This is a genomic window from Gluconacetobacter brunescens, from assembly GCF_048695475.1.
GTDB lineage: Bacteria > Pseudomonadota > Alphaproteobacteria > Acetobacterales > Acetobacteraceae > Gluconacetobacter.
In genome coordinates this window covers 345,811-403,287 of sequence record NZ_JBLHEN010000001.1, presented here as the reverse complement: position 1 = coordinate 403,287, position 57,477 = coordinate 345,811, and the positions used below count along the sequence as shown (strand labels likewise).

The 57,477-nt window shown below is 63.2% G+C and carries 49 protein-coding genes and 3 tRNA genes (1 of these 52 only partly in view); 17 read left to right on the top strand and 35 right to left on the bottom strand.

Annotation, left to right across the window (positions count from 1 at the left end; translation table 11 throughout):
• The 8 genes from ACMAUO_RS01675 to glmU all read right to left on the bottom strand — a co-directional run.
• A protein-coding gene (locus ACMAUO_RS01675; protein WP_420355273.1) for a (2Fe-2S)-binding protein crosses the window boundary here: on the bottom strand, window positions 1-210 show its start. The gene continues 246 nt to the left of window position 1, outside the view; 210 of the gene's 456 nt are visible here — the first part of the coding sequence; its start codon is at window positions 208-210; its stop codon lies beyond the left edge, outside the window.
• Between the two features lie 114 nt (window positions 211-324).
• Window positions 325-2,952 carry a cation:proton antiporter domain-containing protein gene (locus tag ACMAUO_RS01670; RefSeq protein ID WP_420355272.1) on the bottom strand — a complete coding sequence of 876 codons (2,628 nt, stop codon included), beginning with the start codon at window positions 2,950-2,952 and terminating at the stop codon, window positions 325-327.
• A gap of 160 nt (window positions 2,953-3,112) precedes the next feature.
• On the bottom strand, window positions 3,113-3,745 hold the full coding sequence (locus tag ACMAUO_RS01665) for a thiamine phosphate synthase (RefSeq protein ID WP_420355271.1): 633 nt from the start codon (window positions 3,743-3,745) through the stop codon (window positions 3,113-3,115).
• On the bottom strand, window positions 3,742-4,512 hold the full coding sequence (locus ACMAUO_RS01660; RefSeq protein WP_420355270.1) for a thiazole synthase: 771 nt from the start codon (window positions 4,510-4,512) through the stop codon (window positions 3,742-3,744). Before ACMAUO_RS01660 ends, ACMAUO_RS01665 begins: the two co-directional genes overlap by 4 nt.
• Window positions 4,513-4,516: 4 nt before the next feature.
• Window positions 4,517-4,714: a sulfur carrier protein ThiS gene (gene thiS / locus ACMAUO_RS01655; RefSeq protein ID WP_420355269.1), complete on the bottom strand. Its 198-nt coding sequence runs from the start codon at window positions 4,712-4,714 to the stop codon at window positions 4,517-4,519.
• 39 nt (window positions 4,715-4,753) lie between these two features.
• Window positions 4,754-5,764, bottom strand: a complete 1,011-nt coding sequence (locus tag ACMAUO_RS01650; RefSeq protein WP_420355268.1) for an FAD-dependent oxidoreductase — start codon at window positions 5,762-5,764, stop codon at window positions 4,754-4,756.
• A 121-nt stretch (window positions 5,765-5,885) separates the two neighbouring features.
• On the bottom strand, window positions 5,886-7,709 hold the full coding sequence (gene glmS, locus ACMAUO_RS01645; RefSeq protein ID WP_420355267.1) for a glutamine--fructose-6-phosphate transaminase (isomerizing): 1,824 nt from the start codon (window positions 7,707-7,709) through the stop codon (window positions 5,886-5,888).
• Window positions 7,709-9,085 (bottom strand): bifunctional UDP-N-acetylglucosamine diphosphorylase/glucosamine-1-phosphate N-acetyltransferase GlmU, encoded by a 1,377-nt coding sequence (gene glmU / locus ACMAUO_RS01640; RefSeq protein ID WP_420357167.1) that lies wholly within the window; start codon window positions 9,083-9,085, stop codon window positions 7,709-7,711. Before glmU ends, glmS begins: the two co-directional genes overlap by 1 nt.
• Before the next feature lie 116 nt (window positions 9,086-9,201).
• On the opposite strand from glmU, the gene gph reads away from it, so the two are divergent.
• On the top strand, window positions 9,202-9,882 hold the full coding sequence (gph, locus tag ACMAUO_RS01635; protein WP_420355266.1) for a phosphoglycolate phosphatase: 681 nt from the start codon (window positions 9,202-9,204) through the stop codon (window positions 9,880-9,882).
• 22 nt (window positions 9,883-9,904) lie between these two features.
• Here the strand turns inward: gph and ACMAUO_RS01630 are convergent, their stop codons facing one another.
• The 7 genes from ACMAUO_RS01630 to mutM form a co-directional block, all read right to left on the bottom strand.
• Window positions 9,905-10,738: a DUF3108 domain-containing protein gene (locus ACMAUO_RS01630; protein WP_420355265.1), complete on the bottom strand. Its 834-nt coding sequence runs from the start codon at window positions 10,736-10,738 to the stop codon at window positions 9,905-9,907.
• A 40-nt stretch (window positions 10,739-10,778) separates the two neighbouring features.
• The gene (gene gyrB, locus ACMAUO_RS01625; protein ID WP_420355264.1) at window positions 10,779-13,208 is read right to left on the bottom strand and encodes a DNA topoisomerase (ATP-hydrolyzing) subunit B; all 2,430 of its coding nucleotides are present in this window, start codon (window positions 13,206-13,208) and stop codon (window positions 10,779-10,781) included.
• 85 nt (window positions 13,209-13,293) lie between these two features.
• On the bottom strand, window positions 13,294-14,457 hold the full coding sequence (recF, locus tag ACMAUO_RS01620; protein WP_420355263.1) for a DNA replication/repair protein RecF: 1,164 nt from the start codon (window positions 14,455-14,457) through the stop codon (window positions 13,294-13,296).
• Between the two features lie 22 nt (window positions 14,458-14,479).
• A complete protein-coding gene (gene dnaN, locus ACMAUO_RS01615) occupies window positions 14,480-15,604 on the bottom strand; it encodes a DNA polymerase III subunit beta (RefSeq protein ID WP_420355262.1) in 1,125 nt (374 codons plus the stop codon).
• A 158-nt stretch (window positions 15,605-15,762) separates the two neighbouring features.
• Window positions 15,763-17,196: a chromosomal replication initiator protein DnaA gene (gene dnaA / locus ACMAUO_RS01610; protein WP_420357166.1), complete on the bottom strand. Its 1,434-nt coding sequence runs from the start codon at window positions 17,194-17,196 to the stop codon at window positions 15,763-15,765.
• Window positions 17,197-17,627: 431 nt separating this feature from the next.
• Window positions 17,628-17,897, bottom strand: a complete 270-nt coding sequence (gene rpsT / locus ACMAUO_RS01605; protein ID WP_420355261.1) for a 30S ribosomal protein S20 — start codon at window positions 17,895-17,897, stop codon at window positions 17,628-17,630.
• Window positions 17,898-18,038: 141 nt separating this feature from the next.
• Window positions 18,039-18,911 (bottom strand): bifunctional DNA-formamidopyrimidine glycosylase/DNA-(apurinic or apyrimidinic site) lyase, encoded by an 873-nt coding sequence (gene mutM, locus ACMAUO_RS01600; RefSeq protein ID WP_420355260.1) that lies wholly within the window; start codon window positions 18,909-18,911, stop codon window positions 18,039-18,041.
• A gap of 29 nt (window positions 18,912-18,940) precedes the next feature.
• On the opposite strand from mutM, the gene ACMAUO_RS01595 reads away from it, so the two are divergent.
• Genes ACMAUO_RS01595 through ACMAUO_RS01575 form a run of 5 tightly spaced genes read left to right on the top strand, consistent with a single transcriptional unit; the run spans window position 18,941 to window position 24,591 of the window.
• On the top strand, window positions 18,941-19,735 hold the full coding sequence (locus tag ACMAUO_RS01595; protein WP_420355259.1) for a class I SAM-dependent methyltransferase: 795 nt from the start codon (window positions 18,941-18,943) through the stop codon (window positions 19,733-19,735).
• A gap of 2 nt (window positions 19,736-19,737) precedes the next feature.
• Window positions 19,738-20,994, top strand: coding sequence for a bifunctional phosphopantothenoylcysteine decarboxylase/phosphopantothenate--cysteine ligase CoaBC (gene coaBC, locus ACMAUO_RS01590; RefSeq protein WP_420355258.1), 1,257 nt, complete (start codon window positions 19,738-19,740; stop codon window positions 20,992-20,994).
• Complete coding sequence (gene dut, locus ACMAUO_RS01585; RefSeq protein WP_420355257.1) at window positions 20,991-21,449, top strand: dUTP diphosphatase; 459 nt, start codon at window positions 20,991-20,993, stop codon at window positions 21,447-21,449. The genes coaBC and dut overlap by 4 nt, the downstream gene beginning before the upstream one ends.
• A gap of 32 nt (window positions 21,450-21,481) precedes the next feature.
• Window positions 21,482-23,209 carry an ABC transporter permease gene (locus ACMAUO_RS01580; protein ID WP_420355256.1) on the top strand — a complete coding sequence of 576 codons (1,728 nt, stop codon included), beginning with the start codon at window positions 21,482-21,484 and terminating at the stop codon, window positions 23,207-23,209.
• A 20-nt stretch (window positions 23,210-23,229) separates the two neighbouring features.
• On the top strand, window positions 23,230-24,591 hold the full coding sequence (locus tag ACMAUO_RS01575) for an ABC transporter ATP-binding protein (RefSeq protein WP_420355255.1): 1,362 nt from the start codon (window positions 23,230-23,232) through the stop codon (window positions 24,589-24,591).
• A 10-nt stretch (window positions 24,592-24,601) separates the two neighbouring features.
• Here the strand turns inward: ACMAUO_RS01575 and msrA are convergent, their stop codons facing one another.
• From msrA to ACMAUO_RS01550, 5 genes are all read right to left on the bottom strand, one after another.
• The gene (gene msrA / locus ACMAUO_RS01570; RefSeq protein ID WP_420355254.1) at window positions 24,602-25,174 is read right to left on the bottom strand and encodes a peptide-methionine (S)-S-oxide reductase MsrA; all 573 of its coding nucleotides are present in this window, start codon (window positions 25,172-25,174) and stop codon (window positions 24,602-24,604) included.
• A gap of 102 nt (window positions 25,175-25,276) precedes the next feature.
• Entirely contained in the window at window positions 25,277-27,973 is a 2,697-nt protein-coding gene (locus ACMAUO_RS01565) for a valine--tRNA ligase (protein WP_420355253.1), read from the bottom strand.
• Between the two features lie 127 nt (window positions 27,974-28,100).
• Window positions 28,101-28,487 carry a hypothetical protein gene (locus ACMAUO_RS01560; protein WP_420355252.1) on the bottom strand — a complete coding sequence of 129 codons (387 nt, stop codon included), beginning with the start codon at window positions 28,485-28,487 and terminating at the stop codon, window positions 28,101-28,103.
• A gap of 68 nt (window positions 28,488-28,555) precedes the next feature.
• A complete protein-coding gene (locus ACMAUO_RS01555; protein WP_420355251.1) occupies window positions 28,556-29,989 on the bottom strand; it encodes a TolC family outer membrane protein in 1,434 nt (477 codons plus the stop codon).
• 77 nt (window positions 29,990-30,066) lie between these two features.
• On the bottom strand, window positions 30,067-30,747 hold the full coding sequence (locus ACMAUO_RS01550; protein ID WP_420355250.1) for a protein-L-isoaspartate O-methyltransferase family protein: 681 nt from the start codon (window positions 30,745-30,747) through the stop codon (window positions 30,067-30,069).
• A gap of 177 nt (window positions 30,748-30,924) precedes the next feature.
• Here ACMAUO_RS01550 and ACMAUO_RS01545 point away from each other — a divergent pair.
• A tRNA-Cys gene (locus ACMAUO_RS01545) sits at window positions 30,925-30,998 on the top strand.
• A 91-nt stretch (window positions 30,999-31,089) separates the two neighbouring features.
• On the opposite strand, the gene ACMAUO_RS01540 is transcribed toward ACMAUO_RS01545, so the two are convergent.
• The 3 genes from ACMAUO_RS01540 to ACMAUO_RS01530 all read right to left on the bottom strand — a co-directional run bounded on the left by ACMAUO_RS01540 (window position 31,090) and on the right by ACMAUO_RS01530 (window position 34,190).
• Window positions 31,090-32,184, bottom strand: a complete 1,095-nt coding sequence (locus ACMAUO_RS01540) for an exopolysaccharide biosynthesis polyprenyl glycosylphosphotransferase (RefSeq protein WP_420355249.1) — start codon at window positions 32,182-32,184, stop codon at window positions 31,090-31,092.
• Window positions 32,177-32,920, bottom strand: a complete 744-nt coding sequence (locus ACMAUO_RS01535) for a WecB/TagA/CpsF family glycosyltransferase (protein WP_500862070.1) — start codon at window positions 32,918-32,920, stop codon at window positions 32,177-32,179. Before ACMAUO_RS01535 ends, ACMAUO_RS01540 begins: the two co-directional genes overlap by 8 nt.
• Before the next feature lie 193 nt (window positions 32,921-33,113).
• Entirely contained in the window at window positions 33,114-34,190 is a 1,077-nt protein-coding gene (locus ACMAUO_RS01530) for an acyltransferase family protein (protein ID WP_420355247.1), read from the bottom strand.
• Window positions 34,191-35,055: 865 nt separating this feature from the next.
• Here ACMAUO_RS01530 and ACMAUO_RS01525 point away from each other — a divergent pair.
• A complete protein-coding gene (locus ACMAUO_RS01525; RefSeq protein WP_420355246.1) occupies window positions 35,056-36,360 on the top strand; it encodes a lipopolysaccharide biosynthesis protein in 1,305 nt (434 codons plus the stop codon).
• 230 nt (window positions 36,361-36,590) lie between these two features.
• Here the strand turns inward: ACMAUO_RS01525 and ACMAUO_RS01520 are convergent, their stop codons facing one another.
• A complete protein-coding gene (locus ACMAUO_RS01520) occupies window positions 36,591-37,595 on the bottom strand; it encodes a glycosyltransferase family 32 protein (protein WP_420355245.1) in 1,005 nt (334 codons plus the stop codon).
• Window positions 37,592-38,305 (bottom strand): polysaccharide biosynthesis/export family protein, encoded by a 714-nt coding sequence (locus ACMAUO_RS01515; RefSeq protein WP_420355244.1) that lies wholly within the window; start codon window positions 38,303-38,305, stop codon window positions 37,592-37,594. Before ACMAUO_RS01515 ends, ACMAUO_RS01520 begins: the two co-directional genes overlap by 4 nt.
• A 173-nt stretch (window positions 38,306-38,478) precedes the next feature.
• On the opposite strand from ACMAUO_RS01515, the gene ACMAUO_RS01510 reads away from it, so the two are divergent.
• The 4 genes from ACMAUO_RS01510 to ACMAUO_RS01495 all read left to right on the top strand — a co-directional run bounded on the left by ACMAUO_RS01510 (window position 38,479) and on the right by ACMAUO_RS01495 (window position 42,767).
• Window positions 38,479-39,948 (top strand): GumC family protein, encoded by a 1,470-nt coding sequence (locus tag ACMAUO_RS01510; RefSeq protein WP_420355243.1) that lies wholly within the window; start codon window positions 38,479-38,481, stop codon window positions 39,946-39,948.
• A gap of 6 nt (window positions 39,949-39,954) precedes the next feature.
• The gene (locus tag ACMAUO_RS01505; RefSeq protein WP_420355242.1) at window positions 39,955-40,626 is read left to right on the top strand and encodes a P-loop NTPase family protein; all 672 of its coding nucleotides are present in this window, start codon (window positions 39,955-39,957) and stop codon (window positions 40,624-40,626) included.
• Window positions 40,623-41,198, top strand: a complete 576-nt coding sequence (locus ACMAUO_RS01500; protein WP_420355241.1) for a phosphatase PAP2 family protein — start codon at window positions 40,623-40,625, stop codon at window positions 41,196-41,198. The genes ACMAUO_RS01505 and ACMAUO_RS01500 overlap by 4 nt, the downstream gene beginning before the upstream one ends.
• Before the next feature lie 522 nt (window positions 41,199-41,720).
• Window positions 41,721-42,767, top strand: a complete 1,047-nt coding sequence (locus ACMAUO_RS01495; protein WP_420355240.1) for an acyltransferase family protein — start codon at window positions 41,721-41,723, stop codon at window positions 42,765-42,767.
• 343 nt (window positions 42,768-43,110) lie between these two features.
• Here ACMAUO_RS01495 and ACMAUO_RS01490 read toward each other — a convergent pair whose 3' ends face one another.
• Window positions 43,111-44,088 (bottom strand): glycosyltransferase family 2 protein, encoded by a 978-nt coding sequence (locus ACMAUO_RS01490; protein ID WP_420355239.1) that lies wholly within the window; start codon window positions 44,086-44,088, stop codon window positions 43,111-43,113.
• A 23-nt stretch (window positions 44,089-44,111) separates the two neighbouring features.
• The gene (locus ACMAUO_RS01485) at window positions 44,112-45,038 is read right to left on the bottom strand and encodes an NAD-dependent epimerase/dehydratase family protein (protein WP_420355238.1); all 927 of its coding nucleotides are present in this window, start codon (window positions 45,036-45,038) and stop codon (window positions 44,112-44,114) included.
• A 305-nt stretch (window positions 45,039-45,343) separates the two neighbouring features.
• Here ACMAUO_RS01485 and ACMAUO_RS01480 point away from each other — a divergent pair, with 305 nt between their 5' ends.
• Window positions 45,344-46,723 carry an O-antigen ligase family protein gene (locus ACMAUO_RS01480; RefSeq protein WP_420355237.1) on the top strand — a complete coding sequence of 460 codons (1,380 nt, stop codon included), beginning with the start codon at window positions 45,344-45,346 and terminating at the stop codon, window positions 46,721-46,723.
• Between the two features lie 155 nt (window positions 46,724-46,878).
• Entirely contained in the window at window positions 46,879-47,826 is a 948-nt protein-coding gene (locus ACMAUO_RS01475; protein WP_420355236.1) for a glycosyltransferase family 2 protein, read from the top strand.
• 145 nt (window positions 47,827-47,971) lie between these two features.
• Here the strand turns inward: ACMAUO_RS01475 and ACMAUO_RS01470 are convergent.
• Window positions 47,972-48,047: transfer RNA gene (locus tag ACMAUO_RS01470), tRNA-Glu, on the bottom strand.
• 107 nt (window positions 48,048-48,154) lie between these two features.
• The gene (locus tag ACMAUO_RS01465) at window positions 48,155-48,550 is read right to left on the bottom strand and encodes a hypothetical protein (protein ID WP_420355235.1); all 396 of its coding nucleotides are present in this window, start codon (window positions 48,548-48,550) and stop codon (window positions 48,155-48,157) included.
• A 66-nt stretch (window positions 48,551-48,616) separates the two neighbouring features.
• On the opposite strand from ACMAUO_RS01465, the gene ACMAUO_RS01460 reads away from it, so the two are divergent.
• Both ACMAUO_RS01460 and rpoH read left to right on the top strand, forming a co-directional pair.
• A complete protein-coding gene (locus tag ACMAUO_RS01460; protein WP_420355234.1) occupies window positions 48,617-49,585 on the top strand; it encodes an RluA family pseudouridine synthase in 969 nt (322 codons plus the stop codon).
• A 250-nt stretch (window positions 49,586-49,835) separates the two neighbouring features.
• Window positions 49,836-50,720 (top strand): RNA polymerase sigma factor RpoH, encoded by an 885-nt coding sequence (gene rpoH / locus ACMAUO_RS01455; RefSeq protein WP_420355233.1) that lies wholly within the window; start codon window positions 49,836-49,838, stop codon window positions 50,718-50,720.
• Between the two features lie 65 nt (window positions 50,721-50,785).
• On the opposite strand, the gene ACMAUO_RS01450 is transcribed toward rpoH, so the two are convergent.
• The 5 genes from ACMAUO_RS01450 to argC all read right to left on the bottom strand — a co-directional run bounded on the left by ACMAUO_RS01450 (window position 50,786) and on the right by argC (window position 55,670).
• The gene (locus ACMAUO_RS01450; RefSeq protein WP_420355232.1) at window positions 50,786-52,075 is read right to left on the bottom strand and encodes an adenylosuccinate synthase; all 1,290 of its coding nucleotides are present in this window, start codon (window positions 52,073-52,075) and stop codon (window positions 50,786-50,788) included.
• A gap of 96 nt (window positions 52,076-52,171) precedes the next feature.
• Window positions 52,172-53,317, bottom strand: a complete 1,146-nt coding sequence (locus ACMAUO_RS01445) for an ATP phosphoribosyltransferase regulatory subunit (RefSeq protein WP_420355231.1) — start codon at window positions 53,315-53,317, stop codon at window positions 52,172-52,174.
• A 49-nt stretch (window positions 53,318-53,366) separates the two neighbouring features.
• Window positions 53,367-54,548 carry a phosphoserine transaminase gene (locus tag ACMAUO_RS01440; RefSeq protein ID WP_420355230.1) on the bottom strand — a complete coding sequence of 394 codons (1,182 nt, stop codon included), beginning with the start codon at window positions 54,546-54,548 and terminating at the stop codon, window positions 53,367-53,369.
• A gap of 17 nt (window positions 54,549-54,565) precedes the next feature.
• Window positions 54,566-54,649: transfer RNA gene (locus ACMAUO_RS01435), tRNA-Leu, on the bottom strand.
• A gap of 76 nt (window positions 54,650-54,725) precedes the next feature.
• Window positions 54,726-55,670, bottom strand: coding sequence for an N-acetyl-gamma-glutamyl-phosphate reductase (argC, locus tag ACMAUO_RS01430; RefSeq protein ID WP_420355229.1), 945 nt, complete (start codon window positions 55,668-55,670; stop codon window positions 54,726-54,728).
• Window positions 55,671-55,812: 142 nt separating this feature from the next.
• Between argC and mazG the strand changes: the two genes are divergently transcribed.
• On the top strand, window positions 55,813-56,601 hold the full coding sequence (gene mazG, locus ACMAUO_RS01425) for a nucleoside triphosphate pyrophosphohydrolase (protein ID WP_420355228.1): 789 nt from the start codon (window positions 55,813-55,815) through the stop codon (window positions 56,599-56,601).
• Window positions 56,602-56,608: 7 nt separating this feature from the next.
• Here mazG and ACMAUO_RS01420 read toward each other — a convergent pair whose 3' ends face one another.
• The gene (locus ACMAUO_RS01420) at window positions 56,609-57,445 is read right to left on the bottom strand and encodes an inositol monophosphatase family protein (RefSeq protein ID WP_420355227.1); all 837 of its coding nucleotides are present in this window, start codon (window positions 57,443-57,445) and stop codon (window positions 56,609-56,611) included.
• Between the last annotated feature and the right edge of the window lie 32 nt (window positions 57,446-57,477).

Here is a 57,477-nt window from a genome sequence, read left to right as displayed (position 1 = left end):
GACCGGCCGCTGGCCCACCAGCGAGGCCGGCAGCGAACAGGCCCGCACCGCCTTGCCGTCGACATGGACGGTGCAGGCCCCGCACTGGCCGATCCCGCAGCCGAACTTCGTGCCCGGAAGCCCCAGCACATCCCGCAGGACCCACAGCAGCGGCATGTCATCGGGAACATCCACCTGATGCGCCGTGCCGTTTACCTGCAATGTCAGCATACAAATCCTCCGGACCAGACAAACCGGGTCGCGCACAGGCGGTCACCCCGCCGGCCCGCCGTACCGATATCAGAACAGTATCGAATCGACCATGCCCCCCGCCATCCCTTGAAATCAGGCAGACGGCCCCTGCCGGTGCCCCGGCTCGTCGGCCGTTTCGGGCAGCGCGTCCGACAGATCGGCCGTCGCCAGCGCGATCGCATCATCGGAAGGTGTCAGAACCGCGCTGTCGCCCGGCAACAGCATGACCCCGGAGCGTTCGGTGGTATGCCGCGCCCGCGTCAGTTCATCAAGATTGGCCAGGATGTCAGGATACTCGGCCACCAGCCGGCGGAAACGCCGCGTGCTGATGCTCAGGAACTGGCCGAACTGCAACGACCGGGTCACCGCCCGCGCCGGCATGCGCGACAGGGCTTCCTCCGCCCCGATCACATCGCCGGCGCCGAAGCGCACGTCATGTTCGGGGAAATGGGTTTCCGCCAGCCCGGCACTGATGAAATAGACCGTCCGCACCCGGCGCCCGCGCCGATACAGCCGCTCGCCCGGCGACGTGAAATGGATCGAAAATTGCGGCGCGATCGCATGCAGCGCGTCGTCCGACAGGCCCCGGAAAACCGGCAGCGCGCGCATCCGCGCCTCGATCCCGGCCTTGATGTTGAAGACCAGCGGCGCGCCCAGATGCCCGCGCCGCCGCTCGACATCGCGATGAAGCTCGCGGTGCAGTTCGTCGCTGATCAGCGATTCCGACAGCAGGGAATCATATTCCTCGCCTTCCAGCCGCAGCGAGACCTGTTGCAGCAGGCGCATTTCCAGCGCCTCCGAATAGCCCTGATAATGCAGCCGCAGCGTCTGCAACGCCTCGTACAGCAGCTTGCGCTGCCGCTCCAGCACCTCGCCGACGATCTCGCCGATGCGGCTGCCCAGCGTCGGCTCCATGCGGGTGCGCATGAAGCGGATCAGCGACAGCGAGACGAAATAGCTGATCATCAGCATCTCGAACCGCTCGGTCATGCACGACATCAGCGGCTGGTCGAAATGGAAGCGATGATGGATCGCCTGCGCCAGCCGGAAGCGCAGCGACGGCCGCAGGCGCCGGCGCAGGGCGCGCACATAGCCGAAACGCCCCTCCAGCCGGGCACCGTCGACCATTGCCTCGGCCGAGCGCAGCAGCGTCTCCATCACCGGGCGCGACAGGCCCTGGATGCGGAACAGGTCCAGCAGGATCGAGCGCTCGCGGTTCGCAATCACGATCAGCGCCAGCGTCACCCTCTGCCGGTCGCCCAGCGCGGTGTCGAAGGTATTGGCCTGTTCCTCTTCCTCCACCTGTCGCCCGAGCTGGCTGATGACGGTATCCGACACGGCGCGGGAGAAGCCCAGTTCCTCGGCGACCTCGCTGGTGCGGTCGCGCACCTCGCCCAGCCCGATGCCCAGCACCTGATGCCGCAGAGCCTGGTCGATCGGCGAAAGCTGGTCGAGCTTCAGGAACAGCACCAGATAGCGCAGCGTGGTGCCGTTGACGAACAGCGTGATCAGCACGAACCCGGTGGCGATGATCCCGATGAAATGCGCGACCGGGGTCGAAACATGCTGGTTCTCGGTCACCGCCAGCGCCAGCGCCAGCGTAATCGCCCCCCGCAGCCCGCCCCAGACCATCGTGATCTTGAAGGGTGTCGGCACTGGCGGCGACAGGCGCGTGGCCGCCAGCAGCGGCAGCAGGCCGAACACCACCGCGCCGCGCGCCAGCAGCCCGGCCCCCGTCGCCAGCAGAATCAATACGCAGTCCCAGCGCGTCATGCCCACCAGCAGCCGGGGCACGAGCATCGACGCCAGCACGAACACCAGCGAGCCGGCCCAGAACACAAGCTGCTGCCAGAGTTCGTTGAGAAAGCGCCATGTCTGCGGCCGGAACGTCGAGGGCCCGTAGACCGACATGGTCAGCCCCGCCGACGCGGCGGCCACCACGCCGGAGAAACCCAGGAATTCGTCACAGAGAATATAGACGATATAGGGCAGCGCCACGGTCAGCGTGATCTCGGCGGCCGGCGCCGCGCCGATGGTGGTGATCATCAGCAGCGTCAGCCGCCCGAACAGCACGCCCATCACGATGGCGCCGATGAACGAGACCAGGAATTCCAGCAGGGCGCTGCCCGGCGCGATGCTGTGATGCGACGTCACCGCCGCCAGCAGCAGCGAGAAGATCGAAATCGCCGCCGCGTCGTTCAGCAGCGCCTCGCCCTCGACCAGACGGGTCAGCCGGCTGCTGGCCCCGATATCGCGAAAGATCCCCGCCACCGCCGAAGGGTCGGTCGTCGCCACGATCGCCCCCAGCAGCAGGCAGACCGAAAGCGGCAGGCCGGCAAAGGGAAACAGCGCGAGCCCGATGGTCGCGGTCGAGACCACCACCGCCACCACCGCCAGCAGCAGCACGGTCGCCGTCTCATGCGCCAGGCGGCGGACGTCGATGGCCAGCGCCCCCTGAAACACCAGCGCGGGCAGGAAGATCAGCAGGAAGGCTTCGCTGTTCAGCGGAAAATCCAGCAGGGTCTCGGCTGCGCCGTTGAACAGTTCGGTATAGGACGACCGCAGCACCAGGTCGGCACTGCCGCCCAGCACGATGCCCGCCAGCGCCAGCAGCACCGTCTCCGAGATTTCCAGGCGTCTTGCGACCGGCTGAACCGCGCTGACGACCACCAGAAGCGCGGCGATCGCCAGAAGAACCGCAGCCAGACCTGTCACCGCCATCCGTTAACTCCCTGTCGTCTCACGCCCAGCCGATCCATTATGGCCTGAGAGTATGACATTCCGATGGCCGTCCGGCACCGCCATGCGGCGCCGGGTCCCTCGCCCGTGCTCATGCCCCGAAAAAGCATACCGGTTGGTTAGCGGCAACGGCTCCGGCCGGTCACGTTATGCTGCCGTCCTGAAACACGGCGCCCTCCGCCGTGGCCGCCAGCCAGACCCGCACCTGCCCCTCGGGGTCCGGCTGGCCGATGAAGTCCGACACGGCGGAAACGCAATCCGCCCCCGCCGCGATGCAGGATGCGGCCCGCGCCAGCGTGATTCCACCAATGGCGACCAGCGGCACCGACCCGACCAGCCGCTTCCATTCCCCCAGCCGCTCCACACCCTGCGGCCCCCAGGGCATCTTCTTCAGCTTTGTCGGCCAGACCGGGCCGAGTGCCACATAATCGGGCCGCACCGACAGGGCACGGTCGAGTTCGCCCGTGGAATGGGTACTCACGCCCAGGCGAATCCCCCCGGCCCGAATCGCGGCCAGATCGGCATCATCCAGATCCTCCTGGCCCAGATGAATGAAATCGATTCCTTCATCCAGCGCGAGGCGCCAGTAATCATTCAGCACCAGGCACACGCCATGGCGCACGGCATGGGCACGCGCGGCGCGGATTTCGGCCAGCAGCGCGGCGCCTTCCAGGTCCTTGACGCGCAACTGGATCAGCCGCGCCCCGGCCCCGCCCAGACGGTCGACCCACTCCGCCCGATCGACGACCGGATAGATCCGCGACGGCAGGCTCATGCCAGCACCGCCCGGCCGAGAACGGGGGTCGAAGGCGCCGCCATGTCGCGCTGCTCCATCGGGTCGGCGGCCCGCGCGATCAGCCCGGCCTCGACCGCCAGCCGAAACGCCGTCGCCATCCGCGCCGGATCGCCCGACTGCGCCACGGCGGTATTGATCAGCACCGCGTCATAGCCCAGTTCCATCGCCTGCGCGGCATGCGACGGCAGGCCGATCCCCGCATCCACCACCAGCGGCACATCGGGGAAATGCGCCCGCAATGCCCGCAGGCCGAACACATTGTTCAGTCCCTTGCCGGAACCGATCGGCGCCCCCCAGGGCATCAGCACCCGGCAGCCCGCCCGCAACAGCCGCTCGGCGCCCACCAGATCCTCCGTCATGTACGGAAAGACCTTGAACCCGTCCTCGCTCAGGATCCGGGCCGCCTCGACCAGCGCGAACATGTCGGGTTGCAGCGTGTCCGATTCCCCGATGACCTCCAGCTTGATCCAGTCGGTCTCGAACACCTCGCGCGCCATGTGGGCGGTCGTCACCGCCTCCTTCACCGTATGGCAACCCGCCGTATTGGGCAGGACGGGCACACCCAGGTCGCGGATCAGCGACCAGAAAGCCTGCCCGGCGCGGCTGCCGACCGATTCGCGCCGCAGCGACACCGTCACCACCCCCGCCTGGGCGGCCCGCACGGCGTCGGCCAGAATTTCGGGTGACGGATATTGCGCCGTACCCAGCATCAGGCGGGACGACAGTTCGGTACCATAGAACAGCATGGGTCTATCCCCCCTGCATCGGCGCCAGGATCTCGATCCGCGCGCCCTCATCCAGCGTCCATGACGCCCGGCGCGATGCCGGCACGAACGCACCGTCCACCGCCGTCGCCACCCTGGCGTCGCCATAGCCCAGTTCGTCCAGCAGGCCGGCCAGGGTCGCCGTCGTGATCTCGCGCGGCTCCTCGTTCACCAGTATCCTCACGTCATTCCTCCCTGCCCCGTTCGCCCGTCACCCCGTCCGTCAGGCGGCGGGACCACCGAACACGATGTCGCCCACCCGCCGCGCCCGCGAGGGCGACAGCAGGAAACCATGGCGATACATCCCGTTCACATAAACGGTGCGTCCATGAACGGTCACGGCCGGCACATTGTCCGGATAGGCGGGCCGCACGCCAACGCCCGTTTCGACGATTTCGGCTTCACCGAAGGCCGGATGCAGCACATAGGCGGCGGTCAGCAGTTCCACCATCGAGCGCAGGGTCATGCTGGCAAGGCTCTCGCTCTCCACCATCGTCGCCCCCACCATGAACAGATGGTCCGCCCGGGGCACGATGTAAACCGGTATCCGCGGATGCAGCATGCGGACGGGCCGGTGCAGCGTCACGTCACGGCAGCGCAGCAGCACCATCTCGCCGCGCACGCCGCGCAGTCCGGTCAACTGGTTTTCGGCGGCAATCCCGGTGCAGTCCACCACCCAGTCGGGCCGCGCGCCCTGCCACGGGTCCTCGGGCACGCGATCGGCCGCCGCGTTGAGGCCGATCGTGCCGCCCAGGGCGACCAGCCGCGCGCGCAACGCCCCCAGCGCGTCGCGCGGGTTCAGATGCCCTTCCTCGGGAAAGAACAGCCCCTTATCGAACCGCCCCTCCAGATCGGGCTCCAGTTCGGCGATGCGGGCACCGTCCACGGTCTGGAAATGGCTGGTCCGCCGTGCGAAACGCGCAATATCGCCCACATCGCGCGGCGGGGCCAGAACCAGCGTGCCATTCCGCGCCACGTCCGGCACGTGGGCGGACCACCATTCGACCGATTCGAGCGAATCGCGCGTCACCTCGGGCGGCGCGGATTCGGCCTCGCACCACGGCGCCAGCATGCCGCCCGCCATCCATGACGCTCCGGAGCCCTCGCGGCCGCCGATCTCCAGCAACACCACGTCGGCACCGCGCTCGGCCAGCGTCACCGCGCTGGTCAGGCCCGCCACGCCGGCTCCGCGTACCAGCACCCGCGGCCGTGCGCCGGATTCCATCTTCGTCATGGATATCGCTCCCTTCTCCCCACCGGGCCAGCCGGCGGTTCGGGGCGAGAGGATGTTGCCTCCTGCGGCCGAAGACAACACCCGGGAGCGTCTGGCCTGAACCGCCCCCAGAAGCCGTCAGCTATTCGACGGTGACCGACTTCGCCAGATTGCGCGGCTGGTCCACATCCGTTCCCTTCAGCAGGGCGACTTCATAAGCCAGCATCTGCACCGGAATCGTCTGCAACACCGGAGCGGTAAATTCGCTCACCGTCGGCAGCGCCACCACGATTTCGGCCAGGTCGCGCAGGCGCGGCGCCCCCTTCGTGTCGGTAAAGACCAGCAGGCGGCCGCCCCGCGCACGGGCTTCCTGAAGGTTGGAGAGCGTCTTCTCGAACAACCGGCCCGAAGGCAGCGTGGCCACGATCGGCACGGTATTATCGATCAGCGAGATCGGCCCATGCTTCATCTCGCCCGCCGCATAGGCCTCGGCATGGATATACGAGACCTCCTTCAGCTTCAGCGCCCCTTCCATGGCCACCGGAAAGGACGATCCGCGCCCCAGATACAGCACGTCGCGCGCCCGTGCCACGACCGCCGCCATCTCGCGGATCGCCGGCCCCTGGTCGAACACCTCGTTCGCGCGGCTGGGCAGGTCCAGCAGTTCCGCCACCAGTTCCTGTTCCCGCGCCTCCGACAGCGTGCCCCGTGCCCGCCCGATCGCAATCGTCAGGCACGCCAGCACCGAAAGCTGGGCGGTAAAGGCCTTGGTGCTCGCCACCGAGATTTCAGGGCCGGCGACGGTGCCCAGCACGACGTCGCTCTCGCGCGCCATCGTGCTCTGCTCCACATTCAGCACCGAGAGAATATGCTGCCCGCGCGCGCGCATGCCGCGCAGCGCGGCCAGCGTATCCGCCGTCTCGCCCGACTGCGAGATCAGCAGGCCCAGCCCCCCCGGCGTCAGCGGCGGGTCGCGATAGCGCAGTTCGCTGGCCACATCGATATCGACCGGCAGGCCCGCCACCGCTTCCAGCCAGTAGCGACCGATCAGCCCGGCATAGAAGGCCGAGCCGCAGGCCGTCACCGCCGCGCGCGGCAGCGATGCCAGGTCGAACGGCAGCTCCGGCATCATCACCCGCCGGGTCGCGGGGTCGATCAGCCGCTGAAGGGTCTGCCCGATCACCACCGGGTGCTCGTGCAGTTCCTTCTCCATGTAATGGCGATAACCGTCCTTGCCGACCGAACCGGCGATCAACGCGGTGATGCGCACCGCGCGTTCCACCCGCTCGCCCGAGGCATCGAAGAATTCCGCGCCCTCCGGCGTCACCACCACCCAGTCGCCATCGTCCAGATAGGCGATGCGGCGCGTCAGCGGCGCAAGGGCGAGGCTGTCGGAGCCGAGGAACATCTCGTTCTCGCCATAGCCCACCACCAGCGGCGCTCCATGGCGCGCGCCGATCATCAGGTTGTCATGCCCGGCGAAGATCATCGCCAGCGCATAGGCCCCTTCCAGCCGGCGCAACGTGGCAAACGCCGCCTCGCGCGGCGACAGGCCCCGCGCCATATGGAAATCGACCAGTTGCGCCACGGTTTCGCTGTCGGTCTCGGTCACGAAGACATGGCCGGCCTGCTCCAACTCGCGGCGCAGTTCCTCGAAATTCTCGATGATGCCGTTATGCACGATCGACACGCGGGCGGTGGAATGCGGGTGCGCGTTGTTCTCGGTCGGCGCGCCATGGGTGGCCCAGCGCGTATGGCCGATGCCCGTCACGCCCGCCAGCGGCTCGCGTGCCAGCAACGCCGCCAGATTATCCAGCTTGCCGGCCGCGCGACGCCGCTCGATCCGCCCGTCCACCAGCGTCGCGATACCGGCGGAATCATATCCGCGATATTCCAGCCGCCGCAGGGCATCGAAGATGATCGGTGTGGCGTCCCTGCCGCCGACAACGCCGACTATGCCGCACATCACCCCTGCTCCTTCTTCCTGCGGCGCAGGGCGTCGCGCAGCGCCACCCCCCGTCCGTCCTTGTTCTCCTGGCGGGCGCGGCCAAAGGCCAGCGCACCGGCAGGCACGTCTTCGGTCACGACACTTCCCGCCGCGACCAGCGCCCCGTCACCGATCGCCACCGGTGCCACCAGGATCGCATCCGACCCGATGAAGCACTCCACGCCGATCTCGGTGCGGTGCTTGAACACACCGTCATAATTGCAGGTAATCGTCCCGGCCCCGACATTGGTCCCGGCGCCGATCGCCGCATCTCCCAGATAGGTCAGATGGTTAGCCTTCGCCCCGGCGCCAAGCGTCGTCGCTTTCAATTCGACGAAATTGCCGACATGCGCCGCCGCCCCCACATCGCTGCCCGGCCGCAGCCGCGCATAGGGCCCGATCAGCGCCCCCGGCCCCACCACGCAACCTTCCAGATGGCTGAAAGCCCGGATCTCCGCTCCACGATGCACGCGCACCCCCGGCCCGAACACCACATGGGGCTGCACCAGCACATCGGGCTCGAACACCGTATCGGCCGAGAGAAAGACCGTCTCCGGCGCCACCAGCGTCACGCCCGCATCCATCGCCGCCGCGCGCAGCCGCTTCTGCACGCAGGCCTCGGCCTCGGCCAGTTCGGCGCGGGAATTGATGCCGCGCAATTCGTCCTCAGGGGCCTCCACCGCGCGGACCTGCTCCCCTTCGGCAACGGCCAGGGCCACCACGTCGCCCAGATAATATTCGCCCTGCGCATTGTCGTTGCGCACCATCGACAGCCAGCGCCGGAAGGTCGCGGCCTCGGCGCACAGCACGCCGGCATTGCACAGGCCGATCGCCCGCTCCTGCGGGCTCGCATCCGCCCATTCCACGATCCGCCGCACCAGCCCGTCTTCACTGACGATCCGACCATAGCGGCCCGGATCGCGCGGCCGCATCGCCATCAGCGCCAGCCCGACACCGGGCGTTGCCCGGCAGGCCAGCAGGTTGCGCATGCTCTCCGGCGTAATCAGCGGGTTGTCGCCATACAGCACCGCCACATCGCCGTCACCGAACAGATCGGCCGCCTGCGCGGCGGCATGGGCGGTGCCCAACCGGTCCGCCTGCACCACCACCTGATGCGGCCCGGCCAGGGCGGCTACCTGCTCCATGCCCGGCCCGACGACGACCACGATCCGGTCGAAGACCATGGCCGCATGATCCAGCAGGTACCGCAGCATCGGCCGGCCGGCGAGCGGATGCATCACTTTCGGCTGGGCGGATTTCATGCGCGTTCCCATCCCCGCCGCCAGGATGACGGCGGTGGCGGGGCGTCGGGCGGACAGGTCCGCGGGCATCGCGGACAGAGGCGGGGCATTCATGTCATGCGGGTAGCGGGCGAGGATCGGCCCTGTCAAATAAAGGGGTGATCCGGGGCCATCACTTAGGTTTACCAATTACTGCATCCAGCCCGACCGGACCGGTGTCAGGAGAGCCCATGCCAGCACAGACCTCACCCCGCCTCGCCGTTTTCGACATGGACGGCACGCTTCTGGACAGCCTGCCAGACCTCGCCGCCAGCGCCGACCGCATGCTGCAAAGCTACGGCCTGCCCGGCATCGCGCCGGATCTGGTGCGCGGCATGGTCGGTGACGGCGTGGCCGCGCTGGTGCGCCGCCTGCTGGCCCACGCCGGCGAGGCCGCAACGCCGATCGACGCCAACGAGGCCGTGCAACGCTACATGGCCGATTACACACCCCGTTCCACCGAACAGTCCCGCCTGTTCCCCGGCACCGACTACGCGCTGAAGACCCTGCGGGCACAGGGCTGGCGGCTGGCGGTCTGCACCAACAAGCCGGTCGCCGCCGCCACGCGCATCATCGACGCGCTGGGGCTGGAAGGCGTGTTCGACGCGATCGGCGGCGGCGACACCTTCCCCGCCCGCAAGCCCAACCCCATCCACCTGCTCGGCACCATCCAGCAGGCCCACGGCACGCCGCCGCGCGCCGTCATGGTCGGCGACCATCACAACGACATCGCGGCGGCGGAAGGGGCCGGGGTGCGCGCCATCTTCGCCCGCTGGGGCTATGGCCGCCCGGAAATGGAGGCCGGCGCCACGGCAGGCGGCGATTCGATGACCGAAATCCCGCATCTCGCCGGCGAATTAATTCCAGCTTGAAAAGCTGGCCCCAGGGAACGCCCTACGCGGCATCCGGCAGCAGCATTATCGTCAGATGGCCCAGCTTCGGGTGGTCGAAGGCGATGCGGACGATCGTCAACCCATCGCCCGGCACGTCCTGAAACCAGACCGAGCCGTTCACGGGCTTGCGGGCCGGCGAATCCGGCCCGTCGCTCTTGCGGAACCCGGCGATCTGCATGTCGCTGAAATCACAGCGCAACGCCGCACCCTGATAGGGCTGATGGGAATCGCGCGCCATGTCCTGCGTGCCGATCGTGTGGGCATCCATATGCAGCAGCCGCGCCCCGTCGAACACGGTAGCCGACCCGTCGCACTGATGATGCGCGCGCACCGTCTGCTGCAGCCGCATCAGCGCGCTGAGCGAATCCATCGCCGGTGCCAGATCGGTGGCCGGAATCGGGTCGCGGCTGGGCTCCGGCGGCGTCTGGAGCGCGATATGCGTCTGCCCGCCACTGTAATCCAGCACGACATGCCGATCCTCGCCGCGCGAATAGCCCGCACTGTCATAGGTCAGCGGCCGCACCCCATCGGGCAGGAACCGCCCCGTCGCCTGGGAGGTGACGTTCATATGCACCAGCAGCCCCAGCAGGCCGCCGCTGCGGATCGTCGACCGCACGGCATAGCCATCCGAGGTCACGGCATAGCGCGCCGAAATCGTCAGCGCCCGGAAGCCGTGATTGAAGACGCCATAAACATGGACGACCTGCGCGGGCGCGGGTGCGACCACGGGCACGGGCGCATCCGCCGCCCGGGCGGCCGGCGCCCACACGCCAGGCATGGCCGCCAGCGCCAGCGCGGAGAATCCCCGCGCCGCGACTTTACGTGACAGACGCATCACGGCTCTCCACGAAGCAATACAACGGAAACCGCCCGGCTCAGACGTCCAGATTCGCGACCTTGAGCGCATTGCCCACGATAAAATCACGGCGCGGCTCCACGACATCGCCCATCAGGGTCGAGAACACCTGTTCGGCATTCTCCACATCCCCGACCTTCACCTGCAACAGCGTACGCATGGCCGGGTCCAGCGTCGTTTCCCACAACTGGGCATCGTTCATCTCGCCCAGTCCCTTGAAGCGGTTGATCGAGAGCCCGCGCCGCCCCTGCGCCAGAATCCGCTCATACAGCGAGGCCGGGCCCGCAGCGGTTCGCGCCGTGCCATCCAGCGTCAGCTCCACTGGCGCCGCGAAATCGCTTCCCAGCCGCTCCCCGCGCTCGGCCAGCCAGCGGACCTCGGCGCTGCGCAGCGCCGCCGGATCCAGACGATAGATTTCGCCCACGCCACGCACGCTGCGCGCCATTTCCAGCCCGGATTCTGCCGTGGCGCTCACCTTCCAGCCCCGCTCATTGGGCAGCGACACCTCGTCGAGCCGCGCCTGCAAGGTCGGTACCCGCCCCTGCACCACCTGGGTGTCGGCACTCAGCGCGCCGGTCACCGCCGCCTGTTCCAGGATCCAGATCGGCGCCCGCACCGACAGGCGCTGGATCGCGCGCGTCACGTCGCGGATAAAGATCACCTCGGCAGCCAGTTCCGCCCCCTGGAGCACACGCCCGTCGGCATAGCGCATCGACGCATTGGCCAGCGCCTTGTCCAGCAGATACTGCTCCAGCGCGGCATCGTCCTTCAGGTAGCGCTCGTCATTGCCCCTCTTGGCGCGATAGAGCGGCGGCTGGGCGATATACAGGTGCCCGCGCTCGATCAGTTCAGGCATCTGGCGGAAGAAGAACGTCAGCAGCAGCGTGCGGATATGCGACCCGTCGACGTCCGCGTCGGTCATGATGACGACGCGGTGGTAGCGCAGCTTGTTGATCGAAAATCCGCCCTGATCCACCTCGCCCCGGCCGATGCCGGTGCCCAGCGCGGTAATCAGCGTGCCGACTTCGGCCGAACCCAGCATGCGGTCGAAGCGCGCGCGCTCCACGTTCAGGATCTTGCCCTTCAGCGGCAGAATCGCCTGGAAGCGCCGGTCGCGCCCCTGCTTGGCGGTGCCACCCGCCGAATCCCCCTCGACGATGAACAGTTCCGACTTGGCCGGATCGCGCTCCTGGCAGTCCGCCAGCTTGCCCGGCAGGGACGAGACATCCAGCACACCCTTGCGCCGCGTCAGTTCGCGCGCCCGCCGCGCCGCCTCGCGCGCCGCCGCCGCGTCCATCACCTTCGCGACGATGCCGCGAGCCTCTTTCGGATGGGTCTCGAACCAGTGGGCGATCATGTCCGCCGCCGCCGCATGCACCACCGGCTGCACCTCGGAGGACACCAGCTTGTCCTTGGTCTGCGACGAGAATTTCGGGTCCGGCACCTTCACCGACAGCACGGCCGTCATGCCCTCGCGCATGTCCTCGCCCACCAGCGACTGGCTGTCCTTCTTGCTGGCATTGCTCTCGGCATATTTGCCCACCACGCGGGTCAGCGCCTGCCGGAACCCGGCGAGATGCGAGCCCCCGTCACGCTGCGGGATATTGTTGGTGAAGCACAGCATCGTCTCGTGGAAACTGTCGTTCCACGACAGCGCGAACTCGACCTTGATGCCGTTTTCCTCGTTCTGCAGGCTGCCGGTGATCGGCGGATCGACAATCGAGCTTTTCCCCCGATCCAGCCACGACACAAAGGCGGACAGACCGCCCTCATAATGGAAATTCTCCTCGCGCGTCGGCGTATGCCGCTCGTCGCGCAGGATGATCTCAAGGCCGGAATTGAGGAAGGCAAGCTCGCGCATCCGCCGTTCCAGAATGGCGAAATCGAACTCGGTGATCTTGAAGGTGCCGACACTGGGCTTGAACGTCACCTGGGTGCCGCGCGGCGCATCGCTCGGCCCGATGATCGCCAGCGGGGCATCGCGCTCACCATGCTGGAAGCGGATCATGTGCTCCTGGCCGTTGCGCCAGATCCGCACTTCCATCCACTCGGACAGGGCATTGACCACCGCCGCGCCCACGCCATGCAGGCCGCCCGACACCTTGTAGGAATTCTGGTTGAACTTGCCGCCGGCATGCAGCTTGGTCAGCACCACTTCGGCCGCGCTGACCCCTTCCTCGATATGCATGTCGGTCGGGATGCCGCGCCCGTTGTCGCGCACGGTCACACTTCCGTCGCCGTTCAGCGTCACGATGCAACTGGTGGCGAATCCGGCCTGCGCCTCATCGACCGCGTTGTCGATGATCTCGAAGGCCATATGGTGCAGGCCCGACCCGTCATCGGTATCGCCGATATACATGCCGGGCCGCTTGCGAACGGCGTCCAGTCCCTTCAGGACGGAAATGGAAGCGGCGTCATAGTCCGAATCTTCGGGCAAGGTCCCGCTCATGTCCGCATCGGATTTCTGAACAGGATTGGATTGATCGGACATACCGGGCAGATGCTCCAGACAGGATCGTGGTCGAACGCCGCGATCATACAGGCTTCGGGTCCATCGAACCAGCATCGGCCGGGGGAATTCCCCCCGCGGGCCGAAGCACTCCGTCCGACAGCGTGCGGAACGCCGCGCGACCGCGCAGCGGGTGAAACAGGTCGGCATCGGTCCCGGTCATCAGAACCGTGCCGTCAAATCCATCGAGGCTGCGAAACAGCGCCTCGCGCCGCCGCTCGTCCAGATGCACCAGCGGCTCGTCCAGCAGGATCACCGGGGCCTCCCCCCGATGCCGCGTCATCAGCGCCGCGTGCGCCAGCACCACCCCCAGCAGCAGCGCCTTCTGCTGCCCGGTGCTGGCCTGCGCCGCCGGCCGGGCGCTGGCCCGGTCCGACAGCGCCATGTCGGCCCGATGCGCGCCCATGCCGGCACCGCCCCGCGTCGCATCCGCCGCCCGGCCGGCCGCCAGCCGGTCACGCAGCCAGTCCTCGACCGCCAGCGCCGGGCGGGCGCGCAACTGCTCCGCGATCGGGCACAGGAGGTCGAGCCGCGCTGCGGGGAACCCCTCGGGCGCCCCCAGCCCCCCTTCCTCGTTCAGCCGATCCGTCAGCACCAGCCGCGCCGCCGTGGCGGCCACGGCATGCCGCGCCATCGAATCCTCCAGCGCCGCCAGCCACGCCGCATCGGCGCGCCCCCCGGCCAGCAGGCGGTTGCGCTGCGTCACCGACTGGTCATGGGCCGCCAGTTCCCGCGCATGGCCGGGCTCCAGCGCCACCACCAGCCGGTCCAGAAACCGCCGGCGGCCGGGCAGCCCATCCTGGAACAGCCGGTCCATCTGCGGCGTCAGCCAGACGGCGGACAGGGAATCGGCCAGCGCCCCCCGCCCGCGCACGGCCTCGCCGTCACGCCGGAAGGCCCGGCGTTCGGGCCGCGCCGGATCACTGCCGGTGGAAAGGTCGGACGGCAGACCGTCCGGAGCGACGAAGCGCGCCGCCACGCCCCACAATGCCGCCCCATGCCGCGCGATCTCGGCGCCTCGCGCACCACGCAGCCCCCGCCCCGGCACCAGCAGGGACAGGGCTTCCAGCAGGTTGGTCTTGCCGGTGCCGTTCTCGCCGGTAATGACATTGACCGGCGCATCGGGCTGCCAGACCAGACGCGCGTAATTCCTGAAATCCGTCAGCGCCAGCCGCTCAAGGCGCGCCATGGTGCGGCCAGCGCCTCCGCGATCAGACCCGCATCGGCATCAGCACGTACAGCGCCGACGGGCTGGCGACATCACGCACGATGGTCGGGGCGGAACTGTCGGAAAACAGGAATTCCACGTCGCGGTCGATCTGATCGGTAATGTCGTTCAGATAACGCGCCTGGAAGCCGATCTCCATCGGTTCGGCGTCGTAGGTCACGTAGTTTTCGTCCAGCTCTTCCTTCGCCGTTCCCTGGTCGGGGCTGACGGCGGAGAGAGTCAGCAGGTTATGCCCGATCGAGAGCTTGACGGGGCGCGAACGCTCCTGGCTGATCGCGGCGACACGCGCGACGGCATCGGAGAAATCCTTCTTGCCCACACGCAGGATCCGGTCGTTGCCGCGCGGGATCACCCGGTCATATTCAGGGAACGTGCCGTCGATCAGCTTCGAGGTCAGCGTCACAGGCCCGACCGAGAACTGGATGCGGGTGTCGGACAGGCCGACCACCACATCCTCGGCGCCCTCGTCGAGCAGCTTGCGCAGTTCGGCGATCGTCTTGCGCGGCACGATCACGCCCGGCATCTCCTCGGCCCCCGAAGGAACCTCGGTCTCGACCCGCGCCAGACGATGCCCGTCTGTCGCCACCGCGCGCAGCATCGGCCCGGTATCGCCGGCGGCAACATGCAGATAGATGCCGTTGAGATAATAGCGCGTCTCCTCGGTCGAGATCGCAAAGCGCGTGCGGTCGATCAGCCCGCGCAGCACCGCGGCCGGCACCGAAAAGCGGTTGGGCAGTTCGCCCGCCGTCATCGACGGGAAATCGTCCACATCGAGCACGTTCAGGCTGGTGGTGTAGCGCCCGGCCCGCAGCGCCAGCGGCGCGTCCCCGCCCGCATGGTCCAGTTCGACCGCCACCCCGTCGGGCAGCTTGCGGACGATCTCATGCAGCACGGCGGCGGGCGCGGTCACCGCGCCGTTGCGGGCGGTCTCGGCGCCGATTTCCTCGACCACCGCGATTTCCATGTCGGTCGCCGTCAGCGTCAGCCGACCATCCGCGACATTGATCAGAACATTGGCCAGAATCGGAATGGTATTCCGCTTCTCGGCGACACTCTGGATATGCGCCAGAGCCTTCAGCAATGTCGCGCGGTCAGCCTTCAGCTTCATAGGTACAGACTCTCCTTGCCCGGCATATGCCACCGGGATCATGGCCGCCCCGGCCACCCGCCCGGACTGCCAGATATGACCTTCGGTCCCGTGATTCTAGCAGCCCCCGGCCGCGTGCGCAAAGCCCCGCCGGACGGCCCGCTGCCCAGGTCCGCCTGTCAGCTCTCCAGCATGCGGCGCAGCAATTCGACATCCTCGGCGAACGCGGTATCCCGCTCCATCAGCTCGGTCACCCGCGCCACCGCGTGCATGACGGTCGTATGATCGCGGTTGCCGAACTTGCGCCCGATTTCCGGCAGCGACCGGCTGGTCAACTGCTTGGCCAGATACATTGCCACCTGCCGGGGCCGTGCCACCGCGCGCGCGCGCCGGGCCGAGGACATGTCGGTCAGGCGGATGTTCCAGTGCTCGGCCACCTTGCGCTGGATTTCCTCGATCGTCACCCGCCGGTCATGGGCCTTGAGGATATCATGCAGCACGTCCTGCGTCGCTTCCAGCGTCACCGGGCGGCCGAACAGGTTGGCATGGGCGATCAGGCGATTCAGCGCGCCTTCCAGTTCCCGCACGTTGGACGTGATCTTGTGGGCCAGGAATTCCAGCACCTTGGCCGGCACCGCGACACCCGACGCCGCCGCCTTCGATTCCAGGATCGAGATCCGCAGTTCGAAGGTCGTGGCATGGATATCGGCCACCATGCCGCATCCCAGGCGCGTGCGCAGCCGGTCTTCCAGTCCCGACAGGTCGGACGGCGACTTGTCGGCCGATACCACGATCTGCCGGCCCGCATCGACCAGCGCGTTGAACGTATGGAAGAACTCTTCCTGCGTGTTGTCCTTGCCGATCAGGAACTGCAGATCGTCGATCATCAGCACGTCGACCGAGCGAAGCTGCTCCTTGAATTCCATCGTCGATTGCGAGCGGATGGCGGCGATGAAGCGGTACATGAACTTCTCGGCCGACATATAGGCCACCGAGACCTTGCCGCCCCGCGTCAGTTCCGAGCCGATGGCATGCATCAGATGCGTCTTGCCCAGCCCGACGCCCCCATAGAGGAACAGCGGATTGAAACCGGGGCTGGACGGCCGCTCCGCCACCCGGCGGGCGCAGGCATAGGCAAATTCGTTGGGCTTGCCGACCACGAACGTATCGAAGGTAAAGCGCGGGTCCAGCGGCGCGGCCAGGTCATGCCGGCTCAACTCACTGCGCGCCTCGGCCACCCGCTCGTCCACGGCCGCAACCGGCGCGGCATCGACCGAACCGGCCTCGTCACCCGCCGGATCGGCAACCGCATCAGGCCGGCCGACCTGCAGTTCCACCCGGCGGATCGACGGCAGCTCGGCATTCCACAGCGCGCTCAGCCGGTCGCCATACTGCGTGCGCACCCAGTCGCGCAGGAAGCGGGTCGGCAGATTGAGCGTGATCTCGTCGCCATCGACCGGGCCGATGCTGATCTGCTTCAGCCAGGTGCGATATTCGACCTCGCCAACCTCGGCCTGCAAGCGTGAACAGATCCGCGACCAGTGGATGTCCAGGACGTTCCGAACCGACCGGGCTTCCGCGACGGCATCATATCCACTGAGTTCGCCCGTCATGTTCAATCCCGGCCCCATGGAGACGGTACCCTTCCGGCCATGCGGAAGATCCGTCCCTGCGTTTTCCGTCCCCGTCATACCGATGATCCCACGCAATCCACCTGCCGCCAGCCCGCCACGCAAAGGAAAACAAGCCTCCCCTTGCCCGACACCCAAAAAGGCGCGGCCACGATGTCCTGCTCAGTCGTCTCGGAATGAAGAAGCCGAAGATAGGTCACCAGCCCGATCGAGGCAACGGAAAACTGGGTCGGCGAGGTGGGAAAATCCCCCGCCCCGCACAACAGGACCAGTCACCGGAACCTGAAGCAATCAGCCGGAACTTTCACAGAAAAAGCAAAGGCCGTTCCTCTCCTTGAAAGAGAAGAACGACCTTTTGCTAAATGCTATGCGTCTATTTGCCGGATTTTAACAATACCGGCCGGCGCAGGCGATCAAGCCGCGACGAGGGCCTTGATACGGGCCGACAGACGCGAAATCTTGCGGGAAACGGTGTTGGCGTGGATCACACCCTTGCCCGAGGCGCGCTGCATTTCCGGCTGCGCGGCGCGCAGGGCCGTGGTCGCCTCTTCCTTGTTGCCCGAGGCGATCGCCGCCTCGACCTTCTTCACGAAGGTGCGCATGCGCGAGACGCGCGCCGTGTTACGCGCGTTGCGGCGCTCGTTCTGACGGATGCGCTTACGCGCGGAAGCAGTGTTCGCCATGGTTCTCAGTTCAAAAAAAAATGGTTACGAGGTCCGTCGCCAGCAGGCCTCGGACATCCAGATCAGGGTGGCGATCTAGTCCAAGCCTTCCACCCCCGTCAAGACAACTCTTCCGCACATCTGCAAATACCGCCATGCCGATCAACCGGCCGCCGCCGGCGCACCGGCCGGCAGCACCTGCCGCAGGGGGCAGAAGAAGGTCGAACGCCCCGCCTGCTCGATCCGCACCACCCCACCGCAGGCCTTGCCGCCGGGGCAATCCGGGCATCCCTGCCCCGCGCGACCATAGACGCGCCAGGCATGCTGGAAATAGCCCAGTTCCCCATCCGGCTGGGCATAGTCGCGCAGGCTTGATCCACCGGCCGCGATCGCCTCGACCAGCACCCCGCGGATCGCCTCGACCAGCCGCGCCTCCTCGGCCACATCCAGCCCGCAGGCCATCCGCGCCGGATGGATCCCGGCACGGAACAGGGCCTCGGAGGCATAGATGTTCCCGATGCCCGCCACGACCGACTGGTCCATCAGCGCCGCCTTGATCGAGGTCCGCCGCCGCGCGATCGCCTGGTGCAGCCATTCCTGGGAAAATCCGTTCCCCAGCGGCTCGGGTCCGAGTCGGGCCAGCAGCCGATGTTTTCCTTCATCCGCCGTCGCCATCAAATCCACCGTGCCGAAGCGCCTCGGGTCGATCAGGCCGAAATGGGTGCCGTCCGTCATTTCGAACGACAGATGCTCGTGCCGATCGGGCGCCGGCGCCTTGCCGGGCAGCGACAGCAGCACCCGCCCGGACATGCCCAGATGCAGCAGCATGCTCTCGCCCCGGTCCAGCCGCATCAGGATATATTTCCCACGGCGGGCAAAACCGCTGATCCGCGCGCCTTCCAGCCGCCTGGCCAGGTCCGGCGGAAAGGGCGTGCGCATTCCTTCGCGCCGCACCGTCACCCGGGCGATCGTCTTGCCATCGAGATGCAACCGCATCCCACGCATCACTGTTTCGACTTCAGGGAGTTCCGGCATGAGTGGATCTGAGGTTATATCCCTGAACCATGACCGACAATACCAAGCCCTCCGCCTTCCCCGACGCCGCCGGCGCCCCTCCCTCCGGCGCGGAGACGACCGATTTCGGCTTCCGCGACGTGCCCATGGCCGAAAAGAAGCCGATGGTGCGCGCCGTGTTCGATAGCGTGGCCACCCGCTACGACATCATGAACGACGTCATGTCGCTGGGCATCCACCGGGCCTGGAAGAAAATCTTCGTCACCGAGATGGGCGCCCATCCCGACCTCACTCTGCTCGATCTGGCGGGCGGCACCGGCGACATCTCGTTCGGCTGGCTGCGCGCCGGCGGCGGCCGAGCCATCCTGTCCGACATCAATGCCAGCATGCTCTCCGTCGGGCGCAGCCGGGCGCTGGAGCGCGGGCTGATCTCCAGCCTGAATTTCGCCGTCGTGGACGCCGAGGCCATTCCCCTTCCCGATCGCTCGGTCGACCGGGTCACGATCGCCTTCGGCCTGCGCAACTGCACCGACAAGGACGCCGTGCTGCGCGAGGCGCGCCGCGTGCTGCGGCCGGGCGGGCGCTTCCTGTGCCTCGAATTCTCCCGGGTGCAGGTCGCGGCCCTCTCGCCGATCTATGACGCCTGGTCGTTCCAGGTCCTGCCGCGCATGGGTGCGGCCATCGCCGGCGACCGCGAGAGCTACCAGTATCTGGCCGAGAGCATCCGCATGTTCCCCGACCAGGAGACCCTGGCCGGCATGATGCGCAATGCGGGGCTGGAGCATGTCACGGTCCGCAACCTGTCAGGCGGCATCGCGGCCATCCATTCCGGCTGGCGGATCTGACGATGCAAGCCGCCCCCGCCCCGATCGGCGGCCGCACGGTCCTGCTGATCGTGTGCGGGGGTATCGCCGCCTACAAGACACTGGAACTGATCCGCCTGCTGACGGGCGCGGGCCTGCGCGTGCGCACGGTGTTGACGGCGGCCGGCCGGCAGTTCGTCACCCCCCTCAGCCTCCAGGCGCTGACGGGCGAGAAGGTCTACGAGGACCTGTTCTCCCTGACCGACGAGAACGAGATGGGCCATATCGCCCTCTCGCGCTCCGGCGACCTGCTGGTGGTCTGCCCGGCCACGGCCGACATCATGGCCCGCATGGCCGCCGGACTGGCCGACGATCTGGCCAGCACGCTGCTGCTGGCCACCGACAAGCCGGTGCTGATCGCGCCCGCGATGAATGTCCGCATGTGGGACCACCCGGCCACCCAGGCCAACCTGGCGACCCTGCGCGCACGCGGCGTCACGGTGGTCGGGCCCGAAATCGGGCTGATGGCGTGCAACGAGACCGGCCCCGGCCGCCTCGCGGAACCACCCGCCATCGCCGAAGCCATTCTCCGCCACCTCGCCGGTCCGGCCACCCCCGGCCCCCTCGCCGGCCGCCACGCGCTGGTCACCGCAGGCCCGACCCACGAGCCGATCGACCCGGTGCGCTACCTCGCCAACCGCTCATCCGGCCGCCAGGGCTATGAAATCGCCGGGGCCCTCGCCGCCCTCGGGGTCCGCGTCACGCTCGTCAGCGGGCCGGTCGACCTGCCCGCGCCGGCAGGCGTCACCCTGCACCGCGTCGAAACGGCCAGGCAGATGCTGGCGGCCTGCCAGCAGGCCCTGCCCTGCGACATCGCCGTCTGCGCCGCAGCCGTCGCCGACTGGCACGTGGCGCACGAGGCCACCAGCAAGCTCAAGAAGTCCGCCGGCGCCCCGCCCCCGGTCCTGACGCTGGTGCCCAACCCCGATATCCTGGCCGAACTCTCCACCCCCGGCCCCGATCGCCCCGCCCTCGTCATCGGCTTCGCCGCCGAGACCGATACGGTCGTGCAGCACGCGGCGGCCAAGCGGCAGCGCAAGGGCTGCGACTGGATCGTCGCCAATGACGTGCGGCCGGAAACCGGCATCATGGGCGGCACGGAAAACGAGATCATCCTGATCACCGCCAACGGCACCGACCACTGGCCCCGCATGGACAAGCAGGCCGTCGCCACACACCTGGCCGAGCGGATCGCCGCCTTCTTCACCCCCGATTCCCCTTCCGGCCGGAGTGCCCCATGACCGCCCCCATCGTTTCCGTCGCCGTCCGCCGCCTGCCGCACGCGGCCGACCTGCCCCTGCCCGGCTACGCCACGGCGGGCGCCGCCGGCATGGACCTGCTGGCGGCGGTGCGCGAGCCGGTCGAACTCGCCCCCGGCGCGCGCCTGCTGGTGCCCACCGGCCTGTGCATCGCCCTGCCGCCCGGTTATGAATTGCAGATCCGCCCGCGCTCGGGCCTGGCGCTGAAGCACGGGATTACCCTGCCCAACACGCCCGGCACGATCGACGAGGATTATCGCGGCGAGATCGGCATCATCCTGTTCAACACGGGTGACGCGCCGCTGACGATCACGCGCGGCATGCGCATCGCCCAGGCCGTGCTGGCCCCGGTGGTCCGCGTCGCGTGGCAGGAAGCCGAAAGCCTGGACGAGACCACCCGCGCCTCGGGCGGCTTCGGCAGCACCGGCACCGCCTGACGGGCGGAGATGGGCAGACAGGAAAGAGGGTCATGACGGCGCGTTGGCTTCCCGCCTTTTTATCCCGCGACAGCCGGCCCAACCTGTTCGACCTGGCCGCCCTGCTGTGCATGCTCGGGCTGGCCGTGCTGCTGGCCACGGCCGGGCGCCACATGCTGGCCCCCATCACCGCGCCCAATGCCGCCGTCATCCATCTCGATCCCGCCTGGCTGCCCGGCTATGCGGTGCGCACCACCCTGCGCATGTTCGCGGCCCTCGGCGCCTCGCTGCTGTTCACCTTCACCTATGCCGTCTGGGCCGCCAAGAGCCGCCGCGCCGCGCTGATCCTGGTGCCGGTGCTGGATGTGCTGCAATCGGTGCCGATCCTGGGGTTCCTCACCTTCACGGTCGTCTTCTTCATGGGCCTGTTCCCCGGCCGCATCCTGGGGGCCGAACTGGCGGCCATCTTCACCATCTTCACCAGCCAGGCCTGGAACATGGCCTTCAGCATGTACCAGTCCCTGCGCTCCGTCCCGCCGGACCTCGAAGAAGTCGCCCGCGGCTTCGGCCTCACCGCCTGGCAGAAATTCTGGCGGCTGGACGTCCCGTTCGCCGTGCCGGGACTGGTCTGGAACGCCATGGTCTCGATGTCCGGCGGCTGGTTCATGGTCGTCTATTCCGAGACGATCACGGTCGGAAACACCGATATCCTGCTCCCCGGCATCGGCTCCTATGTCGGCACCGCCATCGCGCAGCGCGACCTGTGGGCGGTGCTGTACGCCATCCTGGCGATGCTGGTGGTGATCCTGGCCTATGACCAGTTGCTGTTCCGGCCACTCGTCGCCTGGTCCGCGCGCTTCGGCACGGCATCATCGGATGCCACCCCGGCTTCCGACCCGTGGATGCTGGTCCTGCTGCGCCGCACCGCCCTGCTTCGCCGCATCACCGATGCCATCGGCGACGGCCTGACCGCCATCGGCGGCCTGCCCCTGGGCCGGCGCCCCCACGAGGTCCGCCGGGGCCCGGTCCTCCCGTCCCGCCTGCTCGACTGGGGCTGGACCGCCCTGCTGGCCGGGCTGAGCCTGCTCGCCCTGTGGCAGGTCTGGATCTACGCGCGCGCCACCTTCACGCTGCCCGAACTGCTGCATGTCGTGGGCCTGGGTGGGCTCACGCTGCTGCGGGTGGTGGCCATGGTCCTGCTGGCCTCGCTGGTCTGGGTACCGGCAGGCATCTGGCTGGGGCTCGATCCGACCCGCGCCCGGCGCACGCAGTTCGTGGCCCAGTTCATGGCCGCGTTCCCGGCCAACCTGTTCTTCCCGATCTTCGTGGTGCTGATCGTCCACTACCAACTCAGCAGCGATATCTGGCTCACGCCGCTGATGATCCTCGGCACCCAGTGGTATATCCTGTTCAATGTCGTGGCCGCCGCATCCTCCTACCCCGCCGACCTGCTGGAGGTCGCGCGCAGCCTCCAGGTGCGCGGCCCGCTCTGGTGGCTGCGGGTCGCCCTGCCGGGCATCCTGCCGCATTACATCACCGGCGCCATCACCGCCTCAGGCGGCGCGTGGAACGCCGCCATCGCCGCCGAGGTCGCAAGCTGGGGCAGCGACCATCTCGCCGCCCACGGGCTGGGGGCGTATATCGCCCGCGCCACGGTCGCCGGCGACACCGCCCATGTCGGGCTGGGCATGACGGTCATGGCGGTGTTCGTGCTGCTGTTCAATCGCGCGGTGTGGCGTCCGCTGGCTGATTACGCCCGCCGCCACTTCGCCTTCGTCTGATCACCATCCGGGACCGCGCCATGACCCTCTCGCCTTCCCCCTCGGCCCCTTCCCCCCAGGTCGAGGATCAGGAGGACCTGATCCGCGTCATCGACTGCCGCCAGGCCTACCACAAGGGCGGCGCGGCCGACCTGGTGGTGCTGGACGACGTAAATCTGAGCCTCCGCTCAGGCGAGATCGTCGGGCTGCTGGGCCGGTCCGGCTCGGGCAAATCGACGCTGCTGCGCATCGTGGCCGGCCTGCTCCCTCCCACCGAGGGCAGCATCCTGTGGAAAGGCCGCCCGGTCTCCGGGCCGGTGCCCGGCATCGCGATGGTGTTCCAGTCCTTCGCCCTGTTCCCATGGCTGACGGTACAGAAGAACGTGGAACTGGGACTGGAAGCCAAGGGCATCGCCGCCGCCGAGCGCGACCGCCTGGCCGAAGGCGCGATCGACCTGATCGGCCTGGGCGGCTACGAAAACGCCTACCCCAAGGAACTGTCGGGCGGCATGCGCCAGCGCGTGGGCCTTGCCCGGGCGCTGGTGGTCCAGCCCGACCTGCTGCTGATGGACGAACCCTTTTCGGCGCTGGACGTCCTGACGGCGGAAAACCTCCGCACCGACCTGATCGAGCTGTGGGCCGAGCGCAAGCTGCCGGTCAAATCCATGCTGCTGGTCACCCATAATATCGAGGAAGCGGTCCTGATGTGCGACCGCATCCTGGTCTTTTCCTCCAATCCCGGCCGCGTGGCGCACGAACTGGCCGTGCCCTTCGCCCATCCCCGCAACCGCGAGGACCCCGCCTTCCGCCAGCTGGTCGACCAGATCTACGCGCTGATGACACGCCGCGCCCCGATCGTCTCCGAGGCCGAACTCCCCATCGGCGAAACCGCACCGCAGCCCACGGCACCGATCCAGGTCGCCCTGCCCGACCTGCCGATGAACACGATGGTCGGCATGATGGAAACCCTGGCCGCCGACCCGCTGGACGGCCGGGCCGACCTGCCGCTCCTGGCCTCGCGCCTGCAACTGGCGCTGGACGACCTGTTTCCGCTCGGCGAATCGCTGCAATTGCTGGAATTCGCCGAACTTGAGGATGGCGACATCCTGCTCACGGCCGAAGGCGCGCGCTTCGTCCAGAGCAGCCACGACGAACGGCGGCAGATCCTCTGGCACAGCCTGCTGCACAATGTCCCGCTGGTCCGCGTGATCCGCTCGGTGCTGGACGAACGGCCGAACCACCGCGCCAGCGCCGAGCGATTCCGCGAGGAACTGGAAGACAGCATGTCGCCCGACTACGCCAAGCAGACCCTGCAAACCCTGATCGGCTGGGCCCGCTACGCCGAACTGTTCGATTACGACGAGGAAGCGGACCAGCTTTTCCTGGACGACGAGACCGAATGACCCGCCGCGATCAGGACCGGGCCATCGCCAGCCGATCGAAGAACAGCCGCCGCACCTTCGCCACCTTGGGCGCGATCACCGCCGCGCAATAGCCGCGCTCCGGGTGCTTGGCGAAATAATCGTGGTGATAGGCCTCGGCCTCGTAGAACTGCGTCAGCGGCTGGATCTCGGTCACGATCGGATCAGGCCACAAGTGCGCCGCCGCGATCTCGTCCCGCACCTCACGCGCCACCCGCTCCTGTTCCGGCGTCGCGTAGAAGATGACGGAGCGGTATTGTGTACCCACATCCTCGCCCTGCCGGTTCAGCGTCGTCGGGTCGTGGATGGTGAAAAAGATCCGCAACAGGTCGGCATAGGACAGCACGCTCGGGTCGAACGTCACGCGGACCAGTTCGGCATGGCCGGTCCGGCCGGTGCAGACCTGCTCGTAGCTCGGGTTCGCGACATCTCCGCCCGCATACCCGGGCACCACGTCCTCAATGCCGGCCAGTTCACGCAGCGCCGCTTCGGTACACCAGAAGCAGCCACCCGCCAGATAAGCGGTCTGCCATGACGGGTCATACCCCTTCGTCGCGTTCGTCATCTCTTTTCTCCTGTGCCGGATTCGCACCGTCTCCATGGAAGATGTGCTGTCCTGGCATGGATTGAAAGAGAAGCGATCATGACGAAGGGAACGTGACGACCGTCAGGCCAGATATCCCAGCGCCGCCTCGACCCTGGCACGCTCGCTCTGGAACTGCGCCAGACGCTCGCGATTTTCCTCGACCACCTCGGGCTTGGCGCGGGCAACGAAATCCGCATTGCCCAGCTTGCGCTCGACCTTCACGATCTCGCCATCCAGCCGGCCGCGCTCCTTCTCCAGGCGCTGCCGCTCCTGGTCCAGATCGATGATGCCCGCCAGCGGAATCACCAGCGTCGCCTCGTCCACCACAAGCTGCGCGGCACCGCGCGGCATCTCTCCGGTCAGGGACTCGACCGCCGACACGCGCGCCATGCGGCCAATCGCCTCCGCCCAGCGTGTCGCCCGCGCGACGGTCCGCTCATCGGCATCGCGCAGCAGCACCGGCGCCAGACGCGACGGCGGCACGTTCATCTCCGCCCGCACGGTCCGGATCGCGGAGATGAAGCGCACCACCCAATCCAGTTCCGCCACGGCCTCCGCCGCGTCCGCCGGGCGCTCGGGCACCGGCCAGGCCGCCGTCATCAGGCTGCCACGCGCGCCAAAGCCGAACTCCGTCCACAATTCGTCGGTCACGAAGGGCATGACCGGCTGCAACAGGCGCAGGATCAGCCCCAGCACATGCGCCGCCACCGCCCGGATCTCGGCCGCCAGAGCTTCGTCCGCGCCATTGAAGACCGGCTTGGCGAATTCCAGGAACCAGTCGCAGAAGCAGTTCCAGACAAACCGGTAGCAGACAGCGGCATATTCATCGAAACGATAGGCTTCCAGCGCCGCATCGGCATCGGCCACCGCGCGGGCGGCCTCGTCCAGCAGCCAGCGGCCCAGCGGCGAGGTCACACGCTCGGGCCGGAAATCCGCAACCGGCGCCACGCCGCTCATCTCGCAGAACCGCGCGGCATTCCAGATCTTGGTCACGAACGACCGGTATTCCTCGATCCGCTTCTGGCCCAGCTTCACATCGCGGCCCAGCCCGGTCAGCGCGCAGACGGTAAAGCGCAGCGCATCGGCACCGTACTGGTCGACCATATCCAGCGGATCGATGCCGTTGCCCTTGCTCTTGGACATCTTCTGGCCGCGCTCGTCACGCACCAGCCCATGGATGAACACGGTGCGGAACGGCACGTCCTTCATGAAATGCAGGCCCATCATCATCATCCGGGCCACCCAGAAGAAGATGATGTCGAACCCCGTCACCAGCACGTCTGTGGGATAATAGCGCGCCAGATCCGCCGTCTTCTCCGGCCAGCCGAGGGTCGAGAACGGCCACAACGCGGAGGAGAACCAGGTATCCAGCACATCCTCGTCGCGCGTCAGCACCTCGTCCCGCCCATAATGCGCCCGCGCCTGATCCAGGGCCTGCGCCTCGTCATGCGCCACGAACACATGCCCATCCGGCCCGTACCAAGCGGGGATGCGATGCCCCCACCAGAGCTGGCGGCTGATGCACCAGGGCTGGATATCGCGCATCCAGGCGAAGAACGTGTTCTCCCATTGCTGCGGCACAAAGCGCACCTGTCCGGTCTCCACCGCCGCAATGGCGGGCCCGGCCAGGGTCGCGGCATCGCAATACCATTGCGTGGTCAGGCGCGGTTCCACCACCGCGCCGCTGCGCTCGGCATGCGGCACCTGGTTGCGATGCGGCTCGATCTTCTCCAGCCAGCCCAGACGCTCCAGCTCGGCCACCACCGCCTTGCGGGCCTCGTCGCGTCCCAGCCCTTCCAGCCCGCGCGTAAAGGCCGGATCGGCCAGCCCCTCCACCGCATGCAGGTCGTCGGCGATTTCCGCCAGCGTCACCCGCGCATCCTCGTCCAGCACGCTGGGCATCGCCAGCTTGTGCCGCCGCCCGACCTCGAAATCGTTGAAATCATGCGCGGGCGTGATCTTGACCGCGCCGCTGCCTTTCTCGGGGTCGGAATAGCTGTCGGCCACGATGGGAATCCGCCGCCCGGTCAGCGGCAGCACCACCGAACGCCCCACCAGACCGGCATAGCGTTCGTCCTCGGGATGCACGGCCACGGCCATGTCGCCCAGCAGCGTCTCGGGCCGCGTGGTCGCGACCGTGATGGTGCGCCCTTCCGCGTCATCGGCAACGGGATAGCGGATATACCAAAGGCTGCCCTGCACCTCGCGGTTATCCACCTCAAGGTCCGAAATCGCCGAGCGGAACGCCGGGTCCCAGTTCACCAGCCGCCGGTCGCGATAGATCAGCCCCTCGCGATACAGGGTGACGAACACCTCCAGCACCGCCTTGGACAGGCCCTCGTCCATGGTGAAGCGCTCACGCGGCCAGTCCAGCGAGGCACCAAGCCGACGAAGCTGGGTCGTGATCCCGCCGCCCGATTCCCCTTTCCACTGCCACACACGCTGCTCGAAGGCCTCCCGCCCCAGCGCCTGCCGGCTGGTGCCCTCTTTCTGAAGGGTGCGCTCTACTACCATCTGGGTGGCGATGCCGGCATGGTCGGTGCCCGGCTGCCACAGCGTGTCGCGGCCCTGCATCCGCCGCCAGCGGATCAGCGTGTCCTGCAACGTCATGGTCAGCGCATGGCCCACATGCAGCGTACCGGTCACGTTGGGCGGCGGGATCATGATCGTGTAAGGCTGCGCGCTGCTGCCCGGCACGGCCGAGAACGCGCATTCGCGCTCCCATTCCGCATAGAGGGCGGGTTCGATCTCGCCGGGCGAGAAAGACTTGTTCAGCATCGCAAAACCAGACCTGAGCATGAAGGAAGATAGCCCGGACAGGGCCACCCCCTCCGGTTCGCCGCTTATAGCGAACTTCGCCCCGAAAGAAACGCCGCGCGTCGGTCTACCCCCGGCGGCGCCTTCCCTAACGGGTCATCAGGGGGCTCGATCCTTCATATGACGCGCCGAACGGCGCCAGATAGGTTCCCGTCACCGGATCATGATCCGGGTCCGGGCTGCCACCCAGACTGAATTTGCCCAGCGGGCCGAGCGGAATGCCGAAATCATCGTCCCCCGCCGGCTTGCGGACCTGCTGGTCCGGAACCGGCGCCGCTTGGTAAACCGTCCGTTTGCCCACGACGTCCACCCGCTCTCCCCCACCATCCGGCGGCGTGGAGGCGGTGGAGGACGCCGCCGCCGGCACGGCCCGCGACGGAATGGCGACATAGATATTGGGGTCGAAGGGTCGATGCACCGGTCGCGCGGCAACCGCAACGGGGCCCGCCGGCATCATCAGCACCAACAAGACCATGTTTCGGCGCACCATCCCGGCCATGTCGCCCCCTGGTCACCCATTGCCCGGCAGACGCCGGAATAACGTCACCGCCCCGGCTGGTTCGCCGCCTGGTCGCTTATCCCCCATAGCCGGTCCTTGACCGCCTTGTAATAGGCGGTCTCGTCATAGCGCGGCACGTCCAGCTTCAGATCCTGCGCCGTCAGCCGGCCGATAGCGGCCGCCACCCCGTAGGACGCGGTCACGAGGTTGCTCAGGCTCTGCACCAGCGCCACCTGCGCCTGAAGCAGCGTCTGCTGCTGCTGCAACACTTCCAGCGTGGTGCTGGTGCCGACGATCGCCTGGCGTTCGACCCCCTCCAGGGCGACGATGTTCGAGGCAATGGCGATCCGGTTGCTCTTGATCGCCGCCGTATAGGCCACCAGTTGCTGCCAGTTCGACGAGGCAAGCTGCATCGCCGCCCGACGCTCGATATCCACCGCCCGATGCGCCTCGGACACCTGCTGGCGCGCCTGCCGCACGGCCGCATATTCCGACCCGCCCTGATAGAGCGGGAACTGGATATTCACCGTCGCATATTTGTCGTCCATCAAAGAGCGGCCGCTGCTCTGGTTGATGGCACGCGAATAGCTCGCCTCGGCCGAGATCCTGGGCATGATCGCCGACATGGCGACGCCGACCGCATCCTTCTGCGATGCCTCGGTAAACAGCGCGCCGATGACGTTCGGATTATTCTGCACCGCCTGGGCGATCGCCTCGTTCTGCGAACGCGCCGGCAGCACCAGCGGCTGCGGCGGCACTAGGTTGGGCGGCGGCGACATGCCGATCACCTGGGCATAGGTCGCCTGGGCCGTCTGCAACGTGCCCTCGGCCTCCTGCCGGGCAGCGCGGGCACTGGCCAGGGCCGCTTCGGCTTGGGCCACGTCGGTCCGCGTGATCTCGCCGACCCGGAATCGCTCCGAAGTCGCACGAAGCTGTTCTTGCAACACTTTTTCGTTATTGATGTTGAGTTGCAGCAATTGCTCGTTCTCGATCACGCCCACATAGGCGCTGACCACGTCGCTGAAGACCTGCTGCTCGGTCGCGATCAGCCGCGCCCGCTCGGCCATCACTTCGTTGACCGCCTTGTGGGTGCTGGCCGTGGTCCGCCCGCCGGAATAAAGCGGCTGCGAGATCGTCACCCCGGCCGTGTAACCCGGAACGTCGTATTTCCGGTCATATCCGGCATAGCCATCCTGCGCCGACACGCGATTGACGCCGGAGAAATAGGTCATGCCGGCATTGCTGGTCACGGTGGGCCGCCACCCGGCCAGCGCCGTGGGCACCTGCTCATCGGTCGCGCGCAGGGTCGCGCGCTCCTTCTGCAAGGTCGGGTTGGTCAGGTAGGCCGCCGCCATGGCCTCCTGCAACGTATGGGGGATGAAACTGGGCGAACCGCTGCCGTCATAACGCTGCGCCCACGCGGCCGAGCTGCATAACAGGGCGGCCAGGCCCGCCCCGATTCCGCATCCGCGCTTCATTCGCCCCTCCCCGAAAATGCTATCCGGCGTTGGGTATCGCATTTCCGGGTAAAGAATATATCAAACGGTTTCAGGCTTCAGAATGCGAAGGCCGGCGCCGGTTCCAGTTCAGGCAGCAGCGGCAGCGCCACGTCGAAGACCGGCCGCGTCGCGAGCCCGCTTGCCGAGGCTTCCCCGATGCTGGCCGTCGCCACCCCGCCTTCGGGCCAGATCACGCAGACAATCCTGCCATGCGGTGCAAGCTGCCCTGCCAGCGCCGGCGGCACCGCACGCACCGCCCCGTCGATCAGGATCAGGTCGAACGGCGAATCGCCCGCAGCACCCGCCGCCAGCGTACCATCCCGCCAGACCACGTCCGGCGCCTCGGCAGCGCAGAATTTCTTGCCGATCGCGCTCAGGGCCGCATCCGATTCCAGCGCCACGACCTTCAGTCCCAGACGCGCCAGCAGGGCCGCGATGTATCCGGTCCCCGCCCCCACCACCAGCGCGCGCTGCCCGTCCTGGGGCTCGCCGATCTGGACCATGCGGCCCGCGATCCGCGGTTCGGTCAGCACCCGCCCATGGCCCAGTTCCAGGCTCTGGTCGGCATAGGCGATGGCCCGCAGCGAATCCGGCACACAGGCTTCGCGCGGCAGCAAGCGCATGGCGGCGACGATTCGCGGATCATTGATCTGCACGGGTCGGATCTGCGCATCCACCATCCGCTGCCGCGCGGCATCGTAATCGAGGATGGCATCTCCAGGCGCGGACTGGTTCATGGCGTTCCCTTCGCAACGTAACCCACGGCACGGGCCCCATCATTGGTGGTTCCCTGGGGCATTTCCCTAGCCTGAGCCCGTTTTATGTCCCTACGCGCCATCTGCCTAGCAGGCCCGTTGCACACAACGGCTTGACCAGCGCCCCGAGAGCGTGGATATAGCCAACGCACCATGTCGGGTCCGGTGGCAGAATGGTGATGCAGCGGACTGCAAATCCGCGTATGTGGGTTCGATTCCCGCCCGGACCTCCACTCCGTTGGATGGGATGCCCAGACCCAACGGCTCATGAAATACCCGACAGCAAGCCGTGACGACAAAAGAAACGCCCGATCTCATTTCCAATCAATAAGTATCGTCATTCTTAAAGAGCACGATATAGATAGTTTCCATAATAATTTTCAGATCCAAAAACAAAGACCAATGATTTATATAGAAAATATCGTAACTCAGCCTTCTTCTTGCATCCCTTAATGTTTTAACTTCTCCACGGCAACCTTTGACCTGCGCAAGCCCGGTAATTCCCGGGTTTAATTTATGTCGAATTAAATAGTTCTTAACGACGTCCTCATAAATGCCCTCTCCCACCCGCATGGAAGCAACATGCGCACGCGGACCGACAATCGACATCTGCCCTGCCAGCACATTCCATAACTGGGGGAGTTCATCCAAGGAATAGCGGCGCAGATAGCGGCCAACCCGCGTAACGCGCGGATCGTCCCGTACCGTCTTCTGCACACCAGTCGGATCCGAGAGATTCGTATACATCGTCCGGAATTTGAGGACCGGAATGGGATTCGAATTGAACCCGTAACGCATCTGTTCGAAAAAAATCGGCCCCTTGCTGTCGCATTTGATCAAAATAGCAATGAAAGCGAAAACAGGAGACAGAATTAAAAGAAGAAAAATCGAAATAATTTTATCTTCCAGAAATTTTACAACACAATCCAAACCGGATAGCGGCTGCTTTTCTATAAGAATCATAGAAAATTCAGCCTCCGGCGACGCACCTTTGCCGCTGGAACCCGATTTTCTCAGTGCGATCTCGATATCGACGGGCAGGACCCGTATCTTCTGAAAGATATCAAGGAACCGCTCCCTGCTCAGGGAGAATATGGACAGGATAATGATGTCAGGCAGAGTCTGCCGACAGAAAACCAGCAAATCGTCGAGATTCCCCAGATACTGCACCGAGGGCTTAGCCTCTTCCAGTCCCCTGGTCCGATCGTCGAAATTTCCCAGAATCTCATATCGATCCGGAGCCTGACGGAGCCAGCGCGCCACCTTTTCCGCATCCGCGCCTGTCCCGACGATGACCACGCGCTTTCGCTGTGACAGCAGGCCGCCGCGCAGAAAGGATGCGGTCCTTCTGACGCTCGACGCCGAAATACGTGCCGCCAGATAGGACGCTTCCGCCTGAAGATCAGATATATCAGCCAAAACGAAATAGATCCCTGAACATTGCAATCAAGAATTCATACAGCGCCCAGACATATCGTCTTATCAGGCGTCGAGGCTCCAGTACGATCCGCCAGAACCATTCCAGATTGAAACGCTGAACGATAGCCGGGGGCTTGGGCAGGAGGCCCAGGGCGACGATCAGCGACTGGCCGATACATAACGCCCAACAGGGCGGCAGATCATCCTTATACCTGCTGACGAACAGTTCACTCCGTGGCGCCCCGACCCCCATGAAAAGCAGGGTCGTCCCGTGGCGGCAGATCAGTTGCGCCATATGTCGTGATTCGATCGCGTTATTTTCGAAACCGAAGGGCGGAACATAAAAGGCGAACCCGGCGTCGAGACCATGGACTCGCGCCCATTCAAGAACGGCCTTACCCGTCCGTTCACTATCCACCACGGCGAAAATACGATGTTTCTTCAATGCCTCCGGCATCGACATCAAGTCTTCGGTGATCTCACGCCCCGTCACCCGACCCGGCAGCGGCAAACCACGGCAGCGGCCGTAATAATAAAGCGGGAAGCCGTCGCACGTCAAAATTTCGGCCTGCCCACATGCCTTCCGAAATTCATCATTCGTCCGCATCAGCGCAATATGCTGGATATTCGGCGTCACAAGCAGACCCACGCCTTCATTCGGAGTTCTGACATGCTCTGCTATAAGATTCGAAATTTCACTAGCCGATAACGAACTAAAAGGCAGGCCAAACAACATAAGGACCGATCGAGGCACATGCGCCGACATATTGTTCGAACCTTTAACCATTATATAATTTGAAGCAAGATATCGCCGATCCGCACCCAAATGAACAGCGAATTCGCACTTCGCCTATTCGTTTCTCCGCAGACACATCTGCTCTTGGCACCAGCGTGAATGAAACGAGCCGGATGCATCCCTGAACGCCTCCTTATCTGATCGAAGATGGCGCCAGATAAGGCTTCCCGCTGCGAGGCATAATGAAGAGCGCGCTCATGCCGTAAGAATTCGCATATTTGTATATCACAATAGGGCAGAAGACACCCACAATCGTACCGAATGCCGTCTGGACGTACAGGTCATTCATATGAAAGAACCCATGCAACACAATACGCGCACCGCTTCCGGCAATGACATGGATAAGATAGATAGGCATGGAATATTTTCCTATATATTTTATCACACCCATCCTATTTTCTAAATTTATACTTATGCCAATTATGAATAAAATTGAAATCAAAGATAAATAAAGAGAGAAAAATCCTATTCTGGTGTAATTAAAGCCACAGAAAAAATGAAAAATATACTGCGAAGAAAAGGCCGCAACCAAAAGAAAAACTATATATTTCTGACACATTCCCTCAAAGAGAACCATGAATTTACCGCACAATATGCCAACAGAAAAATATACAGCGTTCGCAAGAAACAAATCAAATATGAATGGCGCGTGAAGTCTATCACGAAACACACATAGAACCGAAAGAATTATGGTCACCAAAAAATAATTCACTTTCACAAAAGCCGATTCAAATATAATAAAAACAACAAAACACATCATCAAAATGTACAAAAACCAAAACTGATCCCGCGGCGTCCACATAATGGAAAGCAACTCGATTGGCCTAAAGTGACTATTCGTATAATGCGATAAAATTATTTCTATACATCCCTGCACTATCGACCATACAATATATGGGTAAACGATAGTATCGAACTTATTCCTTATAAGTCCGTCACTATGGCGTTTTCCCAGGGAGTTATGAAAAAACAGCCCGGACACAAAGAAAAAGAGAGGCATGTGGAAGCTGTATATAATACTATCCACGACGATCAGAGCGCTGTTTTTTTGTACAATCCCAGCCTTTTCTATTCCTCTGAGCACATGGCCCAGCACGACCAAGATTATTCCAATGCCTTTAACATTATCTACCCAGGCATAGTACCCTTTGGACGACGTTTGTCGTGGCACAGAAACGGTTTGCGCGTAAACAGCATCTGCTCTAACCATACTTTCTCTCGTTCTTGCCTGTCCGCCCCAGGGAGTTGAATAAATTCTTCCCGGTGTCTGGAGATTTTTCGCAACAATATCAAATCAATATAATTCTACCCGGAGCCTGTCTGAAAATGCATGTTGGCAAGCGAGTGCGACTGGAAACGGGCCGCGCCCATCATGTGTTTCCGAGCAGCGGAGCAGCCTTGATGGCCGTAAGCCTCGAAACGCAGGAAACGCAGGCCGAATCGCCGCCAGCATGTATTTTCAAACAGATTCTCAGCATTTCACTTCCCAGACACACTCTCCCATCTGGTCGCACGTCCTCCTCGGGGGGCAGTGGCTGCCACCCGGTGAAAGAATGTCGGGAACCATGAATGGCCCAGAATCCACCGGAGAAAGCGGCGGAAGTTCCTTCGGTTCAGGCGGCACCAGATCATTGGGCTCAGCACATTGGGACACATGTTTGCATCGTCCCCATGTACAGTCCCAGACCCACCTGCAGGCATGCCGACCGACTTGCTGCTCGATCTCCCGTTGGGCCAAAGCAGCCTCGGATGCTTGTAAAACGACAAGAATGGTCGCGATCACCAATAGACCGGCTTGACCAAACCGATGCACCGTCGGTCGCCATCCGACCCTGCATCCCGCCCCTTTAGGCCACACGAACGCCCTCTTGCCGCCCCCTGTAATGTTCTTTGACAATGACATTATAGATGCCTTACCCGATCGGGCCTGGAATTAGGAGCAGGAAGAGCAGCAACAGATAGACCAGACGCAAACGCGATCATTCGCCTTCAAATACATGCAACCGATGCCCGGCTTCTCACTGTAGCCCCGATCCGTTGCCCGTCAAATCCTTGTTTTGGCGCTTCATCAAAGAATGTCGAAGGGCTATATCTGTTTTGGCACGTCCCGCGCGCCCCTGTTCCGCCATGAGTCCTTTCTGCCAATGCGTTTTCTGATTTCCCTGTCCGATCAGGCACTCGGCGCCTTGCTGACCTTCATCGTGAATCTGTGGATGGCACGTGAGGGGCTGCCCAACTCCTATGGTGTTTATGCCTTATGGCTTGCGGTCGCCTGGATCACCGGCACCGCTCAGTCGACACTGATCACCTGCCATCTCGCGGGACTGAACGCGGTTGAAAAGGATGAAAGAGCAGCAGCCGAACGTTTTTTGCTGACGATCCAGATCCTCTTCGCCCTGGCCGCTTTTGTCACGACAGCCGTGGTCATGGCGGTACTCGGTCACTACCACAGCAAGTTCCATGCCGTCGGCGCGGTCGTTTTTGTCCCGCTCTTTCTTGTCTATCAATATACGCGCGCCCTGTTCTTCGCCCATCACCAGGTCGGCTTCGCCACAGCCCTGACTGCGACGTCTCTGCTTGTCTTTATCGTCGCTGCTTCAACATGCTCCCTGGCCGGGCACGCCCCTACACCCGACATCGGGCTGCTCCTGGCCGGCGGCTCATATGGTAGCGCGGCACTCGCCTGGCTGGTAATCGGGACCAGCGGGCAGCGTCCCCTGATCCACTGGCGCGACATGCGCCCACATCTCCATTATCTGCACAGTTCGGGCTGGATCATGCTCGGTGCCGCATCGGCTGAACTCACCAACCGGCTGTTCAACTTTGTCGGTGCCTGGCGTTATGGGCCGCCCGCTCTCGCAGAACTGACCGCAACACAGGTCGTCATCAGGCCGGCCTGGATGCTCAACGCGGCATGGTCGTCCATCAGCCTGCCGCAACTTTCCAGAATGTGGGCCCATCACGATCGCCACCCTTTCATGAAGACGCTCGCCGCAGGGCTGGTGTTGCCACTGGTCGGCAGCATCCTCTGGACCGGCAGTGTTGCACTGAGTTGGTCGGAACTGTCCCACCTGCTGTACAAGGGGAATTATCAACAGAGCAGTTCGCTGATCCTTCTTTGGGGCGCAAATGTCATCCTCGGCGGCCTGTCTGCTGTCGGAGGCACGACCCTTCTGTCCATGAAGCGATATCGTGTCCTTGCGCTATCCGATCTGGCAGCCGCCCTGACAACATGCTCGAGCATGGTCATCATCGCCATGAATTCCCACTCGTCCATGGTCATTGTTGGAACCCTTGCCGGCCAAACGGTTCAATGTCTTTGCATGATATATATTATCCGACGAATCCTGGCCGGTTCCCACATGGTTTCGAAGAAATGACCCACCTGTACCAGGCTTAGATATACCCCTTGCATCTCGGTTATCGGCGTTCGATATCGGACAGCAAGCTACCAGCAGTAGATTGCGTCGCTCTCCGGCTTGTTTCGCCCTGAACATCAGATGCGCGAGAGCACATGCATGGGCAACAGTTACGCAACTTCCCACGCTCATTACGCCCTGAATGTCCGTTCTGACCTATCGCATGGTGGTATAATATACCATTCCCGGGATTATTTTTTCAACAACGACAAGTAACTTTTCTTGCTGAATAAATTAAACTTCCATATTACATTAATGAGATATCTTTCTGCGTGCGTTATTTTTATAAGGGACGGCGGCTTCGCCGGCATTTTATTCGCACAAAGCTTCAAGGCAATCTTGTAGGGAACCCATTGAGACAATACGTGATATAAAAACGCAGACCGCATAGCGGCTCGCAGATGAACGGAAAAGGATGGAACCTGCCGCATAGCCACCTGCGCCGCGAGATACGCAAGAAGATATTTGGGGTCTTCGACACCTTGAAGGATATCTCCATAATCGGATCTATTTTTCAAACCTGAAAAATATATATCGACGCCCAGGGTAACTTTCTTGAATTCGTCCCTCCAGGCCCGAATAAACGGATCGTCCGGCGGCGATGCGATCAGCCAGTTTTCAAGGACTGGGAAATGTTCGACCCTTGTCCAGTTCTCATAATAAAACCCGACAAAATTATATCGTCCGCTCGAGAACTTTTCATAAATCCAGGAAAAATCTTCAAATACCAAAATGGTGGCATCAAGCCATATGCCGCCATAACGCAGTATCAATTCCAACCTGATCAAATCGGACTTCGTCGTTGCCGACAGCCCCGCCTGCCTCACCATATAATCATCTATATAATGAGACAGAGTGTGACAGTTCAGCAAGCGAACATCGCAATCTGGGTTCAATTCGCGTAGCCGCTCTACCACAGTATCTATATATTTTGGATAATCTGGATTGTCCCAGTACATCCATATAATCTTGGGAAGACAAACCCCTTCTTCTTCTGAATTTAAAAAGGATATTTCACCAACAGCACCAGCCTCTGGGGCTTCTTCAAATGAAGACGGATAATAAAACAACAAATATGTCAAAAGCGCTTTAATTTTTCTCAGATTTTCCCAAATCTGATCATGATTCCATTTCCGACACCAACCATCACAACAAACGCCCCCTTTCCGAGAGGGCGGTCGCACGGAGCCGATCAATAGAAAACGCTCGACCCCATATTGTAATTCAGTGTCTTGTTAAATGGTATGGCCTTGTCCAGATACTGGTCGATGAAGATATCGAATGACGCGATTGCGGTCTTGGGCACAAAGACCAGGTCACCAGGTTGCAGCATGACGTGATCACTCATATCCGCCGTATTCATATAATGCCGCAGATCTATCGTCCGCAGCATCGGGCGCCCGTCAGCACGGTGACGGATCAGTACTGCCTGGGACAATTTGGCCGAATCGATGGGACCGCCGGCGGTAACAACCGCCTGCATGGCATCCATGGCACCTTTGAGCGGGTAGATCCCCTGCGTCTTGACCTCACCGCCAACATAAATCTGCGCCGCCACATAACTACGTACAATGATATCGAACGCAGGATGTCGCAGGTAGGCAGCGTACCTTTGCTGCATGCTGCTCTTCAACGTCGCAAGCGGCATCCCCGCCGCCATGACCGTTCCCAGCAGCGGCGCCGTGATCGTGCCGTCCGGCGCGATTGACAGTTCATTTTCGTTAAGTTCTGGGTTAAGAGTATATTGAATAGCCAGTATGTCTCCCGGAGAGAGCCGGTAGGGAACTGGCTCATCCGTCCAGGGAACGAAATTACGTGCGCCATGAGGTTGGGGATCAAGATGCTGGATACAGCCCGTGACGCATATGGCAAACAGCGTGACTAACAACCGGCGCAAGAATGTCACAGCCAACTTGTTCCTTCAGATCAAGGTTGCTTTCTCAATAAAGCTTTCCGGGGGGCAGAGCAATCGGTCTGATGCGATACGGAGCGCATCGCGCAACATTTCGCGTTTCACACCGGGCGCCATTCATGGTAGCACGCAATATATAACGACAGTGTTGGCGGTCTGAACTTACCATGAAGGAAACCCTCCAGCTTCGCCTGACCAGCAGGTCGATGTCGTACGCGCAACATTCGTTGCGCGATATTCTGGCCGCGATTTTTTATTATAAAAAAAGTATCCTCATCGCTGCACTGGCTCCGGTCGTCCTCAGCGTCATGGCCACCGTCACTGCGCATCGGATCTACACGGCCCAGGCGCGGCTGCTGATCCTTTATGGCGGCGAATATGTCTTCCACCCGCTCGGGCAGGAAAACGGCGGCGACGTCGCCATGGATCGCAATCAGATCATTCAGGGTGAACTGGAAATTCTCCAGAGCCCCGCATTGGCGGAACAGGTGATTCAGGATGTGGGGGTCCGGCGCCTTTATCCGGACATTCCCTCTACCCGGCAGGGGGAACAGCAGGCGGCCAGTCGCTTGCTACGGGACCTGCGCGTCGACGCCATCCCGCAATCCAATATTCTGGAACTGTCCCTTCGCAACCAGAAGCGTCAGACGGCTCTGGATACGCTCGATACCATTATCCACGACTATATTGTTTATCACGGGAAGATCTTCGCAGCGAACCGGGACAGCGGGCCTGCCCAGTTGGTGGCTCAGTTGGCAGCCCGGCTGAATGCCGCCGAAGACAAGCTCGTTGCCTTCAGTGTGGCACATAATATCAGTGACCTGCCGCAGCAGACGACCATCATTCTGCGTCGCACCGGCGATCTATCCGACCAACAGACGAACATCGCCAGTGACATAGACAATCTCGATGCCCAGATTAAGATTCTGGAAGGCACATTGTCATCGACCCCCGCACGAATCGAACTGTATTCGGAAACAGATGTCGGACTGGCCCGCAAGACAATGCAAGACCGCCTGGCGCGGCTGCAAATTCAATTAGCCGATGCCCGGCAGCGCTATCAGGACACATTCCCCCTGGTCGTCGATATTCGACATCAGATCAGCGATATCAAACAGCAGATCGAGCAGGCAGCCCCGCGCGAACTGAATGTGAAGCGCAACGGCATCAACGGCGTCTATGATGAACTGAACCAGCAACGAATCCTGCTGACATCACGGGTGGCAGGTCTCCGTGCCAAGCGGGTCGCCATTGATGCCGAAAAAAGTGCCCTTCAGACACGCCTCGCCGAACTCACCAATCTGTCGGGTCAATATCGAAACCTGCAAACGACTCGAGATTCGCTGACTGAAAGCTATCGGACACTCGAAAACAACGTCGAGGCTTCGACGATAGGCTCATCCCTGGCCCAATTGGCAAGCGCCAATATCCGCGTCGTTCAACCCCCGAACGCTTCCACGCACGGCTCAACGCTGCGGCTGCCGATTCTAGCGACTGGTCTGCTACTCGGCATGATCGCCGCTGTCGGTGTCCTGGCCTTCCGCGTTTCCACCCAGAAGATCTTCGTCACTGTTCGCGATGTCGAACATGGCCTTCGCCTGCCCGTTCTGCTATCTATTCCTTTGTATAAGAAGTAACGCATAGTGAACGACATACCTGCTACAGCCGACACGACAAACGGCCTCCACGCGTACTTGGTTTCGGAAAACGAAATAAAGCGGCTTCTTTATATGGTGCCGCGCCAAAAAAATAACGCAACGATTCTACAGTTTATCGCCACCCAGACCGGGATCGGCACAAGCAGCATTACACGTGAATACGCAGCCGTGGCCGGCGGCGAGATGGGAATTTCCACGCTTCTCCTGTCGCTCGACGAATCGACCGTCGTCACCGACGACGATCTGGCACGAAAATATCATCTATCGCCTTCTGTCCTGCTCCCTCCCGCTGCCGAACTCCCTTCCGCAGACCAGGTCAGATTCCGCACGGTCAGAGATTCGACGCTGACTGTTGCCGTAGCGACAGCGGACCAGCAAAAGCATCCCGCTGACTGGATCGCACTGCTTCAGACGTGGCGGCCGTCCTTCGAACTGATTCTGGTCGATGCGCCTCCTCTCAGAAAATCATACCTTGGTGTGGCACTTTCTTCCCATGTTGACGCCTCCATTATCGTAATCGGCGCAGAGGAAACAAATAAAAGTGATGTGAAAGACCTTATTTACAGAATACAGGAATCACGAGGCAACATAATTGGAGCAATTTTGAATAAACGCCGCTCCCACATCCCAGATATTCTGTACAATCTTCCGATATGATTTTTTATTCGACAAACATTGAGCGCGCGGTTACCGATTTTGGAGATGGGGCAGTCCTGCTCCCGATTTTCGGCGTGTCTATTGTTCTATTTGCAGCCTTTGGATGGATGCGTGGTGCCATCGTCTGGGGGGCCCTGTCAGGTACGGCGTTAGCCATATTGATGATGGCCAAGCTCATGGGTCTGGAATGGGCGTATCTTTTTGCCAGCCCCGGCCGGGCACTCAGCGTCAGCGGCCATGTCTCGGCCGGCAGCGCGATCTATGGCAGTCTCCTCAACTTTCTGATTTTTCGCAAAAGAACGAACGTATTTGCCTATTTGCCGATTCCGGTCCTGGTTGCCTGCGCATTGTCCTATACGCGCCTCATGCTTCATTCGCACACGCCTACCGAGGTCGTATTAGGGGGTATTCTCGGCGTTTCAGTCGCCTGGACATCTAGTCGCATACTCATTCCCATGCCATCCCGGTTGATTATTCCAACATTTGCAATCATGTTGATTGTCATTGTGTCCTTTTACGGCGAGCATTCCCATACTGAAACGTTTCTTCAGTCCCAGTTCTCCGCTTGGTGACCGGATTCATAAGATTGCTACATTCCTATGCGGGTATCCGCATGTGGTTCAGTGTCTCCTTTTCAGGGCCAGAAAAACGCTGATCAACAATTGAGAGTTCGGATTCTGGTAGAATCCTGCAACTCTGAGTGGAGCAGCATTCCACTCGTCGACCGATTGCACTACGGAGCCCCGTCCCGCACCCGCTGACGGAGACGCTGGAGCGAGATCGGGCGGCGTGATGGCCACGGCTTATTGTCGCTGTGGAGTGGAGCGTAGTGTGTCTGGGCGGCCGCTTGAAAAGCAATCCGTGCCGGGTCAGCAAAAAGCCGCTTCTTCGGATGACGACTTCCAGCCAAGCCTTATCACCGCGTGAAAGCTTCACCAGATTCCCTTGGCCACTGTGCGCCTCCCCTCTGGAAGGGCCGGCCAAGCTGCGCCATAATTCTGCCATCAGATTGCCCGCCATCGCAGCCCGATCATCATGACGATCTGTCGAGAATCGAGCCTTCTGCACCGTGATGAAGGACACAGCGTGCATTCATGCCAGGAAACGTGACGAAATCTTCTTATATTCCATCGTTGGATGGGATACGGGCCATTTCCATCATCATTGTCTTATTCAGCCACGCAGGCGTGTCCAAGCTCATACCGGGCGGCTTTGGCGTTACAATTTTCTTTTTCCTGTCGGGATTCATCATAACTACCCTCATGTTCAGAGAACATGACAAGAACGGGACCATATCGCTAAGGAATTTCTATATCCGCAGAGCCTTGCGGCTGACCCCTTCTCTGCTCCTGTGCATAGCCGCAGCGATCATTCTCGTTCTACTCGGCGCCGCGCACGGCACTATTGATCCATTGACCTTGACCAGTCAGCTCTTTTTCTTCTTCAACTATTTTTCGATATACGGGAACGCCCATCCCATAGATGGTCTAAGCGTCTTGTGGTCCTTATCAGTAGAAGAACATTTTTATCTGATCTGGCCGACTGTCTTTATTTTATTCATGAAAAATAGAGTCCATATCGTACAGATCGCCGGATTGGCCGTTCTTTTGCTCATATGGCGATATATCAGGTTATTTTTTCTACATGATACGGAATGGACCATTTACACTCTGACGGACACGCGGTTCGATAGTTTGATATTTGGATGCCTTCTCGCTATATTGCAAAATAAATATAAAATAAAACAACAAAATAACTATATTTTAGTCTATTCTATAATATTTTCTTCAATTTTATTTTTGATTTTTAGCCTTCTTTTTCAAGAAGATAGTTTCAGATCGACATGGAGATACACCATTCAAGGGATTGCTCTGCTTCCGTTATTCCATTTTTCGGTAACGATGCCAAATTTGATAATCTTCCGTCCACTAAACTGGACGATCTCACGCATGATAGGTGTGTGGTCTTACAATATATATCTCATTCACTATGTCATCATCCTAGCGTTCGAATCACACAACTTGGCTCCATCACATAAGATCATTTTTGCATTGATCGTTCTGTTCCTATCCTCGATCTGGGCGGCACTCATTTTCCACTTTGTCGAAAAACCGCTCCAAAAAATACGAAGGAGGTTCTGAAGAAGACGCAGGACTCGGCAGTCCTGAACGATGCTCAGGATCGGATTCCAGGTCATATGCCCTTGCAGACATAGTAATGGAGCATGGTCAAGGTTGGCGGCCCAAGTGAGGTATCTTCCACTCCTGAGCAATTCAGGTCGAAGGCAAATGACTTTCTTCCATTTTTCATCGTGAGGGCAATGGATATCTGTGGCCTTGCAAGCCTGTTCCTGTAATAGCCATTCTGCGTACCAGCATTGCCCGACATGAGACTAACATTGTTCGTCTTTTTATGACGGTCACAATCGGTGCTCTGTCGTCTCATGCCCATCACGGATGATATGCGGCCAGCAGTCAGGCAGTTTTAGCGCTGGCTGGCAGCTTCGATCGGATAAAGCGGGATTTTGTAAAACCAGAAGCATTTTCCCGCTGCGCCGGCCATTTTAAGCAGCAGCGTGGCCAAGGCTGGCGTCAGATGTGTACCACGCATGACATAAGGCACGACATGAGACAGCAGTAACAGGCATCCACCGACGCATTGCAGCAGGCCGCGCAGCATGAGACCTAAGGCCGCCCCCCCTGCATGGTCGGTGTTATGAATGACAGCGGCAGCAAAAACCTGCCCGCCACTAAATGCACGCAGGAACAGATAGCGAAAGCGCATGCGATTGGCCGGCACCCATTCGAAAACAACGGCCGACCCACACCAGACAATGCGCAGACCCTCTCTTCGAAGCCGAAGAAAGAGGTCGAGATCTTCGCCACCCGACTTCCCGAACGTCGGATCAAAGGGCGCTGCGCCCTTGAAGCACCTCCATCGCTTCCATATCGAAGCATTGGTGGACACGGTCACCGGGCACCCGCCGCTCCGCCCAAGCGGTATGGGTGTACCGTCCGACATTGGCCAGGACCGCACGAACTGCCGGCACTCTTCATCCCAGACAGGCGGTTTCTCAGCCGGTCGCGCGGATACGGCAGAGAGCGCGCAATCAGCGCCGCTGGCATCCAGCGTGGCATACATCCGATCCAGCCAGCCGGCGTCGATCGTGACATCATCATCCAGAAACGCAATGATATCAGCTTTCGCGGTTGCGATGCCCCGATTGCGCGCAATCGAAATATTGGCTGGCTGCGCGCTAACATATCGGACAGGCACAGGCTGTCCTTCATAGCGCTTCACAATGTCGCTTCCATAGCCCGAAGGGCTGTTGTCGGCGATCACGATTTCAAAGTGCAATCCATTCGGGCTCGCATGAGCGATGCACGCATCGATCAGCCGCGTCAGAGATTGGGGACGATTGAAGGTACAGATGACAATAGAAATAAGCGGCGTTTCCGTCACGTGCGCGACACCTTTACCTTGGATTACCGTATGGTCGCCAGACCGTCTTCCAGCGTGATCCGCGCGGACCAGTTCATAACCTCATTCGCCTTGTCTGTCGGATAAAAGACCTTCCGCTTGAACAGGGCAAGCTCACTGATTGCAGGCGCACCGCGGACCCAGGCGAACCTGTCCGTTCGCAACAGTTTCCTGATCAACTTGAAAGGAAGCGCGACCAAAACACGTCCATAGAGAACCGGCAGCGCGATATGACGCAATGGTCCATATCCGATCAGGTTCGCCACCTTCTGGAACCAGCTGTTCCAACTGATGCAATCCGGGCCATTGATATTGAAAACCTGCCCCGCCGCTGCACGAACGACAAGGGCAGCCTCGACTGCGGCCGCGACGTCATCCACATGCACGAGATTACATGATCCCGCACCCGCACTGCCGAAATCGCCCCAATATCCGCTCCGAATACGGCGCTCCAGATCCGTTACCCAGAGTGGGCTATCCGGACCATAAATAATGGTCGGTCGCAAGATAACGATTTCCAGCGCGGGAAAGCCTTCCGCCACCTCCTCCGCCATGGCTTTCCAGCCCGCGTAATTCGACCACGTTCCCTTGATACGAGGCGCCGCTTCCGAAACGCTCCCATCGGCCCCACCATAAACCGAGACGGAACTGATCAGCACAACACGCCTGACACCCGCAATGCGGCAGGCTTCAAGCAGCTTCCGCGTGCCGGCTATCACCACATCCGCACCGCCCACGGCGCAATGCACCACACAGTCGACATCGTGCAGAATACGGGCTTGCATCGCCGCATCCTCTGTAACATCCAACCTGAGCGTGTTATCGTTCGGCTGGCGCGCTGTGGCCAGCACCTGCATGTCGGGCCTTGCACCCAAAATGTTCACGACGGCTTTTCCAAGAAAGCCATTGCTTCCCGTTACGAGCACTTTCATGAAAACGGCCTCCTGGCCTGCCTCTACCGTCATGCGATGGAAACTATAGAAATTCGAAGAAAAGTTGCGATTCTAGAGAAACAGGACCTGTTGGCACGCATGTGGCTCGATCGGCCGGACATAGGTGCAAACAGGTCTGGGAAAGTGGGGGCGGAATGGATAGATCATGCAGATCGGCCTGATTAACGACGGTCTGACACTCCTGGAGACACAAGACGTTCATGACTTGACGTGGACGACGGAATAAAGAAGCACGGCACGGGCATGCCTTCGCGTCCCACGCCGCTACAGTAGCAGGTACACGCATGGAAACATACAAGGAACCAGGCTGGGTCCATCGCCTCTCTGCTTGGGTTCTCCTGCTCACGCTGCTGTACTCGGTGATAGGCATTCCCAATTTTCATCGCGACGCCCTGACGGTCAGCGATACGGATTCCGTCAATCCTATCAATCGTTTCATATGGCTAGCCCTTCTGGCCGCGGCCCTTCCCCTGATCAGGGTCAGGTGGAGCAGGTTGCAAGACACGTTCAAGGCCGCCTGGCCCCTTGTCGCCCTGTTCATTTACTTTACGTGCAGCACGTTCTGGGCACTCGATCCCGATGCTTCGAAGCGCCGGGTCCTGCTCGCATGGGTGCAGATTATCCTTGTGGCAACATTGACTTGCTCCATACGTGACAGGCTGCTTCTGATTCGCTGCATCTTTCTGAGCTGCGTCATCACAGCATGCGCCGACCTGATAACGTGGGTCATCATGCCCGGTTATGCCATGACCGACGAAGGCCTGGCCGGCTTGCAGCCTCAGAAGAATCTGACCGGCCTGATCATGATGTATGGCCTTCTGGCAGGCGGAACACTGCTTTTTTGTGGCCTCGGTCGCCGGGAGCGTTGGTTGACGCTGGGCGGAAACGTCTTGCTGCTGGCCCTTCTTCTCGCAAGCCGCTCCAAGACCTGTCTCGCCATCATCCTCGTGATTCCGGGACTGCTATGGCTATTTTCCACCCTCGTCCGCACCCGCAGAGTGACGGCGATCGCCATAGCCTGCGGCACCTTCGGCTGCGCGATCAGCGCGATCTTCGGCTATCTGATCTGGTGCACCACGACCAGTAACGACCCGATGCTTCTTTTCCGGAACATGACTTTTACGGGGCGCACGGATCTCTGGACCTTCATGCTCCTCGAAATCCAGAAGCGCCCATGGTTCGGGGCCGGTTTCTATTCATTCTGGGCCATCAACCCCGCCGTTCAGCCCAGTTTGAAGACATCCATGTGGTTCGGCAGCGAGGTTCATATCAACGAAGGCCACCAGGGCTACATCGACCTGATGGCGACAGGCGGCCTGGTCGGATTTACCCTGGGCGTCGGGGTCCTGATTTATGCAATCATATTGGCCATAAGGGCGATCGCCAAAACGCCGGTGCGGAACAGGCCGCACCCGGCGACCATGACCAAGCCCGTGGCATTCTTCCACCTTGCCTTTCTACTGGCCCTGAGTATTCATAATTTCACGGAGTCCAATCTCTTCAGCAATAATGGCTTGCTGGCTGTGGCGCTCTATTTTTCATTATTCGACCTGACTTGCTGGAACAGGCAGCAAATCATGCTCGATCCGGCGCGGAAACCGTGGGAAGGATCGGCCACCGTCACCTTGTCTGCCCATGCGCACGATGCGCCTCTCGTCCATTAATCATGACGGCGTGACGGCAGGCCAATGGTCCGCGCAAGCCCTCTCCTGCCCGGCAACCGCTTCCACATCTGGAGGTACCTACCCATGCCTCATGACTGTGTTAGCATCGCACGACGATCGTATCCCATTGAAAACGGTGAGGAATTAATAAACCCATGACAGAGGCTTCGGAGCAGGCATTGGTCCCCTCCACCATCGATATCAGCATCGTGGTTCCATGTTACGACCGCCTGAATTTGCTGGAACGCACCCTCCAGGCCTGCCTGGCGCAACGGGTCGATGCCGGGATCTCATGGGAGATCGTTGTCGCCGATAACCATCCCGCCCGCCTGGCCGCACCGGTGGTCTCGGCGTTCGACAGCCAGATCCCGCTGCGTCATGTCGCGGCTGGCGACCGCAATATCGCCGAGGCGCGCAATCTTGGCGTCGAGGCGGCGAAGGGCGCGTTCATCGCATTCGTCGATGACGACGAGGCACCCGAGCCCGATTGGCTGATGGCCCATTATCGATGCCTTGCCCGAACGGGGGCCGATGCCAGTTTCGGCGCGATCTACCCGATTTTCGAAGGCGGCTCCGCCCCGGACTGGGACCCGCAGGGCCGCTATTACAGCACGGATTTCGGACTGCCCGACGGCACGACGATCGAGCCGCTGAAATGGTTCCCTCCCCGTCCCCGCGGGGTCAGCACGGCGAATGTCATGCTGAGACGCTCTTCCTGTTTTTCAGAGGAAAAGCCGTTCGACGAAGCGTTCGGACGCTCCGGAGGTGAGGATACATTGCTCCTCCTGCGTCTGGCACAGGCTGGCAGGCGATTCGTGTGGTGTGCTGGCGCCCATGTCATCGAATTCAATGAAATCGGTCGGCTGAGCTTTCGCTATATGTGTCGGCGGGTTCAACGGAGTTCCCGGCATTCGGCCGAAGTCCGCATGGCGATCAGTTCCCACAAGATGGCAACCCGCATCAGCATCTATTTTATCGCATTGTCGCAATTATCGGTTTACGGCATTTTGTGGCTATTGCGCCGCAAGCCGGCCTACGTGCTTCAAATCTGCAAAGCCCTCGGAAAACTCGGCTTCGCCCGACTCGAATTCATACCGGAATAAAGCAGGCGGGGCGGCTCAGGCCGTCCCACAGAATACTGTGTTGGAAATATACTGATACCTGTGCATATGATGCTCAGAAAGAGCGCCTGCACATCTGTCGATGGCTGCTTTTATCAAGCAGCCATTATGCCACCAACCAAGTCAGTGGCGTCCCGTACGGGATTCGAACCCGTGTTACCGCCGTGAAAGGGCGGTGTCCTAGGCCTCTAGACGAACGGGACGTTGGACGAGGCAGCTTCTATGACATCGCGAGAGGGGACGCAACCCACCCAAAGCAGGAAAATCGGCTTGCAGCACTTTTTTTCCAAGATCGAAGCTTTTCAGGCGATTACGGAGCGGGCACGACCTGAGCAGCCACCGGACTCACAACCAGACGGCCAATGATCCGCCGATTCTGGACATCCCACAACAGCACCCGGTCCGGCCCACCGCCGGTCAGCGCCACCGCCAGCAGCCCCTCGCCCTGCCGGGTCAGACCGGCCACATGCGTGCCTGCGGGTTCACCCAGCACCAGTTCGCCATAATCGCCCACCGGCAGCACAGCCGGTTCGGCAGCAGTCCGCGCAATCGCTGCCGGCTTCGGGTGGGATATCCGATGGACCAGTACGCCGACCAGCACCAGCGAACCCACCGCCAGCAGTACCCCCATGCCGATCACGGCGGCCAGCAGCCCCCTCGAGGCCCCCACGCCCGGCCCCGATCCACTCACGCCCTGTCCACTCATGATTGTCTTGATCCATCCTGGCCCGGCATGATGTTCCAGCCGGGCGATTTCCGTTAAGAGCCGTGCATGATCGACGACACGCCCCCTGCCCGCGTCACCGCGACCGAAGAACATGCCGGCCAGCGAACCGACCGCTTCCTGGCCGATGCGCTCGATACGCTGTCGCGCTCGCGCGTCAAGGCCCTGATGGAAGCCGGCCACGTGCTCCGCGACGGCCAGATCCTGCGCGAGCCCGCCGATCCGGTGCGGCCCGGCCTGTGTTATGAAATCAGGGTTCCCCCGGCAATCCCCGCCACGCCCCAGGCCCAGACCATCCCCTTCGCCATTCTGTACGAGGATGCCGACCTGATCGTGCTCGACAAGCCCGCCGGGCTGGTGGTGCATCCGGCACCGGGCAACGAGGACGGCACGCTGGTCAACGCCCTGCTGGCCCATTGCGGCGACAGCCTGACGGGAATCGGCGGCGAGCGGCGCCCCGGCATCGTCCACCGGCTGGACAAGGACACCTCGGGGGTCATGGTCGTCGCCAAGACCGAACAGGCCCACAAAGCCCTGTCCGATGCTTTCGCGACCCGTGATATCGACCGCACCTACCTGGCCCTGGCATGGGGGTTGATGACCCCGGCCAGCGGCGGGTTCGAAGGCGCGATCGGCCGCGACAAGCGCGACCGCAAGCGCATGGCCGTGGTCACCCATGGCGGCAAGGCGGCACTCACGCACTACCGTACCCTGTCCACCTATCATGGCGCGCTCAGCCTGGTGGAGTGCCGGCTGGCGACCGGCCGCACCCATCAGATCCGCGTCCATTTCTCGCATGGCGGGCACCCGCTGGTCGGCGATCCGGTCTATCTGCGCCGTATCCCCGCCGCCGCGCGCACCCTGCCGGAGGACGCAAAACGCGCCGCGCTGGATTTCCCGCGCCAGGCCCTGCACGCCGCGCGGCTGGGCTTCACCCATCCCCGCACCGGCGAGACCATGCTGTTCGAAACCGCCCCACCGGCCGATTTCAAGGCGATCCTGGCAAAGATTGCTTAGTTTTAAGGCAATATCCGAGGAGCTTCCTTGACGCTCCCAGACCGGGCCGATAGGCTTGGTCCATGCTTCGACGGGTGACGCTACCGTCGGAATGGACGTCCCGCGATGGTGCGGCCCTCGGAGGGGGTGCCACGCGGGGACGTGAAGTCCATCCAAGCGCCATACGGGCCGGCCATGCAACCCTGTCGCCAGATGTGCCTTTAGGACATCAGCGGGACATGGCCTCCCTCAGGGAAAAGGAGTCCGACCAATGGCCTCTTCTGTTCTCAATGTTGGTCCCGAGACCAACCTTTCAAGGTACCTCCAGGATATCCGCAAGTTTCCGATGCTCTCGCCGGAAGACGAGCAGCGTCTGTCGCGGAGCTGGCGGGACAAGGGCGATACCAAGGCCGCGCATGCGCTGGTCACCTCGCACCTGCGGCTGGTCGCCAAGATCGCGATGGGATATCGCGGCTATGGCCTGCCGCTGGGCGAGCTGATCAGCGAGGGCAATATCGGGATGATGCAGGCGGTTCGCCGCTTCGATCCCGATCGCGGCTTCCGGCTGGCGACCTATGCCATGTGGTGGATCCGCGCCGCGATCCAGGAATATATCCTGCATAGCTGGTCGCTGGTCAAAATGGGCACCACCGCCGCCCAGAAGAAGCTGTTCTTCAATCTGCGCCGCCTGAAGGGCCAGATGCAGGCCATCGATGACGGCGATCTGCAACCCGAGCAGGTGAACCAGATCGCCAAGTCGCTGGGCGTGCCGGAACAGGACGTGATCAACATGAACCGCCGGCTGTCGGCGCCCGATCACAGCCTGAACGCCCCGCTCCGCGCCGACAGCGAAGGCGAATGGCAGGACTGGCTGGTCGACGACCACGACAACCAGGAAGAAACGCTGGCGGAAAGCGAGGAATTCAGCGGCCGCAAGGCCCTGCTGGACAACGCGCTGAAAACCCTGAACGAGCGCGAGCGGCACATCCTTACCGAACGCCGGCTGAAGGACGAACCGTCAACGCTGGAAGACCTGTCGCACACCTACAACATCTCGCGCGAGCGGGTGCGCCAGATCGAGGTCCGGGCTTTCGAGAAGGTCCAGGCCGCGATGAAGGCGGAAGTCGAAGCCCATCGCGGTGCCAGCGCGGCCTGACCACCGGCCATACGACCCAACAAAAAAGGGCCGGACCATCAGGTCCGGCCCTTTTCGTATGAGCCTCAGCCCTCGAACGGGTCGCGCATCAGGATGGTGTCGTCGCGCTCGGGGCTGGTGGAGAGCAGCGTCACCGGCGCTTCGACCAGTTCCTCGATCCGGCGCACATACTTGATCGCCTGTGCCGGCAGGTCGGCCCAGGAACGCGCGCCACGGGTGCTGTCGGTCCAGCCTTCCATCGTCTCATAAACCGGGGTCACACGCGCCTGCGCCGCCGGAGCCGAGGGGAAGCTGCGGATTTCCTTACCGTCCAGTTCATAGCCGACGCAGACCTTGATCTCCGGCAGCCCGTCCAGAACGTCCAGCTTGGTCAGCGCCAGCCCGTTGATGCCGCCAACGCGCACCGCACGGCGCACCAGCATGGCGTCGAACCAGCCACAGCGGCGCGGGCGACCGGTCACGGTGCCGAACTCATGCCCCCGCGTGCCCAGCGTACGCCCCATCTCGTCATGCAGCTCGCTGGGGAACGGCCCCTCGCCCACGCGGGTCGAATAGGCCTTGGCGATGCCCAGTACGAAACCGACCGTGCCCGGCCCCACACCGCTGCCCGTCGCCGCATTGGCCGCGATGGTGTTGGAACTGGTGACGAACGGATAGGTCCCGTGATCGACATCCAGCATCACCGCCTGTGCGCCTTCGAACAGAATGCGGCGGCCGGCCCGGCGCGCGTCGTCCAGCAGATCCCACACCGTGTCCATGTAGGGCAGCACGCGCGGGGCCAGAGCGTTCATGTGCTCCAGCAGCGCGGCCTTGGTGAAGGTCGGCGCCCCCAGCCCGGCCAGCAGCGTGTTGTGATGCAGCAGCAGTTCGTCCAGCTTCCACTCCAGCGTCTCCGGCTCGGCCAGATCGCACAGACGGATGGCCCGACGCGCCACCTTGTCCTCATAGGCCGGGCCGATACCACGGCCGGTGGTCCCGATCTTGCGCGCGCCGCGTGCCTCTTCGCGGGCCCGGTCGATCGCACCATGCACCGGCAGGATCAGCGGCACGTTCTCGGCGATGCGCAGCGTCTCCGGCGTCACCTTCAACCCCTGCGCCGTCACTCGGTCGATTTCCTTCAGCAGGGCCTCGGGGTCGACGACGACGCCGTTGCCGATCACGCCCATCTTGCCGCGCACCAGGCCGGAGGGCAGCAGCGACAGCTTGTAGGTCTGGTCACCGACCACCAGCGTATGGCCGGCATTGTGCCCGCCCTGGAAACGGACGACGATATCCGCCCGGCTGGCAAGCCAGTCGACGATCTTGCCCTTCCCCTCGTCACCCCACTGGGCGCCGATCACGGTGACGTTGGACATCAGAAGCTCCTCAGAAAAACAGTCCAGCCGGGACGCAACACATAAAAATAAAAAGAGGCGACACAGGCCGTCCAGCCGCCCGGCTTAACAGGCGCGTCAGTTCAGCGCCACCACTCCGTCGCCGGCCACGATCATATCGCATTCCAGCCGCCGCGCCTCGGCCTCGCTGTCCGCGACGGACACCAGCCCATCGACGGTCGCATAGCCCTCGGCCCGCAGCCGTTTGCCAACCGCCGGATCGCTCCCCACGGGCAGGAACACGCGCACCCGGCCGGCCCGGGCGGGCGCCGCGCGCAGTAGCGCCTCGGGACGCAGCGTCAGGCCACAGGCCGGCTCGTCATTATTGGAGACATAGCGCCCGCCACGTCCCAGCTCTTCATGCTGCCCACGGGCATAAACCGTCACGCAGACGCCGGTATGATAATGCAGTCCCCGGAATTCGACCGGATCAATGGTCAGGCGAATGTCCGGCACCCGCGCCTTGATCGCGGCAAAGGTGGCGGCCAGACGCTCGCTCAGCACCCGAACCGGCGCGGGCAGCACCAGCCTGCCCAGCACCGACAGCGCCCGCTCGGCCGGCCCGGCCGCATGCAGCAATTCGGTCAACACCGGTGCCAGCCCACCGGCCAGCTTCGCCACCGCCGCCGCGTCCTTGCGATCCAGCGCCCGCATCAGCGCCTGCCGCTCGGCGGGCGTAAAGCCCACTTCCGCAATCAGCGCCGGCGCCAGCGGCGGCATCGTGAGGTCGAACGACACACCGGGCACCCCCAGCGCCGCCAGCGCCTCGGCACCCAGCGCCACCACTTCGGCATCGGCTTCGGGCGTATCCGGCCCGATCAGTTCGATGCCGGCCTGGGAAATCTGCCGGTCGCTCTCCCGCGCCCCGCCACTCGCCTGCACGCACAGCCCGGTATAGGACAGGCGCAGCGGGCGCGGCGCATCGGCCAGCCTCGTCGCGGCAATCCGTGCGATCTGCGGCGTGATATCGGGCCGCAGCGCCATCATGCGCCGCGTGTCCGGGTCCATCAGACGAAACGCCTGGTCGGCCACCGCCGCGCCGGACCCGCTCAGCAGCGTGTCCTCGAATTCCAGCAGAGGCGGCTTCACCCGGCTGTAGCCATGCGAAGCGAAGACCCGCATCAGGCTCTCCATGCCGGCGGCCTCGGCCTCGGCGTCGGAAGGCAGCAGATCGACAAAGCCTGCGGGCAGCAGGGCGGGATTGGGAGGCGGATCGTCCGTCATGCGCGCGCCTATATCATCCTTGCGGCCATTCGTCAGCCCACGCGCGGGCTCAGGCGAACTCTGAGCGTATTTCGGCTTCGGCCCAGTCCAGCCACGGCATCAATGCACGCAGATCGTCGGCCTCGACGGTCGCGCCGCCCCACAGCCGCAGCCCCGGCGGCGCATCGCGATAGCTGCCGATATCCAGCCCCACGCCCTCGGCTTCCAGCAGACTGACAATCCGCTTGGCCGCCTTGGCCTGCGTCGCCGCATCCAGCGCCACGAACCAGGGCGCCACGATTGTCAGGCAGATCGCGGTGCTGGACCGCTCGGCCGGATCAGCAGCCAGGAAAGAGGCCCAATCCGACCGCGCGACCCAATCCGCCACCACCGCCAGATTGGCCTGGCTGCGGGCAATCAGCGCCGGCAGCCCGCCAATGGCCTCGGCCCAGCGCAGCCCGTCCAGTGCGTCCTCGACGCAGAGCATTGAGGGCGTATTGATCGTATCGCCCTTGAAGATGCCTTCGATCAGCCGCCCCTTCGCCGTCAGGCGGAAGATCTTCGGCAGCGGACGCGGCGGCGGCATCTCTTCCAGCCGGCGCACCGCACGCGGCGACAGGGCCAGCATGCCATGCGCCGCCTCGCCGCCCAGCACCTTCTGCCAGGACCAGGTCACCACATCCAGCCGATCCCACGGTAGATCCATCGCGAAGGCGGCCGAGGTGGCATCGCAGATCACCAGCCCGTCGCGCTCCACGGGAATCGCCGCACCATCGGGAATACGCACGCCGGACGTCGTGCCGTTCCACGCCAGCACCACGTCATGCGCCCAGTCCACCTGCCCCAGATCGGGCAGACGGCCATAGCCGGCCTTCAGCACCCGCGCGGCCGGCGCATGCAACTGGTTAATGATATCGTCGGCCCACGTCGCCGAGAAACTCTCGAACGCCAGCACATCGACCGGCCGTTCGCCGACCAGCGACCACAGCACCATCTCCACCGCGCCGGTATCCGACGCCGGCACGATCCCCAGCTTCCAGTCATCCGGCAGGCCGAGAATGGCGCGCGAGCGGGTAATGACCTCGTTCAGCCGTGCCCGCCCCTCGGGCGCGCGATGCGAGCGGCCCAGCAGCGCGCCGGAGAGCGCATCCAGCGACCATCCCGGACGCTTGGCGCACGGGCCGGAGGAAAAACAGGGATTGGCGGGGCGCACGCCCGGCTTCGCGATCGCGTCGGGAGAGAGAGCAGACATCATCCGGTCCGGAGAAATGGTACGAGAGAGGGGACTCGAACCCCTATGCCTTGCGGCGGTCGATTTTGAGCCGACTACGTCTACCGTTCCGTCACTCTCGCCTGCGGGCCTCCTTATCAGCAAACCGGCCCGGCAGGCAATCACGCAGGAACGATCAAACGATCCCCCGGCAAACGATCACCCGGCGTGGGGCGCGGGCGCCGCCACCCCCAGCATCAGGGCGATATTCTGGATCGCGGCGCCCGAAGCCCCCTTGCCCAGATTATCCAGCCGCGCGGTCAGCACCGCCTGTCGCCGCGATTCGTTGGCATGGACCCGCAATTCCATCAGGTCGGTTCCCGCCAGCGTCTCGGCGGAGAGGTCCGGCATGGGTTCCGCCACACTGATCCGGTCCGAACCGGCATAGAAATCGGCCAGCACCGTCCGCAGGTCGCCGCCCATCGCCGGCTGGGCCAACATATCCAGATGCAGCGGCACGGAGACGATCATCCCCTGCGGAAAATGCCCGACCGACGGAACAAACACGGGCGCACGGGTCAGCCCCGCATAACGGGTAATCTCGGGCAGATGCTTATGCTCCAGCCCCAGTCCATACAGCAGGAAAGCCGGCCCCCCCTCGCGCTCATGCGCCTCGATCATCGCCTTTCCGCCGCCGCTATAGCCGCTCACCGCATTGATCGTCAGCGGCGTATCAGGGGCAAGCAGCCCGGCCTGAACCAACGGCCGCAGCAGCGCGATCGCCCCAGTCGGATAACAGCCGGGGTTCGAAACCCGCGCCGCCCCAGCGACCTGCGCCGCACACCCTTCCCCCATTTCCGGAAACCCGTAGACCCAGTCCGGATCGACACGAAACGCCGTGCTAGCATCCAGCAGCCGGGGCGCCCGACCACCGGAAGCCGCGATCTCCGCCGCCATCGCCGCAGCCTCGCGCGAAGCCGCATCGGGCAGGCACAGCACCACCAGATCGACCGATTCCATCATCGCACGACGGGCGGCGGCATCCTTGCGGTGCTCCGGCGCAATCGAACGCACCGTCACCGGCAGCGCGTCGAGGCGCTGGCGAATGCCCAGCCCCGTCGTGCCCGCCTCGCCGTCAATGAAAACCGTCGCCTGTCCGTCCATGATATCCCCCATCCTGGGCGCGGGACTATAATCCCTGCCTGCCCCGCCAGCCAGTGCCTCCCGGCCCCGCGTCACGCTGGACGCGCCCGCCTCGCCGGTGCAGAGAGAAACGATCCCGCCGACACCAGCACGGAGCCCCCGGATGTCCGACGCCGCCCAGGCCCTCACGCGCCTTCTCGACATCATGGCCCGCCTGCGCGACCCCGTCAGCGGCTGCCCGTGGGACCGCGAGCAGGATTTCGCCTCGATCGCCCCCTACGCGATCGAGGAAGCCTACGAGGTCGAAGACACCATCGCCCGGCAGGACTGGGCCGCCCTGCCCGACGAACTGGGCGACCTGCTGCTCCAGGTAGTGTACCACGCCCGCATGGGCGAAGAGGCCGGCCGGTTCGATTTCGCGACAATCGCCGGCATGATCGGCGACAAGATGGTCCGCCGCCATCCCCACGTCTTCGGCGATGCCGCCCTGGCCCCCGGCCAGTGGGAAGACGGCAAGGAACAGGAACGCCTCGCCCGGCGCGAGCGCGGCACACTGGCCGGCATTCCCACCGCCCTTCCCGCCCTGCTGCGCGCGCGCAAACTCTCGGCCCGCGCCGCCCGCGTCGGATTCGACTGGCCCGACGCCAAGGACGTCGCCGAAAAGGTGGACGAAGAAATCGCCGAACTGAAAGTCGAGCTCGATTCGGGCGACCGCGACCGAATCGCCGACGAACTGGGCGACGTGCTGTTCACCCTCGCCACCCTGGCCCGCAAGCTGGACCTGGACCCGGAAGCCTGCCTGCGTCAGGCCAACGCCAAATTCACCCGCCGTTTCACCGGGGTCGAACAGCATCTGGCCGAGCGCGGCATGACCCCGGCCGACAGCACGCTGGCCGACATGGAGGCCGCCTGGCAGGCGGTGAAGCGGCAGGAGCGCGAAGGCAAAGCCTGACCAAAAATCAGCCCGGATCCAGCAGCAGGTCCCGCAGATCCTGCCAGCTTGCCCGGTCGGGGGCATAAAGCAGACCCCCGGCACGGTCGGTCACGCAATAGGGCGATCCATCGAAATGGGCGCAATAGCCGCCGGCCTCGCGATGGATCAGCCAGCCGGCCAGATGGTCCCACGGCATGGTGCGGTTGAAGAGCAGGAAGTGGCATTTCCCGTCCACCAGCATCAGATATTCCTGCGCCGCACAGCGGAAATCCCACGACCCCATCACGCGCGGCAGGTTACGGGCCACCAGGTCGCGTACCGGACGCGGCAGATAGCGCCACGAGGCATTGCCGCACATCTCGGCCGCCGGCACCGGCGGCGCGCAGCGTAACGGCCGCTCGGCATCGTCCGGCCCCACCAGCCACGCCCCTTCGCCACGCACCGCCAGCGCCGCGACATTGCAGACCGGATCGAGAATCGCCGCCCCGATCACCTCGCCCCGACGCAGGATCGCCACCATGACGCCGAACAGCGGCACCCCGGCCGCATAATTCGCCGTCCCGTCGATCGGGTCGATCACATAGGCCAGATCCGCGTCCTCGATCGCATCCACCAGGGCGGGCCGGGCGCAGACCGCTTCCTCGCCGATCACCACCGCGCCGGGCGAAAGACGCAGAAAAGCCTCGGTCATGTCATGTTCGGCCGCCTCGTCGGCCACCGTCACCACATCCAGCTTGCTGGTCTTGCAGCGGATGGCATCCGCGCCCAGATGGCGGAAGGACGGCATGATCCGCTCCGCCGCCGCCTGCCGCATGATGTCCAGAACCGTGCGCATATGCGCGCCCGAAACCGCGACCGTCATGACATTGTCTCCCCTTCCCGGCCATCCGGCCC

Bases quoted from the DNA above. Each gene is read 5' to 3' on its own strand.
- ACMAUO_RS01670 (WP_420355272.1), bottom strand. From the start codon at position 2,952: ATGGCGGTGACAGGTCTGGCTGCGGTTCTTCTGGCGATCGCCGCGCTT.
- ACMAUO_RS01665 (WP_420355271.1), bottom strand. From the start codon at position 3,745: ATGAGCCTGCCGTCGCGGATCTATCCGGTCGTCGATCGGGCGGAGTGG.
- ACMAUO_RS01660 (WP_420355270.1), bottom strand. From the start codon at position 4,512: ATGCTGTTCTATGGTACCGAACTGTCGTCCCGCCTGATGCTGGGTACG.
- ACMAUO_RS01650 (WP_420355268.1), bottom strand. From the start codon at position 5,764: ATGACGAAGATGGAATCCGGCGCACGGCCGCGGGTGCTGGTACGCGGA.
- glmS (WP_420355267.1), bottom strand. From the start codon at position 7,709: ATGTGCGGCATAGTCGGCGTTGTCGGCGGCAGGGACGCCACACCGATC.
- glmU (WP_420357167.1), bottom strand. From the start codon at position 9,085: ATGAATGCCCCGCCTCTGTCCGCGATGCCCGCGGACCTGTCCGCCCGA.
- gph (WP_420355266.1), top strand. From the start codon at position 9,202: ATGCCAGCACAGACCTCACCCCGCCTCGCCGTTTTCGACATGGACGGC.
- ACMAUO_RS01630 (WP_420355265.1), bottom strand. From the start codon at position 10,738: ATGCGTCTGTCACGTAAAGTCGCGGCGCGGGGATTCTCCGCGCTGGCG.
- gyrB (WP_420355264.1), bottom strand. From the start codon at position 13,208: ATGAGCGGGACCTTGCCCGAAGATTCGGACTATGACGCCGCTTCCATT.
- recF (WP_420355263.1), bottom strand. From the start codon at position 14,457: ATGGCGCGCCTTGAGCGGCTGGCGCTGACGGATTTCAGGAATTACGCG.
- dnaN (WP_420355262.1), bottom strand. From the start codon at position 15,604: ATGAAGCTGAAGGCTGACCGCGCGACATTGCTGAAGGCTCTGGCGCAT.
- dnaA (WP_420357166.1), bottom strand. From the start codon at position 17,196: ATGACGGGCGAACTCAGTGGATATGATGCCGTCGCGGAAGCCCGGTCG.
- rpsT (WP_420355261.1), bottom strand. From the start codon at position 17,897: ATGGCGAACACTGCTTCCGCGCGTAAGCGCATCCGTCAGAACGAGCGC.
- mutM (WP_420355260.1), bottom strand. From the start codon at position 18,911: ATGCCGGAACTCCCTGAAGTCGAAACAGTGATGCGTGGGATGCGGTTG.
- ACMAUO_RS01595 (WP_420355259.1), top strand. From the start codon at position 18,941: ATGACCGACAATACCAAGCCCTCCGCCTTCCCCGACGCCGCCGGCGCC.
- coaBC (WP_420355258.1), top strand. From the start codon at position 19,738: ATGCAAGCCGCCCCCGCCCCGATCGGCGGCCGCACGGTCCTGCTGATC.
- dut (WP_420355257.1), top strand. From the start codon at position 20,991: ATGACCGCCCCCATCGTTTCCGTCGCCGTCCGCCGCCTGCCGCACGCG.
- ACMAUO_RS01580 (WP_420355256.1), top strand. From the start codon at position 21,482: ATGACGGCGCGTTGGCTTCCCGCCTTTTTATCCCGCGACAGCCGGCCC.
- ACMAUO_RS01575 (WP_420355255.1), top strand. From the start codon at position 23,230: ATGACCCTCTCGCCTTCCCCCTCGGCCCCTTCCCCCCAGGTCGAGGAT.
- msrA (WP_420355254.1), bottom strand. From the start codon at position 25,174: ATGACGAACGCGACGAAGGGGTATGACCCGTCATGGCAGACCGCTTAT.
- ACMAUO_RS01565 (WP_420355253.1), bottom strand. From the start codon at position 27,973: ATGCTGAACAAGTCTTTCTCGCCCGGCGAGATCGAACCCGCCCTCTAT.
- ACMAUO_RS01560 (WP_420355252.1), bottom strand. From the start codon at position 28,487: ATGGTCTTGTTGGTGCTGATGATGCCGGCGGGCCCCGTTGCGGTTGCC.
- ACMAUO_RS01555 (WP_420355251.1), bottom strand. From the start codon at position 29,989: ATGAAGCGCGGATGCGGAATCGGGGCGGGCCTGGCCGCCCTGTTATGC.
- ACMAUO_RS01550 (WP_420355250.1), bottom strand. From the start codon at position 30,747: ATGAACCAGTCCGCGCCTGGAGATGCCATCCTCGATTACGATGCCGCG.
- ACMAUO_RS01535 (WP_500862070.1), bottom strand. From the start codon at position 32,920: ATGTTGTTTGGCCTGCCTTTTAGTTCGTTATCGGCTAGTGAAATTTCG.
- ACMAUO_RS01530 (WP_420355247.1), bottom strand. From the start codon at position 34,190: ATGGTTAGAGCAGATGCTGTTTACGCGCAAACCGTTTCTGTGCCACGA.
- ACMAUO_RS01525 (WP_420355246.1), top strand. From the start codon at position 35,056: ATGTCGAAGGGCTATATCTGTTTTGGCACGTCCCGCGCGCCCCTGTTC.
- ACMAUO_RS01510 (WP_420355243.1), top strand. From the start codon at position 38,479: ATGAAGGAAACCCTCCAGCTTCGCCTGACCAGCAGGTCGATGTCGTAC.
- ACMAUO_RS01500 (WP_420355241.1), top strand. From the start codon at position 40,623: ATGATTTTTTATTCGACAAACATTGAGCGCGCGGTTACCGATTTTGGA.
- ACMAUO_RS01495 (WP_420355240.1), top strand. From the start codon at position 41,721: ATGCCAGGAAACGTGACGAAATCTTCTTATATTCCATCGTTGGATGGG.
- ACMAUO_RS01485 (WP_420355238.1), bottom strand. From the start codon at position 45,038: ATGAAAGTGCTCGTAACGGGAAGCAATGGCTTTCTTGGAAAAGCCGTC.
- ACMAUO_RS01480 (WP_420355237.1), top strand. From the start codon at position 45,344: ATGGAAACATACAAGGAACCAGGCTGGGTCCATCGCCTCTCTGCTTGG.
- ACMAUO_RS01475 (WP_420355236.1), top strand. From the start codon at position 46,879: ATGACAGAGGCTTCGGAGCAGGCATTGGTCCCCTCCACCATCGATATC.
- ACMAUO_RS01465 (WP_420355235.1), bottom strand. From the start codon at position 48,550: ATGAGTGGACAGGGCGTGAGTGGATCGGGGCCGGGCGTGGGGGCCTCG.
- ACMAUO_RS01460 (WP_420355234.1), top strand. From the start codon at position 48,617: ATGATCGACGACACGCCCCCTGCCCGCGTCACCGCGACCGAAGAACAT.
- rpoH (WP_420355233.1), top strand. From the start codon at position 49,836: ATGGCCTCTTCTGTTCTCAATGTTGGTCCCGAGACCAACCTTTCAAGG.
- ACMAUO_RS01450 (WP_420355232.1), bottom strand. From the start codon at position 52,075: ATGTCCAACGTCACCGTGATCGGCGCCCAGTGGGGTGACGAGGGGAAG.
- ACMAUO_RS01445 (WP_420355231.1), bottom strand. From the start codon at position 53,317: ATGACGGACGATCCGCCTCCCAATCCCGCCCTGCTGCCCGCAGGCTTT.
- ACMAUO_RS01440 (WP_420355230.1), bottom strand. From the start codon at position 54,548: ATGTCTGCTCTCTCTCCCGACGCGATCGCGAAGCCGGGCGTGCGCCCC.
- argC (WP_420355229.1), bottom strand. From the start codon at position 55,670: ATGGACGGACAGGCGACGGTTTTCATTGACGGCGAGGCGGGCACGACG.
- mazG (WP_420355228.1), top strand. From the start codon at position 55,813: ATGTCCGACGCCGCCCAGGCCCTCACGCGCCTTCTCGACATCATGGCC.
- ACMAUO_RS01420 (WP_420355227.1), bottom strand. From the start codon at position 57,445: ATGACGGTCGCGGTTTCGGGCGCGCATATGCGCACGGTTCTGGACATC.